At 46.7% G+C, this 56289-nt stretch carries 70 protein-coding genes and 2 pseudogenes (1 of these 72 only partly in view); 55 read left to right on the top strand and 17 right to left on the bottom strand.

Going from position 1 to position 56289, the window contains the following annotated elements; genetic code table 11:
- The 18 genes from AAV90_RS13960 to AAV90_RS03100 form a co-directional block, all read left to right on the top strand.
- Positions 1–660, top strand: partial view of a hypothetical protein gene (locus AAV90_RS13960; RefSeq protein WP_198142804.1) — the 3' portion only. 546 nt of this gene lie to the left of the window's left edge; 660 of the gene's 1206 nt are visible here — the last part of the coding sequence; its start codon lies beyond the left edge, outside the window; its stop codon occupies positions 658–660.
- A 15-nt stretch (positions 661–675) separates the two neighbouring features.
- Positions 676–1644 (top strand): ParM/StbA family protein, encoded by a 969-nt coding sequence (locus AAV90_RS03165; protein WP_046495775.1) that lies wholly within the window; start codon positions 676–678, stop codon positions 1642–1644.
- Between the two features lie 181 nt (positions 1645–1825).
- Entirely contained in the window at positions 1826–2125 is a 300-nt protein-coding gene (locus tag AAV90_RS03160; RefSeq protein WP_207642039.1) for a hypothetical protein, read from the top strand.
- Between the two features lie 13 nt (positions 2126–2138).
- Complete coding sequence (locus AAV90_RS03155; protein ID WP_046495771.1) at positions 2139–4226, top strand: type IA DNA topoisomerase; 2088 nt, start codon at positions 2139–2141, stop codon at positions 4224–4226.
- Between the two features lie 5 nt (positions 4227–4231).
- Positions 4232–5029 carry a hypothetical protein gene (locus AAV90_RS03150; RefSeq protein WP_046495769.1) on the top strand — a complete coding sequence of 266 codons (798 nt, stop codon included), beginning with the start codon at positions 4232–4234 and terminating at the stop codon, positions 5027–5029.
- 17 nt (positions 5030–5046) lie between these two features.
- On the top strand, positions 5047–5514 hold the full coding sequence (locus AAV90_RS03145; RefSeq protein ID WP_046495767.1) for a hypothetical protein: 468 nt from the start codon (positions 5047–5049) through the stop codon (positions 5512–5514).
- Between the two features lie 307 nt (positions 5515–5821).
- The gene (locus AAV90_RS14365) at positions 5822–5992 is read left to right on the top strand and encodes a type II toxin-antitoxin system HicB family antitoxin (RefSeq protein WP_076982597.1); all 171 of its coding nucleotides are present in this window, start codon (positions 5822–5824) and stop codon (positions 5990–5992) included.
- Between the two features lie 37 nt (positions 5993–6029).
- Positions 6030–6239, top strand: coding sequence for a hypothetical protein (locus AAV90_RS03140; protein ID WP_046495764.1), 210 nt, complete (start codon positions 6030–6032; stop codon positions 6237–6239).
- On the top strand, positions 6223–6489 hold the full coding sequence (locus tag AAV90_RS03135; protein WP_046495762.1) for a type II toxin-antitoxin system RelE family toxin: 267 nt from the start codon (positions 6223–6225) through the stop codon (positions 6487–6489). The genes AAV90_RS03140 and AAV90_RS03135 overlap by 17 nt, the downstream gene beginning before the upstream one ends.
- Positions 6490–6699: 210 nt before the next feature.
- Complete coding sequence (locus tag AAV90_RS14855) at positions 6700–6870, top strand: hypothetical protein (RefSeq protein ID WP_157609484.1); 171 nt, start codon at positions 6700–6702, stop codon at positions 6868–6870.
- 203 nt (positions 6871–7073) lie between these two features.
- On the top strand, positions 7074–7244 hold the full coding sequence (locus AAV90_RS15235) for a hypothetical protein (protein WP_207642038.1): 171 nt from the start codon (positions 7074–7076) through the stop codon (positions 7242–7244).
- Positions 7245–7333: 89 nt separating this feature from the next.
- Positions 7334–7552, top strand: coding sequence for a hypothetical protein (locus AAV90_RS03125; protein ID WP_046495756.1), 219 nt, complete (start codon positions 7334–7336; stop codon positions 7550–7552).
- Positions 7536–7859: a type II toxin-antitoxin system PemK/MazF family toxin gene (locus AAV90_RS03120; protein WP_046495754.1), complete on the top strand. Its 324-nt coding sequence runs from the start codon at positions 7536–7538 to the stop codon at positions 7857–7859. Before AAV90_RS03125 ends, AAV90_RS03120 begins: the two co-directional genes overlap by 17 nt.
- A 99-nt stretch (positions 7860–7958) precedes the next feature.
- A complete protein-coding gene (locus AAV90_RS03115; RefSeq protein ID WP_046495751.1) occupies positions 7959–8150 on the top strand; it encodes a hypothetical protein in 192 nt (63 codons plus the stop codon).
- Positions 8151–8184: 34 nt separating this feature from the next.
- Positions 8185–8577 carry a single-stranded DNA-binding protein gene (locus AAV90_RS13955; RefSeq protein ID WP_052729567.1) on the top strand — a complete coding sequence of 131 codons (393 nt, stop codon included), beginning with the start codon at positions 8185–8187 and terminating at the stop codon, positions 8575–8577.
- 74 nt (positions 8578–8651) lie between these two features.
- Positions 8652–8816 carry a hypothetical protein gene (locus tag AAV90_RS14850; RefSeq protein ID WP_157609483.1) on the top strand — a complete coding sequence of 55 codons (165 nt, stop codon included), beginning with the start codon at positions 8652–8654 and terminating at the stop codon, positions 8814–8816.
- An 85-nt stretch (positions 8817–8901) separates the two neighbouring features.
- On the top strand, positions 8902–9417 hold the full coding sequence (locus AAV90_RS03105) for a JAB domain-containing protein (RefSeq protein WP_052729566.1): 516 nt from the start codon (positions 8902–8904) through the stop codon (positions 9415–9417).
- Between the two features lie 46 nt (positions 9418–9463).
- Positions 9464–10003, top strand: a complete 540-nt coding sequence (locus AAV90_RS03100) for a hypothetical protein (protein WP_046495749.1) — start codon at positions 9464–9466, stop codon at positions 10001–10003.
- A 121-nt stretch (positions 10004–10124) separates the two neighbouring features.
- Here AAV90_RS03100 and AAV90_RS03095 read toward each other — a convergent pair whose 3' ends face one another.
- From AAV90_RS03095 to AAV90_RS14360, 3 genes are all read right to left on the bottom strand, one after another.
- Positions 10125–10481: a TM2 domain-containing protein gene (locus tag AAV90_RS03095; protein WP_242847469.1), complete on the bottom strand. Its 357-nt coding sequence runs from the start codon at positions 10479–10481 to the stop codon at positions 10125–10127.
- Between the two features lie 276 nt (positions 10482–10757).
- Entirely contained in the window at positions 10758–11369 is a 612-nt protein-coding gene (locus tag AAV90_RS13950) for a DUF5710 domain-containing protein (RefSeq protein WP_052729565.1), read from the bottom strand.
- A gap of 61 nt (positions 11370–11430) precedes the next feature.
- The gene (locus AAV90_RS14360) at positions 11431–11916 is read right to left on the bottom strand and encodes a helix-turn-helix domain-containing protein (RefSeq protein WP_076982596.1); all 486 of its coding nucleotides are present in this window, start codon (positions 11914–11916) and stop codon (positions 11431–11433) included.
- Positions 11917–12000: 84 nt separating this feature from the next.
- Here AAV90_RS14360 and AAV90_RS03080 point away from each other — a divergent pair, with 84 nt between their 5' ends.
- Positions 12001–12207: a helix-turn-helix domain-containing protein gene (locus AAV90_RS03080; protein WP_046495746.1), complete on the top strand. Its 207-nt coding sequence runs from the start codon at positions 12001–12003 to the stop codon at positions 12205–12207.
- Positions 12208–12265: 58 nt separating this feature from the next.
- Here the strand turns inward: AAV90_RS03080 and AAV90_RS15355 are convergent, their stop codons facing one another.
- Together AAV90_RS15355 and AAV90_RS03070 are read right to left on the bottom strand one after the other, a co-directional pair.
- The gene (locus tag AAV90_RS15355) at positions 12266–12625 is read right to left on the bottom strand and encodes a methyltransferase family protein (RefSeq protein WP_242847468.1); all 360 of its coding nucleotides are present in this window, start codon (positions 12623–12625) and stop codon (positions 12266–12268) included.
- Between the two features lie 560 nt (positions 12626–13185).
- On the bottom strand, positions 13186–13404 hold the full coding sequence (locus AAV90_RS03070; protein ID WP_046495743.1) for a helix-turn-helix domain-containing protein: 219 nt from the start codon (positions 13402–13404) through the stop codon (positions 13186–13188).
- A 95-nt stretch (positions 13405–13499) separates the two neighbouring features.
- Between AAV90_RS03070 and AAV90_RS03065 the strand changes: the two genes are divergently transcribed.
- Positions 13500–13706 (top strand): helix-turn-helix domain-containing protein, encoded by a 207-nt coding sequence (locus AAV90_RS03065; RefSeq protein WP_046495740.1) that lies wholly within the window; start codon positions 13500–13502, stop codon positions 13704–13706.
- Here AAV90_RS03065 and AAV90_RS03060 read toward each other — a convergent pair whose 3' ends face one another.
- Complete coding sequence (locus AAV90_RS03060; RefSeq protein ID WP_046495738.1) at positions 13707–14537, bottom strand: hypothetical protein; 831 nt, start codon at positions 14535–14537, stop codon at positions 13707–13709.
- Positions 14538–14573: 36 nt separating this feature from the next.
- On the opposite strand from AAV90_RS03060, the gene AAV90_RS03055 reads away from it, so the two are divergent.
- Positions 14574–15281, top strand: a complete 708-nt coding sequence (locus AAV90_RS03055; protein ID WP_046495736.1) for a hypothetical protein — start codon at positions 14574–14576, stop codon at positions 15279–15281.
- Here AAV90_RS03055 and AAV90_RS03050 read toward each other — a convergent pair.
- The gene (locus AAV90_RS03050) at positions 15242–15460 is read right to left on the bottom strand and encodes a helix-turn-helix domain-containing protein (protein ID WP_046495733.1); all 219 of its coding nucleotides are present in this window, start codon (positions 15458–15460) and stop codon (positions 15242–15244) included. The two genes, AAV90_RS03055 and AAV90_RS03050, sit on opposite strands and share 40 nt — an antisense overlap.
- Before the next feature lie 95 nt (positions 15461–15555).
- Between AAV90_RS03050 and AAV90_RS03045 the strand changes: the two genes are divergently transcribed.
- The 23 genes and pseudogenes from AAV90_RS03045 to AAV90_RS02940 all read left to right on the top strand — a co-directional run bounded on the left by AAV90_RS03045 (position 15556) and on the right by AAV90_RS02940 (position 32123).
- Positions 15556–15768 carry a helix-turn-helix transcriptional regulator gene (locus tag AAV90_RS03045; protein ID WP_242847467.1) on the top strand — a complete coding sequence of 71 codons (213 nt, stop codon included), beginning with the start codon at positions 15556–15558 and terminating at the stop codon, positions 15766–15768.
- A 72-nt stretch (positions 15769–15840) separates the two neighbouring features.
- Positions 15841–16029, top strand: a complete 189-nt coding sequence (locus AAV90_RS03040) for a helix-turn-helix domain-containing protein (protein ID WP_046495728.1) — start codon at positions 15841–15843, stop codon at positions 16027–16029.
- 170 nt (positions 16030–16199) lie between these two features.
- Entirely contained in the window at positions 16200–16466 is a 267-nt protein-coding gene (locus AAV90_RS03035; protein WP_046495726.1) for a hypothetical protein, read from the top strand.
- A gap of 20 nt (positions 16467–16486) precedes the next feature.
- On the top strand, positions 16487–16987 hold the full coding sequence (locus AAV90_RS03030) for a hypothetical protein (RefSeq protein WP_046495723.1): 501 nt from the start codon (positions 16487–16489) through the stop codon (positions 16985–16987).
- 58 nt (positions 16988–17045) lie between these two features.
- The gene (locus AAV90_RS03025) at positions 17046–17387 is read left to right on the top strand and encodes a hypothetical protein (protein WP_046495721.1); all 342 of its coding nucleotides are present in this window, start codon (positions 17046–17048) and stop codon (positions 17385–17387) included.
- A 62-nt stretch (positions 17388–17449) separates the two neighbouring features.
- Positions 17450–17716: a hypothetical protein gene (locus AAV90_RS03020; RefSeq protein ID WP_046495719.1), complete on the top strand. Its 267-nt coding sequence runs from the start codon at positions 17450–17452 to the stop codon at positions 17714–17716.
- 20 nt (positions 17717–17736) lie between these two features.
- Positions 17737–18018 (top strand): hypothetical protein, encoded by a 282-nt coding sequence (locus AAV90_RS03015; protein ID WP_046495717.1) that lies wholly within the window; start codon positions 17737–17739, stop codon positions 18016–18018.
- A gap of 425 nt (positions 18019–18443) precedes the next feature.
- Positions 18444–19322: a DNA adenine methylase gene (locus tag AAV90_RS03010; RefSeq protein ID WP_046495714.1), complete on the top strand. Its 879-nt coding sequence runs from the start codon at positions 18444–18446 to the stop codon at positions 19320–19322.
- A gap of 15 nt (positions 19323–19337) precedes the next feature.
- Positions 19338–21014 (top strand): ATP-binding protein, encoded by a 1677-nt coding sequence (locus tag AAV90_RS03005; RefSeq protein ID WP_046495711.1) that lies wholly within the window; start codon positions 19338–19340, stop codon positions 21012–21014.
- A gap of 104 nt (positions 21015–21118) precedes the next feature.
- Positions 21119–21286 (top strand): annotated as a pseudogene (locus AAV90_RS15700) (DUF6906 family protein).
- Between the two features lie 6 nt (positions 21287–21292).
- Complete coding sequence (locus AAV90_RS03000) at positions 21293–21826, top strand: prepilin peptidase (protein ID WP_046495708.1); 534 nt, start codon at positions 21293–21295, stop codon at positions 21824–21826.
- A 25-nt stretch (positions 21827–21851) separates the two neighbouring features.
- On the top strand, positions 21852–22520 hold the full coding sequence (locus tag AAV90_RS02995; protein WP_046495706.1) for a CpaB family protein: 669 nt from the start codon (positions 21852–21854) through the stop codon (positions 22518–22520).
- On the top strand, positions 22520–23755 hold the full coding sequence (locus AAV90_RS02990) for a TadA family conjugal transfer-associated ATPase (protein WP_052729564.1): 1236 nt from the start codon (positions 22520–22522) through the stop codon (positions 23753–23755). The genes AAV90_RS02995 and AAV90_RS02990 overlap by 1 nt, the downstream gene beginning before the upstream one ends.
- Positions 23748–24530 (top strand): type II secretion system F family protein, encoded by a 783-nt coding sequence (locus tag AAV90_RS02985; protein WP_046495704.1) that lies wholly within the window; start codon positions 23748–23750, stop codon positions 24528–24530. The genes AAV90_RS02990 and AAV90_RS02985 overlap by 8 nt, the downstream gene beginning before the upstream one ends.
- The gene (locus tag AAV90_RS02980) at positions 24527–25252 is read left to right on the top strand and encodes a hypothetical protein (protein ID WP_046495700.1); all 726 of its coding nucleotides are present in this window, start codon (positions 24527–24529) and stop codon (positions 25250–25252) included. Before AAV90_RS02985 ends, AAV90_RS02980 begins: the two co-directional genes overlap by 4 nt.
- A gap of 15 nt (positions 25253–25267) precedes the next feature.
- The gene (locus AAV90_RS02975; RefSeq protein WP_046495696.1) at positions 25268–25453 is read left to right on the top strand and encodes a hypothetical protein; all 186 of its coding nucleotides are present in this window, start codon (positions 25268–25270) and stop codon (positions 25451–25453) included.
- 35 nt (positions 25454–25488) lie between these two features.
- The gene (locus AAV90_RS02970; RefSeq protein ID WP_046495693.1) at positions 25489–25668 is read left to right on the top strand and encodes a hypothetical protein; all 180 of its coding nucleotides are present in this window, start codon (positions 25489–25491) and stop codon (positions 25666–25668) included.
- Between the two features lie 134 nt (positions 25669–25802).
- Entirely contained in the window at positions 25803–26216 is a 414-nt protein-coding gene (locus tag AAV90_RS02965) for a hypothetical protein (RefSeq protein WP_207642037.1), read from the top strand.
- A gap of 14 nt (positions 26217–26230) precedes the next feature.
- Complete coding sequence (locus tag AAV90_RS02960; protein WP_046495687.1) at positions 26231–26758, top strand: hypothetical protein; 528 nt, start codon at positions 26231–26233, stop codon at positions 26756–26758.
- A 211-nt stretch (positions 26759–26969) separates the two neighbouring features.
- Positions 26970–27341, top strand: a complete 372-nt coding sequence (locus tag AAV90_RS02955; RefSeq protein ID WP_046495685.1) for a hypothetical protein — start codon at positions 26970–26972, stop codon at positions 27339–27341.
- A 277-nt stretch (positions 27342–27618) separates the two neighbouring features.
- Complete coding sequence (locus tag AAV90_RS02950; RefSeq protein WP_084691450.1) at positions 27619–28662, top strand: AAA family ATPase; 1044 nt, start codon at positions 27619–27621, stop codon at positions 28660–28662.
- Positions 28663–28853: 191 nt separating this feature from the next.
- Positions 28854–29798 (top strand): copper amine oxidase N-terminal domain-containing protein, encoded by a 945-nt coding sequence (locus AAV90_RS13945; RefSeq protein WP_052729563.1) that lies wholly within the window; start codon positions 28854–28856, stop codon positions 29796–29798.
- 174 nt (positions 29799–29972) lie between these two features.
- Positions 29973–32123: a PKD domain-containing protein gene (locus AAV90_RS02940; RefSeq protein WP_207642036.1), complete on the top strand. Its 2151-nt coding sequence runs from the start codon at positions 29973–29975 to the stop codon at positions 32121–32123.
- Between the two features lie 18 nt (positions 32124–32141).
- Here AAV90_RS02940 and AAV90_RS02935 read toward each other — a convergent pair whose 3' ends face one another.
- The 5 genes from AAV90_RS02935 to AAV90_RS02915 form a co-directional block, all read right to left on the bottom strand.
- Complete coding sequence (locus tag AAV90_RS02935) at positions 32142–33809, bottom strand: recombinase family protein (RefSeq protein ID WP_341363006.1); 1668 nt, start codon at positions 33807–33809, stop codon at positions 32142–32144.
- Positions 33810–33888: 79 nt separating this feature from the next.
- Positions 33889–34182 (bottom strand): hypothetical protein, encoded by a 294-nt coding sequence (locus tag AAV90_RS02930; protein WP_033117753.1) that lies wholly within the window; start codon positions 34180–34182, stop codon positions 33889–33891.
- 80 nt (positions 34183–34262) lie between these two features.
- Positions 34263–34697, bottom strand: a complete 435-nt coding sequence (locus AAV90_RS02925) for a ribbon-helix-helix domain-containing protein (protein ID WP_242847466.1) — start codon at positions 34695–34697, stop codon at positions 34263–34265.
- Positions 34690–35121 (bottom strand): hypothetical protein, encoded by a 432-nt coding sequence (locus AAV90_RS02920; RefSeq protein ID WP_033117754.1) that lies wholly within the window; start codon positions 35119–35121, stop codon positions 34690–34692. The genes AAV90_RS02925 and AAV90_RS02920 overlap by 8 nt, the downstream gene beginning before the upstream one ends.
- Positions 35122–35501: 380 nt before the next feature.
- Positions 35502–36554 (bottom strand): AAA family ATPase, encoded by a 1053-nt coding sequence (locus AAV90_RS02915; protein ID WP_046495676.1) that lies wholly within the window; start codon positions 36552–36554, stop codon positions 35502–35504.
- A 119-nt stretch (positions 36555–36673) separates the two neighbouring features.
- Between AAV90_RS02915 and AAV90_RS15350 the strand changes: the two genes are divergently transcribed.
- Positions 36674–37744, top strand: coding sequence for a DUF6076 domain-containing protein (locus AAV90_RS15350; protein WP_242847465.1), 1071 nt, complete (start codon positions 36674–36676; stop codon positions 37742–37744).
- Between the two features lie 114 nt (positions 37745–37858).
- Positions 37859–38020, top strand: a complete 162-nt coding sequence (locus AAV90_RS15075; protein ID WP_198142803.1) for a hypothetical protein — start codon at positions 37859–37861, stop codon at positions 38018–38020.
- 49 nt (positions 38021–38069) lie between these two features.
- On the opposite strand, the gene AAV90_RS02905 is transcribed toward AAV90_RS15075, so the two are convergent.
- Positions 38070–38672 carry an AAA family ATPase gene (locus AAV90_RS02905; protein WP_052729561.1) on the bottom strand — a complete coding sequence of 201 codons (603 nt, stop codon included), beginning with the start codon at positions 38670–38672 and terminating at the stop codon, positions 38070–38072.
- Between the two features lie 160 nt (positions 38673–38832).
- Here AAV90_RS02905 and AAV90_RS15070 point away from each other — a divergent pair, with 160 nt between their 5' ends.
- The 3 genes from AAV90_RS15070 (at position 38833) to AAV90_RS15580 (ending at position 45264) form a co-directional block, all read left to right on the top strand.
- Positions 38833–40062 carry a helix-turn-helix domain-containing protein gene (locus tag AAV90_RS15070; RefSeq protein WP_207642035.1) on the top strand — a complete coding sequence of 410 codons (1230 nt, stop codon included), beginning with the start codon at positions 38833–38835 and terminating at the stop codon, positions 40060–40062.
- Between the two features lie 126 nt (positions 40063–40188).
- A complete protein-coding gene (locus tag AAV90_RS02895; protein ID WP_046495674.1) occupies positions 40189–40527 on the top strand; it encodes a hypothetical protein in 339 nt (112 codons plus the stop codon).
- Between the two features lie 42 nt (positions 40528–40569).
- Entirely contained in the window at positions 40570–45264 is a 4695-nt protein-coding gene (locus AAV90_RS15580; protein WP_157609479.1) for a leucine-rich repeat protein, read from the top strand.
- Between the two features lie 63 nt (positions 45265–45327).
- On the opposite strand, the gene AAV90_RS02885 is transcribed toward AAV90_RS15580, so the two are convergent.
- Positions 45328–45960 carry a TetR/AcrR family transcriptional regulator gene (locus AAV90_RS02885; protein ID WP_046495668.1) on the bottom strand — a complete coding sequence of 211 codons (633 nt, stop codon included), beginning with the start codon at positions 45958–45960 and terminating at the stop codon, positions 45328–45330.
- Between the two features lie 219 nt (positions 45961–46179).
- Here AAV90_RS02885 and AAV90_RS02880 point away from each other — a divergent pair, with 219 nt between their 5' ends.
- The 4 genes from AAV90_RS02880 (at position 46180) to AAV90_RS13940 (ending at position 53903) form a co-directional block, all read left to right on the top strand.
- On the top strand, positions 46180–46431 hold the full coding sequence (locus AAV90_RS02880) for a phage tail protein (protein WP_046495666.1): 252 nt from the start codon (positions 46180–46182) through the stop codon (positions 46429–46431).
- A 45-nt stretch (positions 46432–46476) separates the two neighbouring features.
- The gene (locus tag AAV90_RS02875; protein WP_046495663.1) at positions 46477–46716 is read left to right on the top strand and encodes a phage tail protein; all 240 of its coding nucleotides are present in this window, start codon (positions 46477–46479) and stop codon (positions 46714–46716) included.
- A gap of 88 nt (positions 46717–46804) precedes the next feature.
- Positions 46805–47818, top strand: a complete 1014-nt coding sequence (locus tag AAV90_RS02870; RefSeq protein ID WP_046495662.1) for a cadherin-like beta sandwich domain-containing protein — start codon at positions 46805–46807, stop codon at positions 47816–47818.
- Between the two features lie 73 nt (positions 47819–47891).
- Positions 47892–53903 (top strand): cadherin-like domain-containing protein, encoded by a 6012-nt coding sequence (locus AAV90_RS13940; RefSeq protein WP_052729560.1) that lies wholly within the window; start codon positions 47892–47894, stop codon positions 53901–53903.
- A 134-nt stretch (positions 53904–54037) separates the two neighbouring features.
- Here AAV90_RS13940 and AAV90_RS15660 read toward each other — a convergent pair whose 3' ends face one another.
- Genes AAV90_RS15660 through AAV90_RS02845 form a run of 3 tightly spaced genes read right to left on the bottom strand, consistent with a single transcriptional unit; the run spans position 54038 to position 55016 of the window.
- Positions 54038–54241, bottom strand: coding sequence for a hypothetical protein (locus AAV90_RS15660; RefSeq protein ID WP_046495660.1), 204 nt, complete (start codon positions 54239–54241; stop codon positions 54038–54040).
- A gap of 21 nt (positions 54242–54262) precedes the next feature.
- On the bottom strand, positions 54263–54793 hold the full coding sequence (locus tag AAV90_RS13935; protein ID WP_052729559.1) for a DUF6550 family protein: 531 nt from the start codon (positions 54791–54793) through the stop codon (positions 54263–54265).
- Complete coding sequence (locus tag AAV90_RS02845) at positions 54783–55016, bottom strand: hypothetical protein (RefSeq protein WP_046495658.1); 234 nt, start codon at positions 55014–55016, stop codon at positions 54783–54785. Before AAV90_RS02845 ends, AAV90_RS13935 begins: the two co-directional genes overlap by 11 nt.
- 218 nt (positions 55017–55234) lie before the next feature.
- Between AAV90_RS02845 and AAV90_RS02840 the strand changes: the two genes are divergently transcribed.
- Both AAV90_RS02840 and AAV90_RS02835 read left to right on the top strand, forming a co-directional pair.
- Positions 55235–55957, top strand: coding sequence for a hypothetical protein (locus AAV90_RS02840; protein ID WP_046495655.1), 723 nt, complete (start codon positions 55235–55237; stop codon positions 55955–55957).
- A gap of 126 nt (positions 55958–56083) precedes the next feature.
- Positions 56084–56289 (top strand): annotated as a pseudogene (locus AAV90_RS02835) (transposase); the annotation flags it as partial.

Here is a 56289-nt window from a genome sequence, read left to right as displayed (position 1 = left end):
CCGGGAGCAGGGGTATCGCATTTGTGTTTTTTAATAGCGACTCATCTAGCCAAAAGCAATCATCGGGTAATTTTGGCTGAGTGGCCTCTTGGGGATAAAGCTGGACGGGAATCACAATATACTTATCTTTCAGCCATGGGCGCGAAATATGAGAACAAAAAAATACACAGCATAGAGATGAAAATGGCAAATATGCGGGGATTTGATATTTTACCGGATGCTCGCAGTTTTCGATCCATTGAACACATTTTTCCGGTTATCGCCGGGAATGTATACGATTATTTGGTTTTAGATATGGGAGAAATAAGTTCTGATAAAGTTGCGGAGATGGATCGAGCAGCTTTAGCGATTCTCACAGTAAATGCTGCCCCCTACAGACTTAATAGGTTTTTACCTATGGTGGATGAGCAGGATATAAGTATTTATACACCTAACTTGGCTAGATGGAGAATTACTTTAAACCTGGCGAGTGAAAAGGAAATGAAATGGTTTTTAAATGCTTTTTCCAAGTATATAGGAAAAGTATATAATATTCCTTTCGTTACTGAAGACTCGCCGCCTGAGGAGTTACTGCAAGATCTTTTGCAGCCGGTGTTGCCAATTAATCTGGCAGGTAGAAAAAAACCCTTTTCCACGCTAACTAAAATTTTCAAAAGATGAGAGGAGAATGATTTTATGAAGATCGGTATTGATATAGGATATGGCTTTACTAAGGCGGTCAATGAAGTGGGAGAAAAGGTGATTTTTCCTTCCCTTGTAGCACCGGCAGGATATGATGTGCTAGGGGGTGTGTTTTCCCAGACTCAGAATTACCGGATAACTATTGCATCAGGAGCACAAAAAGAGGTTTTACTGGTCGGTGAGGCAGCCAGGCATTCTTTTGTGGTTTCTCAAGCCTTAAACAAGGAAAAACCACCTGAGCTGCACGATCCCTTATTACTGACAGCCATAGGGCTACTCGGACATAAGGATTCTGAAATTAGCCTGGGGGTAGGATTGCCCTTGGCCTACTATGCTTCTCAGAAAGAAGATTTAAAAAATCGGCTGAGTAAGCTTTCTTTATGCGTAGCCGTGAATGGCAGTGAGCTCTATATCAAAAATCCTGAAGTTCAAGTAATACCCCAAGGAGCGGGCGTGTTACTTAAGGCGGGCGGCCATTTGCCGTTACATGGATATGTAGGCGTAGTTGATCCAGGTACATACACCACAGAGTATTTACTTTTTGAAATTAAGGATGGACAGCCTGTTCCTATGCTTGAAGCCTGCGGGTCAGTGGAAGTAGGCACTCAAATGGTGTGCAGTGCAGTAGCGCGGGAATTCCAGGCGCAGACGGGCAGCCCGTTACCTGTAGGAATGGAGAATGAAATAACCAAACAGGCCTTAAATCGGGAGCCTATTCGCTATTACGGCAAAACATACTGCCTTGATGATGTTGCCTACGCAGCTCGGAAAAATGTTTCTACAGCTATCTGTCAAAAAGTGCTGGCCGCCTGGGGTAATCGTACCGGCTATATCCAAAATACCTTTTTAGCAGGCGGAGGCCCTCTCTTTTTTGGTGCTGATCTTTGTTCAGCATTGCCTTGTTCAATGGTTGTTGAGGAACCCGTATTTGCGAATACGGAAGGCTATCTAGCCTTTATATAAAGATACCGGCTAAAGGCATCCCCTATCTATAGGCATTTCAGATACTGTTACCATCATATTTACCGGTATTTATTTTTCAAACCTTACGGTATCGGTAACCTCTTATCAGCCCGTACATACAGGCTGTTTTTTATGGCCTTTTACCGGTACTGCAACATTAATACTGCAGTATACCGGTAGAATGTGCCGGAAAGGAGTGGTTTTTAATATGTCCCAACCCTTAAGGCGACTGGAGTTAAGGCTTCCGGTAAATCACCCCGTATGGAGTTTACCCGAAGGGTCGCGAACCAGGATTGTAAGAGAATGGCTAGAAGTCGGCAGACGATTGACTGAGATCGAAGAGTGTTTAAAAGCTGTGAATGAGAAGCTTCATACTCATAATAGCGGCCTTAATAGTGCCGCCGCCCAGGAAGTTAATAACCAGGGAGACCAATCGGATACTGGTTTTGATAAAAATACCTTTTTAAATTATTTTAAATGAAAGGGGTGACATAATGTCTGTTTTAATAATTACCGAAAAACCCAGTGTTGCGATGGATATTGGAAAAGTGTTGGGGGGATTTTCCCGGCAGGATGGATATTTAGAAAAACCGGATATGATAATCTCCTGGGCAGTTGGGCATTTAGTAGAACTTGCTATGCCGCAGGACTATTATCCGGAGCTGGAAAAATGGAATCTTAATGATCTGCCTATTTTACCTGAAGAATTTCGGCTAAAGCCAAATCCGGCTGCCAGGAAGCAATTACAGATACTTAAGGGTCTAATTAACCGCCGGGATGTAAATCGCTTAATTAATGCCTGTGATGCCGGTCGGGAAGGAGAACTGATATTTAGAAATATTATTCAGTTTCTCAATTGCCACAAACCTCATGACCGCTTATGGCTTTCTGAGACTACGCCTGCGGCTGTCAAAGCAGCTTTTAACAATTTACGCAGCTCTGCCGAAGTAGAGAATCTATTTTTGGCGGCTACTGCCCGAAGTCAGGCTGATTGGTTAGTTGGCATAAATACTACCAGGGCCTACACCACCAAATATAACGAGATACTTACCGTAGGCCGTGTACAGACCCCAACCCTTGCCCTCATAGTAAATCGAGATCAGGAGATTGATGGTTTTGTGCCCCAAAAATACTGGGAGATTGAAGCAAAATTTAATACCGGCCATCAAAATTACTTTATAGGCAAGTGGTTCTGCGGTGAACTGGATAGGTTTAATTCCAAGGGGGAAGCTGAAGCGGTTTTAAACAAACTTATTCCTGGCTCTATTGCCCAGGTTGTAAAGGTGGAACAAAATGAGAAAACTGAACAACCACCGATGCTCTTCAATCTTACTGATCTCCAAAAGGAAAGTAATAAGCAGTTTGGCTTTACAGCAGAACAAACCTTATTAATAACCCAGGGTCTGTATGAAAAACGCTTGCTTACCTATCCCAGAACGGACAGCAGGCACCTCACTGAAGCCATGAGTGCTACCTTGCCTGCCCGGTTAAATGCTCTACAGAAAACAGAACTGGACACTGTGGTAAAGAGTATTACTAATACTGATATTACTAACAAACGGTATGTTGACGATTTAAAAGTAAGTGATCATACGGCCATAGTTGTAACCGAAGTTTCTCCGGATTTATCAGCCTTAACTGCGGACGAAATCAAAATATATATTTTGGTTGCCAAACGCTTGGTAGGGATATTTCTGCCACCCGCCCGAATCACACAGACTAACATCATTACTTCCTGCCAGGGCGAAACCTTTAAAACTAAAGGGAAAACCTTATTGGAAGAAGGCTGGAAAAAACTTTATATAGATGATGTAGAGGATGGCAATGATTCTCCTCCACTCCCCGTCCTGATAGAAGGGCAGGAAATTAACTTACATGAAAGCCAGGTATTGGACAAGCAAACGCAGCCCCCAAAGCGATACAACGAAGCAGATTTGCTAAGCGCGATGGAAAACGCGGGAAAACAGGTAGAAGATGAGGAATTACGCGAAGTGATGAAAGGGAAAGGATTAGGTACTCCTGCTACCAGGGCGGCTATCATTGAGAAATTGATTAGTACCGGGTATATTACTAGGCAAAAAAAGACCCTGGTTGCTACTGACAAAGGAAAAACCTTAATAGATATTGTTTCTACTCGGCTTAAAGATCCTGAAATGACCGGGGAATGGGAGAAAAAACTTATCGATATTGAGCTGGGCAAGCGTAATTTTATTTTGTTTTCCCAGGAAATTAAACAGTTTACCCAGGATGTCGTTAATGAGATTAAGGCTCAGGAGGTCACTACAACTAGTTTTACAGATCGTAATAGTGTTGGAGTTTGTCCATTATGCGGCAAACCTGTAATTGAAAACAAAAAAGCATACAGTTGTTCTGGCTGGAAGGAAGGCTGTAAATTCACGATTTGGAAACAGATTGCCGGAAAAAGTATCAGCCAGGCCCAGGCCAAGAAGATAATATCAAAAGGCAAGAGCGATCTAATTAAAGGCTTTAAGAGTAGAAAAGATAGTGTTTTTGACGCTTATTTAAGGTTGGATAACGGTTCTATAATTTTTGAGTTTCCGAAGCGAAACAGAAAGGAGTAGGTAAAATGGCTGACTTAAAACCAGAAGGATATAGACATGTAGCCGATACATGGGAAGTGTTGTTTCAGATGAAGGAGCGTGAGCGTCCGGTGGAAGCCCAGGTAGGGGCTATTGATTATGTAGATGGTAAGCCGGTATGGATTCTGGTGTTTCCTGATTACCCGGGGATAAAAGGATACGTACCTGACCAGGAAACTGGGGTTGACGCTAGTTTAATAAGTCGTTTCGTTGGGCAGGACATTATAGTAAAAATTAAAGGCATCGATCGGGAAAACAATATTATTGCTTGTAGCCGCAAAGAGATAGTAAAAGAAGCAGCTGAAGATCTACAAAAAAAATTGACCGCGGGGGATATTATACCGGTTACAGTAAGGGCAATTGTAATAATAGATAACATTTCTACCCTAATAGTGGATGTCGGGGGTGGTGTTCTGGTAGATGTTCCCCGATCACAGGCAGTGATACGCAGAGCGGCCACACTTCGGGAGCAATATCATATAGGGGAAACAGTAAACGCTATGGTGGTTTCGGTTAACCCCCTTCAGGTTTCTGTCCGAGCCGCCCGGCCGGATCCCTGGAGCCAGGCCGACTATAAGCGGGGACAGTTCATTTCGGGCACTGTATACAGAGTTGTGGATGGCAATGTGCTTATTGAGCCTGATCTTACTCCAGGAGTATTGGGATTAGCACCCATACCCTTAATGGGGGATGTTCAAAAAGGGTATCGCGTATCCTGTAAGGTACGTTATTTTTCCGCCGAACAGAAAAAGTTGCATCTGTATCTGGTGAACAGGCTACTGTAAACCAGGAGGTGTTATTTATGGGAGGATACGTGTATTCCTACTCGGAAAGGCAATTACTGATATATAATTTTATAAAAAAAATCGGCCCCTCTCCAGAAGCAGTGCTGGAAGTTCTTTTTGGATTACAAACCGCCAATGCTTTACATCGTTTAAAACAGTCCGGATACCTTCAAAAAACTGAGGTATCCGGTACTGATTTTTGGCATCAACCTAATTACGGTTATTTCGATGCAGTTGAACAGGAAACCATGGCCTGGTTTGTAGTCCGTCTGGAAGAAGCAGGAGGAAAATATGAAGGGGAATATGGAACATCGCCTAAAGGAAACCGCTTCCTGCTTAGGTATGCTCCAGGATGTATTCATATTACGGATGAAGAGAATCGCAAATTTGTGACTCAGTTGGAGGATTTACAGCGTTTTAAACTTGCCGAATGTTTAAAATGGAAAACATTAAAAACTCTTGATAAAAAATGGAAAGGCAGTTAAACTAAGAGTAGTTATATTTAATGCCCGTTGGGTTGTGAATGGCATCGCCGTTATTGCCTTTTAAGGTAGTGGTCACTTCGGTGACATTTTTGCCAGTTATACTGGTTATGTAGCTGCTTAATAGTCTGTTAAACGATCATTTTATGAGTATTTATGACTTATGAAATGGTCGTTTTTTGTTCAGCAGCAATAATTTGTAAGGGAGTGATTGTACTTAAAAATCTATGTTACAATGGTCTTGAGGTAGAAGATAGACACCAGACCAGTTTAGCAGCAGTAACACGGTGAGAGAAATGGAGGTAAGCACGTGGAGAAACGTACTTTTACCGTCCTGATTGAAAAAGATGAAGACGGTATGCTTGTAGCTTCCGTACCTGCTTTAAAAGGATGCCACAGCCAGGCAAAAACCATGAATGAGTTACTTACGCGAATTCAGGAAGCTATTGAACTCTGTCTGGAAGTGGGCAGACCAGTTTAGCAGCAGTGAAAGTATTATTTATCAAAAAGGTGGTTTAATGAAAGTGTCAATTGCGAGGGAAGAGTTAAAAACACTTGTAGACCTATTAAGCGAAGAACAAGTATTAGCTTTATTGGTTATCCTAAAACCATGGGCTGAAGATGTAATTTCTCCATTGGAAGCCCAAGAGATTATGGAGGCGAGAGCTGATATAAAAGACGGAAAAGGCATTAATGCGGAGGATGTATGGCGTGAACTCGGAATTTAAGATAATTTTCTCGCCAAAAGCATTAAAACAGTTGAAGGATCTGGACAGAGCGGTTCAGATTAAAATCAAAGAAGGTATAAATAAACTAACCCAATACCCTCCCCGAGCAGATGTAATTAAACTTAAAGGCGGACAGGGTAATGAGTTAAGGCTTAGAGTTGGAAGCTGGAGAATAATTTTCGAGTATCAATTTAAAGATAGGCAAGTGCATATTTTAACAATAAAAAATAGGCGCGATGTCTACAAATAATAATCTAATGCGAGCCAATGTGAATAATGTGCAAGTTGTGGCCATATTCTGGTGACGGATTTCACCAGTTATGCCGGTAATGTAATTATTGACTAATTAATTAAACGGTCAATTCGTGAGTTTTATACTTATGAATTGACCGTTGTTTTATTAGAAAAAGTGAGGCCCGACAGGCTACATAAGGGAGTCGGGACAAAGGGAGGAATTAGTATGAGAAAAGTAACGCTTACCTGCCTTGAAAGAGGCAAGGCTAAAACCTATAGTGGCGAGCTAATAGCAAACGATATCGGTGTTATTATTTTTGCCACGTGGGATAAAAAAGGCTCGTCCTATATCAAGCGGGTTAGAAAGTCAAAAATACTCAGTTGTCACGTAGAATAATGCGGTAAATATGTAACTAACAGGCGAAAGAGAGGAATTAGTATGTATTTAAATCAGATTATGGTTAACGGAACATCGCCTAAAGGAAACCGCTTTCTGCTTAGCTATGCTCCAGGATGTATTCTTATTACTGATGAAGCGAATCGTAAGTTTGTAGTTCGATTGGAGGATCTGAGGTGCTTTCCTTTTAAAAAATGTTTAAAATGGGAAAAACATGCCAAAACCCCTTGATAATTTTTGGTAATGAGTTTAAACTATATATATATTTCATTGTTGCCCGTTGGGTTGTGTACGGCATAGCCATTATTGCCTTTTCAGGTAGTGGTCACTTCGGTGACATTGTTGCCAGTTATACTGGTTATGTAGCTGCTTAATAGTCTGTTAAACGATCATTTTATGAGTATTTATAACTTATGAAATGGTCGTTTTTTTATTAAGTGGGAAATATTAGAAGGGAGTGATTGTGCTGAAAGAATTATGTTACAATGGTTTTGAGGTGATTGGTATGTCTGCAAAGGTAGAACAGCTAATCCGGGAGTTATATCATCTTTCAGATGATGAACTTAAGCTTTTATGTAAGGTAATTTTAAGGCAGTTGGCAGTACCGCTTCAGGATCCAGAGCAAATGTATGATGATTGGAATGATCTGGAGGTGGATGCCAGTTATGCTGAAACCTGGTGATGTTGTTGTAGCAATGTTTACCTATAGCGACTTGAGCGGTGCAAAAATCAGGCCCGCTCTTGTTGTTAGCAGGGAAACGTATAATGGGACGGGTTCCGTTGTTATAGCTGCTATTTCTAGCAGACCTGTTCGGAACCAGTATGAATTATTGTTAAAGGATTGGCAGGAAGCGAGTCTGCGTATTCCATCTAAAGTATGCGCAGGCCAACTAATGACAGTGAAAATAGGGCTGGTTAAAATCATTGGTTGTTTATCACAACAAGATTTTAACAATGCCCGGGAGCTGCTAAACCAGGTTCTTATTTAATTAATTGAGCCAATAACGGTCAATTCGTGAGTTTTATGCTTATGGATTGGCCGTTTTTTGCTTTCTGTGAGCAGTTAGAAATTTGAGAGGGGTGGTTATTTGAAGGAATTAACTTTTCGGCAGTGGTTACGCGAGAACGGCTATAAACAGCCAGAAGTAGTCAGGGAGCGGTATTTGTCTCTTGGGGCTACTGACGAAGATATCGAAAAAATTGACGCCGAATATGACAGGTTAGCAGATCAGTATATGGAAGAATGCGAGGAACAGGGTTATTTCAGTTATTTTGATTAACTTAAGTTTGTAAAAATGAAAGGGAGGAATTAGTATGTATTTGAATCAGATTACACTTATTGGAAATGTTACCCGCGATGCTGAGATTTATACTACGAACAGCGGGAAAGAGGTCGTTAAATTCGGAGTGGCTGTGAGCAGAGGGAAAGATCTGCCTACTGACTTTTTCGAAGTGACCTGTTGGGAAAGAGCCTGGGCGGCTAATATAGCCAAAAAAGGCGTTTTAATCTTGGTTCAAGGTGAGATGCGCAGCAGTAAATCCGAGGACGGAAAAGTTTACTGGAGTGTTAACGCAAATAAAATTTTACTTATGAACAGCAGAGAGAAGAAAGATGCTGAAAAAAAGAAAGGCTCATCAAAGCCACGGAATAAAGACTCAGAATATCCTCTTTATAATCCGGATGGTGAGTTAGAAAATCTGCAATAACAGTAGGAATAACAGTAGGGGTGATAAAGCAGGCATTTGCCTGCTTTATATTTTAAAGGAGGAGGGAGTCGTGCATGTCTACACAAACCATTGATATCCTAGAGAGCATTGATCAACACATTAAGATTGTAAAAGAGGAATTAGAAAAGCATCCAGAAGGCCATCCCCAGCATATGTATTATAAGGGGTTGCTGGAAGGCCTGACGAGGGCATGGAATATCGCTTACAACTTAATCTAGTTTAATAATTGGGCGTTAGCCCGGATCCTATTTTTACCGCGAAGGGAGGAATGGGACGGGCTAACAAAAAGCCCGTCCCGATTGTATGAATATAAAAGAGAGTAATTTATTTTATGGCGGAGATATGCCTGCGGTTACAAAAACAGGGGCAGAAAAATGTTTTTACTGGGTAACCACGCGTTTAGTGCGCGAGTCAGGCCCGTGGTATGTAAGCAGTGAGGGAATCTGTTCCCCACAAAACGTATATCGGATGATGCAAGAACATTTCGATTTGGAAAACTGCGATAGGGAGCACTTTATATGCCTTTATTTGGATCGGAAGGGACATGTAAATGCCGCCAATGTTGTAAGTGTCGGTGGTTTAAGCAGTTCTATTGTCCATGCTCGTGAGGTCTTTAAGGTGGCAATTTTAGGTAGTGCTGCCAGTGTTATTTTGGTACACAATCATCCCAGCGGTGATCCTACCCCTAGCCGAGAGGATATAGATATAACCCGCAGAATGAAAGAGGCTGGAGATCTACTAGGAATTGAAGTCCTTGACCACGTTATTGTGGGTGCCACTGGATGTTATGCGAGCCTTACAGAAATGGGCTTAATGTGATACGTGATTATCAAAGCGGCTTTTAATGATGAAAGGGGGAGTTATTTTGCGTATAGGGATTACTGGTTCTTACGGTGTGGAACTCTGGCCTGGAAAAGAGATTAGCCCAGGTGCGAAATTGGGTCAGATGTTAAAAATATCATACAAGGGGGAAACAAGCATGGAAATTAAGCTTAATACGGAAGAGCTGGAGATTGCCCAAGAGGCAATCAAAAGCAGAGCGGAAGTCCTGGGAATCAGCCCGGAGCAGGCGGCCAAAGATCTCCTGGTAATAGGAATCAACAACTGGTGGGCGATGGAGGATATGCGACGCCGGGAGGAAGCCAGGCGGCTAGAGGATTTTAATCCGTTCGCGGCCGCGCGCGGTGAGTATAGGAAGCTCGACGCGGCTTTAAATGTACGCGATCAGGCTTTAAAAACTGGCGAGGATGCCTCGCAAGCTGTCCAGGCCTTTCTCGAAGGACTCAGGGATCTAGAGCTGGATGCTACCCTGGTGGAGGTCGAGGGTCATACGGCCAGACGGTTAATGCCCCGGCTACATAAAATTGAACTACTTGCCAACCGGATTTGTCAACAAAACGATTAACCACAATATTCCCGGGGCGTTTTCGCTCCGGGTTTTTTATAAAACACGTGCGGGAAAGCCCCGGAATTCATTCCGGGGAGTATGTCACAAACAGAGAGCGCAGCTGATTATAAAGCAGCCGTTAGGCGTTCAATCTGCGTGCAAATTTAGCATCTGTTTCAACCAATATACAGATACCTTCAATCAGGGCCAAAATAGATGGAATAAAAGTCCACACGAATAATAAATACAAAATCCCTTTACCCACTTGCCCCATATAAAACTTATGTACCCCAAGGCCACCCAGTAACAGAGCAAGTACGCCAGCTGCGATTCGATTTTTATCACCGAGAGTTTCTGTTGGTGGAGGCAATTGTCTAACACCACAACGGGGACAGATTTCTGCCTCTTGTCTAATCTGGCTACCGCATGATCTGCAGAATACCATATTGACAGAAGATTGGGCAGTTTGACTTTCGAAGCTCATGTTATTGTTCACAGTTACACTCCTTTATGTGAATTTGCTTAATTAGTGACTAAGTATTATCTAAATTTTACTTAGCCCTTCTTCCATCCAATCCAGCGGAGCTTTCGTCGCTCCCGGGCGACAAGCTCTGCCGAGCTTGCAGATACCTAATAAATTTATGTAACTATCCCATAGATTCCTCATCCAAACTCCCTATTAAATCATTTATTTTACTACGACCAGGTTGCTGATCAGTCTGGTCTTCTTTTTTTGTCCAGGGCAATACTTAAATGGTGGTCATTATTTTGTTTAGATTTTAACGTCTAATTCAATAAACTCGGAACATTCACTTTTAAGTATAGTTCCGGTATTACCAAAGGTTAAAAAACCACTAAGCTCCAGATCACTCTGGAGTTTTATGCTGTAGAAAGACAAATCTTTTATCTTTGATTTCGGATAAAAATAAAACGGGCCACTTGGTTCCTCATATAAGTAATTATTACCGCAGTGCACACAGTGATTTGCGAAATACCAATCCTGGATAAAATTTGAAAACCCATAATAAAAATTAAATGCCTTTTTAAGGTAAAAATGTAAAGGATCGGGCATATTCTTAGGCGCATCAATTAAAATAATTTTGTCCTGATTGACTTTCGGATTCTCTATTGGCACATAATTGCCGGTTGCTAATGAAATAACTGGGGTTTCGGTTTGGCATCGAAAACAAGAGCGTTTACTTTTAACGATTAGTAGATAGTCACAAATAATCACACTTGTATTAGAGAATTTACGCCATTTCGCAAACTTATAATAATCATATTTGTTTTCAACATACCACATTCTTAACTCTGGATTCCATTTAGCCCCTAGTGTTTTCGCTTCATCTTTTTCTGAATAAGGAACGTTTAAATATAATGTCAATTTATTTGCCCCCCTTTATTGGGAGGGGTACATAATTACATTATTTATCTTATTATTCAGATTATTTTACCCCTCGTGCATTATCGTTTATATCCGATCCAGCGGAGCTTTCGTCGCTCCCGCTGTCCAACGTCTGCCTTATCCTCAGGTATTCAGCATATTTTTTCAACTCTGCCACTGACTCATCATCTAATCCTTCCGTTAATTTCCTCAACTCATCCTTATTAGGTTTATTTTCATTGTTTTCATTTGTATTACCGGAAAAGTAGTAATCCTCCCCAGGCAATTCAGCTAAGGTAAAGGTGCTCTTACCTACATCGGGAAGGGGGCTGGGGTTATCTGTGATGCCCAGCAGATAATCAGTGCTCACTTCAAAGAAATTAGCAAGTGAGGTCAAGGTGTCCAGAGCGGGCAAAGATGTACCTTTTTCAAATTGGGTTATCGCTGATGAACTTATATTTATCTCCTTGCCGAGTTTTCGTGTAGATATACTCTGTTCACTTCTTAATACCCTTAATCTTGAAGCAAATTTTTCTCTATCGAACATAAAAAACTCCTTGACGGTAAGTAACACTAAGCATTACAATTTAGTAAACGCAAAGCAACGCTAAGCAAATGCGAGGTAGTTTTAATGAAACGTTATAACCTTATACAGGCTCGAAAACAGGCCAATATCAGTACCCGTAAATTGGCCGATATAATCGGAGTAAGCAGTGGTATGATAACCCAACTGGAAAATTGCCGTTGTAAATGCTCTATCGATGTTGCTTTTAAATTAGAACGCTTCTTCGGCATCCCGGCCAGTGAACTGCTGGCTGAGGGGGACGAGAAAAAATAAAATAACTATCATAACAATCATCGCAGCTTACATCGCACTCCCACTAATTTAGTAATTCCTATGTAATTTTAAAAGGTTGCTTCATAAAACCAATTATGCTTGTTAATGTTGGCAATAGCCGTGGTGTTTCCGCTTTATACCGGGCATATTCCGCACCAAAATAGGAAAGAACCTTTTCTTCGAGGGTTATTCGATAGTTTAATAAGATATATCCTAAGCAAATAAACAATAATAACGCAATTAGTTGTATAATAATGTATTTATCTTGGACTATCGTGAAACCGTAAATGCCTAAAGACGGGAATAAAATTATATATGAACTATATATTGGGTTCCTGACCAAAGAAAATGGCCCATTAGTTATTAACATTTCAGATTCATAAATACCATCGGCAAACAAAGAACCCATATAGTCCATTGATTGTCTCCACAGTAATAAACCTAGAGTAGCGAGGATCATCAGTAATATCTGTAAGTATTTATACTCTGGTCGATACTCTGGACAGAGCATCGGTAGGAATAACGTTATACCTAATGCAATTGGCATGATAATACTTAAAACAGTTATATATAACGGGTCTTTCTTTAAACCAGGCTTTTTAGCACCTGAGTAAACAGACTTCCATTTCGGGACAAGAATAATAAGTATAAACACTAAAAAGGGGATGAATAAGTGAGAAACATTATATGTAAAAAGATATACGAGACAACTTATGATTACAAAAAGTATATACACGACATAGTTAGGGATGGTGTTCTCCCCCCTTCTATAGACTTCCTTTTATTATCAGAACTTATTGGAATTTGCGGTGTTGCAGTTATTATTGAGTTTTTGGTGTATCCCAAGGGTTTAATAGAACAATATTATTATCTGAGAATACTGTGCTCACTACCAGGAATTTTAGGCGTAGCAATTTTTGTTCTATATTTCTTATTGCCAGTTATTTGTTATATAGCCCATATCGTAATATGCAAACTTTACCGCCGGGTCGGGTCGTCTGAGCGGCCCACCAGGTAGTCCAGGGAGACGTCAAAGTAATCGGCCAGGGCTAACAAGACCCTGAAACTGGGAAAGCCGGTACCATTTTCAAAATCAGATATTACTCTTTGGCTAACACAGATACCATCGGCAAGTTTCGTTTGAGAAAGTTTCTTTTCTTTACGAATTGTTTTTAGCCGTTCTTGAAAACTAGCCAAAGTAATCCTCCTAAATCAATATTGACTTAGCGACAAAATCGCTATAAACTATATTTAGGCTTAGTGACACAGTCGCTAAGCGTGAGGTATTAATAATGAGATATAGATTAAAAGAAGCCCGTCTTAAACGACAATTAACTCAACAAGAGGTTGCAACTTATATTGGTATAAGCCAACGGAATTATTGTGACATTGAACGCAATAAAAGCAACCCATCATGGACAGTAGCCCAGCGTCTTGAAAACTTCTTCGGCGTCCCGGCCAGTGAGTTGCTGGCTGAGGGGGAAGAAGAGCCGGTTTAATTATTTAACCCATTCAAGCTGAGAGTTTGACCAAACAGTCGTTTCTGTTTGATTTGTCCTTGAATTAAATCGGATTATTCCTCGAACCAAAACGTTCTTACCTTCGAGTTTTTCTTTAGTATATGTAAATTTTTTAAAACTTTTTTGAAAAACCACAATAGTAAATGGAAGAGCACCGTCTTGCTGGTCGAAATTTATATACATTACTTTTTCTAATCGTACTACTGAAAATACAGTCCCATATATAAAACGTTCCAGCTCGTTTCCGGTTAGAGCTATATCATGAGCCATATTTTGATCTATAACAATCTCGCTAATTGGATAAAAGGCTCCATTAAATTTTACTATTGTAGAAGCAAGTACTGCTTCTGAGTTCTTTATATACCTAGCTAAAGCTTTAAGGGTTCTTGCTCTGTCAGGGAGTTCATTCTTTTTATCAGGATACTGATTGGCATAGTCTAGCTGTTTCTTGGGATGATCCCAGCCAATTTCCGGTATGCTGGTATTAGCTTTTCTTTCATGATATAAGTCTCCCAACTCCAAATGTAAAACGTGTTGACCGGTACTTGGCCTAGTTGGGTCAGGATGATAGTTCCTTATTTGCTTTATGGAATTGAAAACTTCTACATTACGTTTCTGTGGACAATTATCCAGATGTTTAGATTCGGTAGACTTACCAGTAGTTTTTAAAAAAGGCTCCCTTGTGGTATTAGTGCTGACAAAAATTACTTTAGCGCCACAATAGGGACAGCGTAAGTTCCCATCATGAATTCCAGGGATATATTCTTTAGGGTTAATTATAGAACCATCCGGTAAACGAGCATTTTGCATACTTTACCCCCTTATCAAGAGAGGAGCGTTTAACAAATGAAAATTCAGCCTATATTTTATGAGCATCCTGATCTTTATGGTAAATATTATGCCATTGGCCTTAATGCATCCATCATGTTAGGTCGAGCAGTTGAGCTGCTTGCCGAGATTATTCCTGAATATACGCATCAAGATGTTTATAGGTTTTTAACTGACCAGCAGTTTAGGCACGCAATTATAAATTCAAAACAAAATCGCTTAGAACATGACAATACACGTGAAGCATGGCTTAACCTACATGAACGGGAAATTGGTAAAAGAAAATGGTATCAGGAATCTGTTGATATTGTCCGTCATTTAATAGATGCGCCAGAACCTCCTTCAATTTACGAAAACACCATGGAAGGGTTTGTATATGATGCTGTTACTTCATCACAACAACAAATGATACCCGTTAGCTATAGATGGTTGAGTTCCGGACAGCAGCCAGGTGCGCTCCTTAAGCAAGAACTGCTTTTATTATTTGAAGTCCTGGGAATGGAACTGGAATCTATTAATGACGAAATCTATTACGTTGGTTTTATTAATACCTTTAGTGGGTCATACCGTGTTCCAACTGTAACTGTTACACTCCCGGGCCTGTCCTTTTTAGATAAGGAAACTCAGGTTGGTATTAATGCTATCGGGTTTCATCTACCAGATAATGAGTTTAAACAATTAAGGGATCAATGTCTGGCCGGATCATCCGACCGGCCCACCAGGTAATCCAGGGAGACGTTAAAGTAATCGGCCAGGGCTAATAAGACTTTTAAGCTTGGATCTCTATCGTTAGTCTCGTAAAAAGTGATAATCCGAGGGCCTAGACCAAGTATTTCAGCTAATTCTTCTCTTTTTAAGTTCTTTGTTTTTCGTAATTCGCGTAAGCGTTCACCCAGTGTAGCCATTTAGGCCTCCAATATAACAATCTTGACAAGGCACAAAAAGTGCCTTAAACTTAAAATACACAAGGCACAAATAGTGCCTAAAGGGTTGATATATTTTGAGAATAAACTTAATCAAACTTAGAAACGAAAAAGGCTATACCCAACAAGAAGTTGCTGATCGCTTAGATATTAGTCGTAGAATGTATGGTTCTGTTGAGACGGGTCGCCGCAATCCCTCCTGGGAGGTAATACAACGTCTCGAACAATTCTTCGGCGTCCCGGCCAGCGAGTTGCTGGCTGAGACTGACGGTTCGCACCATGATAAATAGACTTTTTCGCTCATAGCTAATATTACCAATTATCTGCAAGTTGCGCAAATTTTAATCCTGGGGAGAGGTTCTATGAATAAGATTAAAACCCTACGCAAGGCAAAGGGATTAAATCAAGGTGAATTAGCCAAATCAGCCGGTATATCCCAAACATATTTATGTGAATTAGAAAAAAGCCGTAAAACGAATCCTTCAAGAGATGTGCTGGTTCGTATTGCGAAGGCGTTAAGTGTGTCTGTTTCTGAATTGCTGGATGATTAAAACGCATATTCAAGCTATATTCGTGTTCATGTAGATATTTTCCTTCTTAGTCGCGAATTTCTATACGTGTAAACGGGTAGGGGGGCTATAGTTAGGAACCCTGAAAGGCCCCCGGTATGCCCAGAGATAAGTAAATATCGAAACGGTAAAACTAGAAAGGGGGGGAGAAGGTGGCTAGACCCACTAAAGTTAATCGGTTAGTTTTTGCATCTGTTATTAAAGAGTACATAACTGAGGATGCGAAAGGTTATTTAAGTCTTTCAAAAAGTGACTGGGAAGTGGCAGAGGAACTTTCTATCAAGCTGGGTATTAATATTAACTCCGAATATATAAGGAATTTTAGGCGTAGCCAGAATATAGCTTCAGCAGTTAGTTGGGGTGGTAAAAGGGAAGGTGCGGGAAGGCCTACCACGAAAAATCTGAAATTAAAGATTTAAATTTTAGAGGGGGGGAGAAAATGGCTAGACCCACTAAAGTTAATCGGTTAGTTTTTGTATCTGTTATTAAAGAGTACATAACTGAGGATGAGAAAGGTCATGTAAGTCTTTCACTAAGCGATCGGGAAGTGGCAGAAGAACTTTCTGTTAAACTAGGAATCGAACTTAATAGTGAATATATCAGGAATTTTAGGCGTAGTCAAAACATCGCCCCTGGTAAAACAAATTGGGGTGGCAAAAGGGAAGGTGCTGGTAGACCTCCAAGTATAAATACTGAAATTAATACTAAAGAACCCCAAGATGTAGCAGGAATTATAGATATGAATAGTAAACATGCTATTGATAGATGGCATGAAAAATGTGTACTGGCTCTATCCCGGATGTATGGTGGGGGAGACCGGTATTTATACATTGATTCTGAATTTAAGGATAGGGGAAGGGGAACAGGTAAAGCCGGCAAGGGCGGTGGGATAAAAAACGTAAGTCATAACCAGGCATACTTGGCCCAAGGCGGACAGTAGTATTCTGTATCAAGGAGACTGATCCCGCCTGGCGGGATGAAATTTGAGGAGGAAAAATATGGATTTGTATGACTTCTACGAAAAATACTGCCTAGGAATGTGTCCCGAAAGACGAATTTATAGCTCATTTCATGATGGGAAGACAGGCATATGCCATAGCTGTCATCTAGACGGATTTATCGAGTTTGTTAACGATTCAACTACACAATACATAAACTTGAGTACTTTGAAAGAAGAAGACGAACAGTTTGTTCTTATGATCATGTCTGAAATATCGGAAGCAAATAACATAGAACTGGATGAAGCTTTTCGAGTAATAATATCATACGGATTACAGTGCCATTTTGAAATGAAAAGACTCGGCCCAATATTTAATCCTGAGGGACGACCACCCAAATAATACTGATCTCCCGCGCGGCCTGGTTCAGGAGATATTGTAAAACTAGAAAGGCGGTTAATGTTATGTGTTTTGTCACCTACGAAAATCCCAGGAACGGAAAGCGTACCAGGGTCAAAAGAGGCTTCAACTGGTTAGTTATGGGTTTTGGCCCCTTGTGGTTCCTGTTTAATGGCATGATCCTTTGTGCCCTGCTTTGGTTAACCGCTGCTATGGTTGTTGGCCTTTTAACTGCTGGTATTGGGGGCCTGCTTATGTGGCCTTTTGCCGGTTTCTTTGCAAATGGGCAGCGGGAGCGCAGGCTAATTAAGCGAGGTTGGCGGACAGTTTAATATAAAGGAGGTGAAGTGGAATGTTTAATTTTGATAAGTTTTGTAAAGCTCAATGCCCGTATTCATATATAGAAATTAAAGAGCATATGGAACCCTGTATAAACTGCCCCGTAAGTACTTTTCTGGATATTAATGATGAGTTAGAACAAATCATTAAATCAGCCCACTACTGGCTATCTTCTAATAGACCCCGTGGACAAGCAGAAACAACCCTTAAATGTGGACATGTTGATAGATTAGGTGCTCCTATGTGTAAATCCTGCACTAAAAAAGCACTTAATTCTGCGATAAGGGCTAATTAAAGAATCCCTGGCTAAATTTTTGCTTAACTGAATAACTATGTTACCAACACCCCCAGGGGTGTTGTTTTATGCCCTTTTTCCCAGTCCGTTAAGCCCGGGTAATATAGCGTCCGGCTTTTCTGTATTCATTTAGGTTTAAACGTTGCTAGGAATCAATAAATAATAGAAGGAGTGAAGTGATGTGGTTAATTGCGGTACTTGCTGCCATTTTGGCCTTGAGAACCGCTGACCCAGTAAAGGCAAGTGTTAAATGAATAAAAGGATCGTAGAGCTTTAGATTTCTTTTGCAAAATATGGGGAAAATTGTTATCCTTGATTCTAGAGAAGAATATTCTTGAAATGGATAGAATCAAGCAAAATCTACTTTATTAGGTTACAGAATAGATGAGCATTTGTATATTTAAAACTGTAATGGAGGTGACTTTTTGAACCGATCTCCGTTAAGATATCCGGGTGGTAAAAGTAGCATTACCCCTCTAATTAAATTGATTCTTTCCAAAAAAGATAATAGAACAACAACATACATTGAGCCTTTTGCAGGCGGTGCAGGGGTTGCGATAAATCTCTTGCTGGATGGCGTTGTAGATAACATAGTCATTAACGATTATGATAAGGCTATATACTCCTTTTGGCGCGCTTTAAAAGAGCAAACAGATGATTTAATCTCTTTAATCGAAGATACGCCGGTTAATATTGAGGAATGGTATAAACAGAAGGCAATATATTCTACCTCAAACCGGAAGTATTCATTAGAACTTGGGTTTGCAACCTTTTTTTTGAATAGGACAAATCGTTCCGGTATATTAAATGCGGGTCCAATTGGGGGGTATAGTCAATCCGATTTTTATAAGATAGACGCCAGATATAATAAACCAATGCTAGTTGAACGCATACAGTCTATTGCTACTAAGAAAAAAAGTATTTTTATATACAATAAAGAAGTGCGAAGTTTCTTGACCCAGATACTGCCTAAATTTCAAGAGAATGCATTTATCTATTTTGATCCACCATATTTTGTGAACGGAAAAAGGCTTTATAAGAACTTTTTTGTTGAGAATGATCATGTAGATATTGCACGTAGCATTGAGCAGAATGTAACTTGTGATTGGGTTATGACATATGACGACGAGACAAGGATCAGAAGTATATATTCCAACTATGTCATGAGAAATTATGTGTTAAATTATAGTGCTGCGAATAAGGGTAAGGGAACAGAATTAATTATATTCAAGTCATCGAAATTAGTGCCAAATGAGCTGGAAATTAGAAACGATTTGCCTAGATTGGCAATAAGCAATTTCTGAAGGTGGGACTCATTAATGTACAAGAGTATCCAGATTAACGATTTTAGATTATTTAAAAATCAGAAGATATTGTTGGGTAAGTACTTAACAATATTAAGTGGGCGAAATTCCACAGGGAAATCTACGATTCTTGGAATGATCGCTAATTCTGGAGAACTAAAAAAGAAAGATGGCGTAACATATTTTTCTAAAGCTTTTCGTTCAGACTTTAGCGAGTTGTTTAAGGGCAGTAAAACTTTTGATGTCGTAGGGGCCAATCGTTTCTTGATTACATTATGTGATGACGATGGCAACGAGACTGATTACAGAAGTTTTAGAACTGCTTGGCAACAAAAGGATAAGGACAGAAAAAGTCGTGCATCAAGTGGAGATGTATCTAGTTCTAATGGCAATGATATTTCGGATATAAAAAGAGAACGATTTCGCATTATTCCCTTTAAAAAGGAAGAGAACAAGCGTACTGAAGCCAAATTTAACTTTCCAGTGATTTATCTTGGCTTATCACGTTTATTCCCTCTTGGGGAATCCAATGATGAATTGATAACTGCAAACGCTATTACTTTTAAAAATGAAGAACACAAGCAGTGGTTTATAACCAATTACAAAATGATATTGTCAATGCAATCAGACGTTCAGGACATAACTAACTACAGTATTGGAGAAACAGATAAAAAAAGCGGTATAGGAATTAGCACCGATCATTATGATTATTTGACAAATTCATCAGGCCAAGATAATTTAGGTCAAATTCTCTTGGCTTTATTATCTTTTCGTAAGCTTAAAGAAGAACGAGGTATGGCGTGGGATGGTGGTATCTTGTTGATTGATGAAATTGATTCTACGCTTCATCCGGCAGCACAAAATAGACTGATTAAATTATTCATCAAAGAAGCGCGTTCTAATAAACTGCAAATTATCCTGACGACACACAGTATAAGCCTTTTAAGGGATATTTGTGGCCGAATTGCATATAATAGTCACGACGAAAACGTGAATAACGATATTGAACTATACTATCTGACAAATGCAAATAGAAGGCTAGAGATTAAGCGCAATATCGCTTTCACTGAAATTGAGAGTGATTTATTAGTGAGTTCTGTCGTACAAAACACAAATAAAATAAAGGTCTATTCGGAAGATGCTGAGGCAAGATGGTTTTTAAAGTATTTGATACCGGATTACTTATGCTACGTAGACTTGCTTGAATCCTTTATTGGATGCGATTCACTTATTAGTATGTATAATGCGGATATTTATTATTTCGGGAACACGCTTATTGTTTTTGATGGGGATGTATCTGAGGAACAATTAAATAAAATTCCAGATGCAACACGCCAAAATTTAGGTAATATTCTTAGACTTCCGGGCGGAAAACCTCCCGAACAAGTTATCTATGAATACTTATTAAACTTGGATTCCGATCATGCTTTTTGGAGCGGTACTGCTAGCAGTCTCGGGTTTACTTGGGATTATTTTAAAGAACGTGGGCCCTTATCTGATGATTACAAAGGCAAAAAAGACCGCGATAAATACAAAGCTTGGTTTAACAATCATAGACAATACTTTGAACCAACAAAGTTGATGGATTTCTGGATGCAAGATAATAAAGAGGTTACAGATGCTTTTAAGCGTGATTTTTTGCAAGCATACAATTGCATAGCCAAGAGAACCGCAACTTTTGAAATCAAATAGTTTGCTATTTATACTAAAAATCCGTTTTATTAGCTTAAGGGTCAATAGAAAAAACACCCCTGGGGGTGTTTTTTTATGCCTATTTTTAATATGGGGGTGAGGATGTGGCGAATGGTAAAACGCCAACGAGAAGGCAGAGGGGAATAATTCAGAAATACAGGCTGAATACGAATAACTGGCTGGTTTAGAAGAACCCGCCCGGGGAGTTGCACTTAATTCATCGAAACAGCGGCTCCAAGCGAGTAATCAGGTACCCTGCTGTAGGAGGCTAAGTAATCGTGTCATCTGAAATAGCTATTTTCCTGGGATGTCTTTTGCCGGGGCTGCATACAGCCTACACAGACATAAAAAGGGGAGTGATCTATGATGTGGTTACCCTGCTGATTTTTTTGGCAGGGCTTATTTATGCGATGATAAACGGCACTTATATTTACGCATTTCTAGGCTGTGCTTTAGGCTTTTTAAGCTTCTTTATCGTTGCATGGATTACGAACGGATCTTTGGGGGGAGGTGATATCAAGCTGGCCGCAGGAATCGGGATCTGGTTTGGTTATCAAGACACTATTTTAATTATTGTCCTGGCGGTTTTTGCAGGCGTTGTTTATGAACTGTTCTGTTATTGGCGACAAGGGATGCTCGTAAAGTTATTTCGTGATCGACTTTACCCATATGTGCGTAAAATCCTTTTACGCTTCGGGTATCGGATGAAAAAGATTGATTTATCTGTTGATACAAAATACAAACCGATACCTTTTGCCCCGTTTCTAATAGCCGGAAGCTGGGCAGTATGGGGAATGAGGTTCTTTTTTTGAAAGGAGAGTGACGGTATTTAATAGAATGCAGTACAAATCGTTTAACCCCAGCAAAAAGGGGAAATGGATAGCAATTTTGCTTACCTGCCTGGCTGGCCTGGCAGTATATTTATCAGTTTCAATACTATTTCACCCTGTTTCAGTAGTTGTCGCCAAGGCGGATATCGAGGAAGCATCTCTTATACAGGCCGAGCAATTAGAGTTAGTAAAAGTAGCCAAAAAGGATTGTCAAAAAGGAACATACCAGCGGATTGAAGATGTGGCCGGGGGAGTAGCTGCAGGCTCTATTTTTGCAGGGCAGCAGATTATTGACCGCCAAATAAGCGGGGAAAATGTAGCAGGGGAGCTTGCTTTAGGGAGTATTAAAACCGGTCAGACAATAATTACCCTGACAACCCAACAGGCTACCTGGTCTTCTCAGTTACGCGTAGGGGATTTGGTTACCGTTGTTGGCGTATATCCGGCCGAGTCTGCAGTGCGAGAAGAAGCGGTAGGGCGTGTTACTAAACCATCTGCGGGATCGGTGGTTAGAAACTTGAAGAATATACAGGAAGCTCAGTCTACTAGCCCTAACCAGACGGAGATTTCTTTTGTAACCGATACCGAGGGGGGCAAAAGGGTTCTATTGGCCCTAAAAACCAGTCAAATGGTATATCTTTTGCCCCGACATCCAGATCTGGGGGGTGTGGAGTAATGACTTCTTCTTCGTTTGATTATCGCAGAAAAGAATTCGTTGAAGCGATCCGGCAAGATATGATCCGCAAGCATGGCAATGTGTTTTTGAAACTCAATAACTCACCAGACGCGGCAGCTTATGAAGAAGCCGCTTGTTTAATACGGGGAGAGCTGGAAAAAGGCTGTGATCGGGAAACGCAGGATTATGTAATTGCACAGCTTATTGGCCTGGGGGAAATTGATATCCTTTTAAAAGACCCTACTATATCGGAGATTATGATTAATAAACCCGATGATATTCGCATCGACCGTAATGGACAGATTATTAAAACTGACCTTGCTTACGATAGCGATCAAGATTTGGTTAATCTTAGCTATCGTATTACTCAGCGGTGCGGCCGTAAGATTAATTACTCCACACCGCTGGTAACTGCCAGATTGCCGGATGGCAGCCGGGTAACCATAACTTTTCCGCCGTCATCGGTTCACCCTACGATTACGATTCGTCGTTTTCCAAAACATGTTTTTCCCACAGAAGAATTGCTGGCCAGTAATTTTTTAAGTGAAGAAATGGTTCCATTTTTTAAAACGGCTGTGATTGGGAAATTAAACATCATCGTATGTGGGGGAACCCGTACCGGTAAAACCAGTTTCATTCGCTGGCTGGGAGATTTTATTCCGCATACTGAACGTATCATCACGCTGGAAGAAACCCGGGAGCTTGGCTTAACCCATCCGCATTGTATTTCCCTTGAGCATTCCGCTAAGGCCAGTATTTATGATCTAATGCTGGCTGTTTTACACATGAGGCCTGATCGTATCATTTTGGGTGAGATGTTAGGGGCTGAATCACTGGAGTTTTTGAACGCTGCCGGTACCGGGCATGAAGGAGCAATTTCCAGCGTTCATACGAACTATCATTACAAGCAAGCGGCAATTAACCGGATGGTGCGGGCTATGGCTCACGCCAAGGTGGTTGCCCCTGAAGAATTACGATCCATGATTGCAGAAACAATTGATCTGCTAGTTTTTATCAAGCGTTACCCGGATGGATCCCATAATATTATTAATGTTTGCCAGGTGGAGAGCCAAAATGGGGAACCGGTTTTTCAGGATATCTTTATGTTCCGGAAAAAAGAGGGCATCCACCAGCAGGTCGGGAGCCTTTCTCCTGATTTGATTGCCAGGATTGAAGATAACATCTTAGAAGATATCCCTAATATTCCTTCGTTAAGGGGGAGATATCATGGCTGAGTTTGTTATAGCGGGCGCAGCCACCAGTATTGGGATTTTATCCTGGCTTCTGTATCGATGGCAAAATGATTTCAATTCCCAACTGTTAAAAAAACAAACTCTTTATGGTCTAATTGCTGCCGGATTATTCTTTCTTTTACTCTTGGTGTTTAAAAATCCTGTTGCCGGAGTTTTGGCGGTTGTGCTTATGGGATTGTGTCTAAAAAGAAGGCGCGAGCTTGCTAAGAAAGCTCGCAATCGAATTATTGAGAACCAAGCCGAAGTTGCACTGCAGTTAATTGCGAGTTTTTATGATAACACCGGTGATATAATGACGGCTTTAAAGGAAGCGGCTGATTGTATCCAGCCTCCGCTGGCTGATGAATTAAGGCTGACGGTCACCCAATACAACGCTAATAAGGCCCCTTTATTAGCTTTGCAGGATATGGCTGAGAGAATAGACGATCGAGATATAAGCATTTTCGTGAATGCTGTTATTTTATCAGAACGCTACGGGACTGATACGGCTCAGGTGATTAAAGACGTATCCCGGAAGATTTCACACCGCATTTCTTTGCGTGATGAGCTGAAAAATGAGGTCTGGGGTCAGGGTATGACAATTAGAATTTTTTTTATAGTGTTACCTGTTTTAACTGCAGCTCTTATGCTGATTCCTGACATAAGGCAGGTTTTAATAAATGGAATGGGAGGCAAAATTATTATCAATGTCCTGCTATTGGTTGAGTATTGTGCTTGGTATTTTTCAACGAACCAGGAGGTGATTGATCAGTTATGATTGAAGCCCTTCTACCTTCGGTTTTGATTGCCGGGGCCTTTTTCGCCTGGGTCTATCCGGGCAATATCATGTTGTCTATTGGTGCCAGGGCACCGGATGATTGGAAAGATCGTTATTCAAATCATATTCAAAACCTGAGCCTTAATATATCACCTGAATTGGTGGCTGGAATAAGGTTGGGCGGGTTTTGTTTTGGGATGTTTTTAGCAGTTCTCCTTTGGATCTCTTATGGTGTACTCTGGTCTTTTTTAGGGATTCTGCTGGCATTCTTGTGTTTTCTGATTCCCGAAAAGTATTTAGAAAGGAAAGAAAAAAAGCGCATTGCCGAACTCAGCAGAGAATTTCCCAATATGGTTACTCTGGTGCAGGTATTTTCAAAAGCGGCAGATTTGCAAAAACAGCTCTACCGCCTGGCGACCGAGATGGCTACCTATCCTATGTCTGTAGCTTTAAATAACTTCGCCAAGCGGTGCAATTATTTGCCGATTAATAATTTTGTTTCCGTTCTCCAATATGGTATTGATTCGGGTGCGGATATCGATGATATTCTGGCGACGTTTTCTTTCCGAACCTATGAAAGCCGACTTAATGAAGTAAAAAGGAACATTAAATCTCGTCCCACGGTCATGACTTTTATTTCCGGAGCGATGGCTCTGGTTTTTGTTTTATTGCTTATTGTTCCGATGTATTCAAACATCATTACCAAGTTAAATAGTTTTTAAGGAGGAATACGGTTTATGTGGAAAAAGGCTAAAAGACTTTTATCTAATCAAAAAGGAAACACTTTTTTGGAAAATGGATTATGGATCGTATTAATTGTTTTTGCTTTAGCAGTAGCAGGAGGGGCTTTAGCCCTGGTTGTAAGTGGTAAATATTCAGCACTGGCTGATTCTATTAAGGCGATTAGTATACCTACGATTTAGCCAAAATTAGTTTCGGGGATGGAGGTTTAAATTTCATGAGGATTCATTTTAAAAGGTTGTTTGGGAATAATCGGGGAAACGCGTTTTTGGAGAATCTCTTAATGATTCTCCTGGTAGTCATGATTATTGCTGTCCCGGCCCTAGCCCTATCTCAAGCGATCAGCGACATTATTGTGGCTACAGTTGGCCGGGTAAACCGGATAGGTACTCCTTAAGCCATAGGGGTTAACGCCATATTAGCGTTAACCCTTTTCTTATTTTTAAAGGGGGGTGTTAAGTGGTTTTCGTTAACAAATTTTTAAAAAACCAGCGGGGGACAGCTTTTATAGAGTGGCTATTCATTTTGCCCATGATTATAATGATTATTACCTTCGGGATTGAAATGGGCTTTGCTATGTATGATTTTGCCACGATCAACTATGTTGCATCTGCGACAGCAATTGAGGCTGCCAGAAAAGGGGAGTTTGATGATGAAGTTGCTGTCCGCACAGCAGAATATCTGACTAATTGGACGAGTGTCGGGAAAAGGATGGATATTGTTAGAAGTGATACGGCTATTACAGAACCGGAGCAGGTGGTAGTGTGGGGGCCGCCGACAGGCGAGAAATTCCAGCGGGGACAGATGATTACGGTCGGCCTTTCCTATCCCATAGAGTTTAAAGCCTTTTATATGGATACACTGGCTCATTGGATCGTGGCTGACCAGAGACTTGCTTTAAAAGCCCGTGCATCTGCGCCCAGTGAGGTATATTTTGAGCCATAGGGGGGATAAGTAAAATGCGAAATGAGCGAGGTTCAGTATCCATACTGTGTTTGTTTTTGATCATTGTTCTGCTTATACTCCTTGCCTACGTTACAGACGTTGCCCGTTTGCAGGCGATCAAGATTCATTCCCGCCACAGCCTGAACCTGGCCTTGCGGGCGGCCAGTGCCAAGATTGATATGGAGGCCTATACCGACGCAGAAGATCCTAAATTAATCATTGCCGAGCCGGAGGCCAGAACTGCGTTTGACCAGGTGCTCCGGGATAACTTAAGACTGGACGCAAACAACCAGCCTTACACAAATTCTGCTGCAGATGGGACAGTAGAGATCTGTTATTTCCAGGTAATCCAAGAAGACGATCTTCCTTATACTTATTCCTATAGCAATTATTCAGAGACAATAAACCGGGTATCCTGCACAGGAATAATTAAAGTACCTGTAAAGCTATCTCCTTTTGCCAGATTTACAACTGGCCTACCAGAGTATTCAGAGTTATATGTTCATTCTACGGTAGGGCCGGAGGTAACATGTATTTGGTGAACATTATACCTATGGATGTGATGAGAAAAGATTATCAAACGTTTTAAAACAATATGCTAGTTATCTGGGAAGAACGGAACTTGCTGAAGATTTAACCACCGAAGAGTTAATCCAGTTATCAAGAATTCCGGATATATGTCTTTGGAGTCAATATGGTTTAGGCCGTCAAGACCAGTATGAAAATTTGATAGTTGAATTAAAGAGACCTAATATGGAACTATCTATGCAGGAAGTAGAACAGATTACCGATTATGCTTTTGCAGTTGCAGATAACCCGCGATTTCCAAAGGAAAAGACGAAATGGACATTTTTGCTAACTGGATCGGCAATTAATAAGAACACGAAAAGAAGACTTCGCGAATATGAAAATGAATTTGGCTTGTACGTCAGAGAGGATAACGTGACTGTATGGGTTAAAGACTGGGGCCAAATAATTAATGAGGCTTATGCTAGACATAAGTATCTTGAAGATAGTCTTAAGCTGGCAGCTACTGATAATTCAGAAGGACTTGGTTTTTTAATTGAGAAGCACTCTCAACTAATACCAAATGTTGTACGCAAGAGCGCTGCCGCAAGAGAGTAGATATTGTTACTTCACCCTCCATTAAGGAGGGTTTTTTATTTCCTCATGTTTAATAAAAAAGGGGAGATAAACGAAAACAAGTATATAAGGATGATATTTTTAAAGACAAATTCTAAAGGGGGTTTTATACATGCAAAGACGGTACATATGTATATTTTAAAATCAATTCAAGAATAAATGATAGTAAATGTGAAATGCTGACAACAGAATTACCTTCAAACACCCCCAGGGGTGTTTTTTTATGCCTATTTTTAAATATGAGGGGAGGTGATTTTTAATGGCAACGGCAGAACAAATAAAAAGTTTAGTTAAAGCATATGTTGACAATAATGACGAAAAATTCAAAACCGTTGTGTTACAAATTGCTGCCCATGAAGCAAAATTAGGACATGACAAAATAGCTCGTGACATGAAAACACTTATTGACAAGGTTGGAACAAAGCACGGAAGTATAGTACAGTTAAATGCTCAAAATCCTATGTTGGAACTTAGCGTTCCTTCGCATAACCTATCAGAACTAATTGTTAGTGATGCCATTTCTGACAGGATTAAGAGGATTTTAAACGAGTATAAAAATAGGAATAAGTTATATTCTTATGGATTGACAAATAGGCGCAAAATCTTAATTGAGGGTAATCCTGGAACTGGAAAGACATTAACTGCTTCTGTAATTGCATCCGAATTAACACTTCCCCTTTATACTGTACAGATAGATAAACTTGTGACTAAATTTATGGGTGAAACAAGTGTCAAACTACGGCAAGTATTTGATAGTATAGAATCTATGACAGGAGTTTATTTATTTGATGAATTTGATGCTATAGGTGCGGATAGAAGTTTAAATAATGAAGTTGGTGAAATGCGAAGGATATTGAACTCTTTCCTTCAATTCATTGAACAGGATACGTCTGACAGTATAATAATTGCAGCAACAAACAATTCCAAAATGCTGGATCAGGCATTATTCAGACGCTTTGATGATGTTCTCCATTATTCATTGCCTACAGATAAAGAAATTGAACGATTATTTGTTTATAGGTTAAAAGTATATGATAAAGAGTTCAGAATCACAAATCAACTCGTTAAAGTTGCTGACGGTCTTAGCCAGGCAGAAATATCTCGTGTATGTGAAGATGCCATAAAAGATTCCATACTAAGTGGAAATCCCATCTCTCAGGATCAAGTGATAGATTTAGTCGAGCAACGCCCTTATGTATCAAAACCACAAATTTACAACATTTCTGATGATAATATCAAAGGCTCGCTTACCCGCCAGGCTGCGGGTAAGGCTATCATGCCCCCCTCTCCATGTCAAGGTTAAACCCTTCGGGTGGGGGCCTTCCCTAAAGGGCCCCTCCCCAACCTTGACACGGAGCCTCTACGGGCATGACTGATGCCTGGCAAGCGGCGGGGGCAGCTCGCTAGAATATACTTAGTTGGGGGAATGTATGGAAAAAATATGGTAATATAGTAGAATGATGTCAACCGGACTTTTTAAAGGGGGAAATGTAAATGAGGAAACGGATAGGATTTATTACGCTTACGCTGGGTATACTTTTTTCTGGTTTGATTTACTATAATGGGTTTGTAACTGCAGCCCCTACTCCAAACATTACGGTGGCAGTCAATGGTAAGTTAGTTACCTTTCCGGATCAGAAACCCTATATCAACCAGGACAATCGCACTCTGGTGCCGGTAAGGGCACCGATGGAGGCGGCCGGGGCTACCGTAAGCTGGAATGATAAAACCAGGCAGGTCACAGTTACTAAAGGCGATAAAACCGCAGTTTTCACCATTGGTAGCAAAGTCTATACTATAAACGGCAAGGCCATGCAAATGGACACCACGGCGCAGATAGTCGGTGGTAGCAGAACCGTATTTCCTCTCCGTTTTGTGGCCGAAGCAATAGGTCTTACTGTTGAATGGAATGCTCAAACGAACACGGTGGTAATCACGTCAACAACTACAGAAGTTCAGCCAGGGACTACACCCACTCAGCCGGAAAACAAGAACCCGCTTCCCCCGCACGAAGCTAGAAAGCCTATGACTTCACTTACCCCAGAGGCAAAGGCCAGGTTGATGGCTTATCCGTATCCAGCAGGCGTGGAGGTTTGGAGTAAGATGGTTGAGTTAAAAGAAGAAGGAGCGGTTAAAGGTTTATCTGAGAATCATTTGCAAGAGACAATCAATTCATGGCTTGGCCAAAAATCCTTGATTAAAGCTAACCAGAAGTTTTTCTTTGACTCTGACCTTTGTTTTTGTGTATCTGGTAATTTCAATAATCGTGTAAGGGGTGTATTACAAACTAAAAACCCGGACGGTTCAGTAATAGAGCAAGATGTTGAGTTTGGTTTTGCATATGGTACTCATTTTGTATCCGAAGGAGAAACCCCACAGCCTTCGCATCTATTGGAGGGTAACGATTTCATAACCCTAAGCCCTCCTGTAAAATTATGATCCCAGTCAACACCTGTTGATACATAGTTAGAAATATATTATATAAGCCCGTATCATCATTTATGGTACGGGCTTTTACTTATTTTTAGGGGATATTACCGGAGATCATAAAGGATTAAAAAGGAGTGAATAATTTTGCGAAGACATATAATCTTGGGGTTTTTATTTGTTTTTGTGTTCAGTTTTATATTGGGTTCCCTGCCTAGCGCAGTATTGGCAGATAATAAGGGAACAGTTGTCCGTGACCCAAACGGTACTTTCCTTTCCGTTAAATTCACCGTAACATCAAGTGCCCATTCTACCGGCACAGTTTATCGTACTACCGGCCTTAAAATCTGGATTGGCCCATATTATGCTTTCTTCGACCAGGCCTATTTGACAAGCAAAGGGTTCTATAGTTCCTCTACAACTGATACGGTTGATTTCACTGCATCGGAAATAGCACTACGATCCGGCGCATCGGTACAGCAAATTCGCGCTGCTGCAGATGATTTTAACAATGGCATTAATCTTGGCGCACAGATTAAAATTCTCCAAAATGGGGTAGTAATGGCCACGATTGAGGAGAAAGAGCAAGTCGCACCTGTATTTAATCAGTATGGCCTGGGGGCATACATAGCCGCGGCCGAAACTCGTTGGGGATATGCCTATGATCCGGTGGGTGCTTCCCGAACCCTGACCATCCAGATAGAAGGCCAGGGTAGCACTACCCCGGCCGGGAGTAAAGCACCGGGTACAGTTCATAAAAACATGTCCGGCTCCGTATCTCTTTTCGCTTCTCCTGCGGATGGCTGGAAGTTTGCCCAATGGGTAGACGTTACAGGTGGTATTGTGCAGTTCTCTACTAATCCAAATACTTCGGTATATATGGACAAGGATAAAACCATTCGCGCGGTTTTCATCCCCAATACCGCTCCGCCTGACGGGAAAAAAGAATATCTGACTGTAGTGCCCTGCACCTACACCCTTTTTGAAGGGGAATACAAGAGGTTTAGTGCCTTTCATCATAAAGCGGATGGCAGTTCTCAGGAAGTAACTAACAGTTCTGAGTGGAGCGTATCAAATAGTAATATTGCCAGATTATCAGCGATTACCAAGGGTGAACTCTGGGGGTTAAAAAAAGGCTTTGTTATTCTTAAGGCACAGTACAAAGGCATGGAGGCTACCGCCGATGTCACGGTTATTCCCGAGCCAGTTCCGCCGCCGCCTAACTATGCCCCGAAAGCTGATTTCACAATTAGTAATCCTTCCCCGGTGGAAGGGGAAAAAGTAACCCTAATTGATACCTCTACCCACGAAGGTAAAAAACATGGAGAAAGCATTGTAAGCTGGGAATGGAATATTGAGAAAATAGGTAGTGCTTCAGAACAAAATGCAGAAGCTACCTGGAATGAGGTCGGAACATATAAAATTACCTTACGAGTCGAAGACCAGGATGGGGACTCAGACTCTTGCACTAAAAGCGTAGTCGTAGGCCCAGCTCTACCGGCCGCAGTAATTACTACTTCCGCCGACCATATTATTATCGGACGGGAGATACATATTGATGGCGATGAAAGCACTGCAGCTATGGGTAGGGATATTAAGTGGGATGAGATGGAATGGAAGTTTTATAATCCCAACAATGCCTTAGCTTACGAATATACTGGTCGTTACCCGTTAGGGAAAGGCACTTCCGAAGAGAAGGATTTAACTAACAGCGTCTTAAATAAAACGGGTAATTGGAAGATCACGCTTAAAGTTAAAGATACTAACGACAATGAATCAGAGATAACCGAGAGGATAATTTATATTCATCCCGATAATCCCCCTGTGGCTGATTTCTGGTTAGCATCTGAGGCCATTCGTTATTCTTACCAGGGCTACGATCTGACCGTGCGTGATCTGAGCACGGCCGGAACCCCGGATGCATCACTGGGAGATGAGATCTATGAGCGGACCTGGACATTATATTATGATGCTAATAATGATGGCAATGCCCAAGGTTCCGGTGATGAAGTAATCAGGCCAGGGGATAAGGACAAAGCTGCTGAAATCATCCAGGCATCTATAAACGATTCCAGGCCGGTTATAAGGTTTAATAAAACGGGCAGGTATCAGTTGGAGTTGGCCGTCAAGGAACACTATGAAGCCTGGGGCGAGATCAACGAAGGCTTATCGGACAATACCGATAATAAAACCCTGGCAGATAAAAATATCATGGTAATCAACCTAGCTCCCACTGTAGCTTTTGATATCAAGAAAAAAACCCCGGTAGATGTTCTGTTAGCGTTCAAAGGGACAGATTGTGAACCGGGGTTCATATGTACAAGGCGGATGGCGTAAGCTGTCCGCCTTGTGCTGTTATGCGATATTTTCTTGCTCTGTGTTTTCCGCATCCTCTGCGGCGACCTGCTCCACGCTGTCCATGATGCCCACATCCCGGTAGACAATGCGGATGGCCTGTTCCGCGGTGCGGGAGTATTTGGTGCTCTTTTCGCCCACCTCAATCCGTGCGATAAAGAGCCGCAGGATTTCAGGAGTAAGCTCTCGTATCTCCGTATATTGCTTGGCTCTTTGGATGAAGGCATCCACATTGGAGGCAGAATCCACCAATTTTTGAAGCCGTGTCTCCTTGATAGGCATTGCCTCCCGCAATGCCTTCTGCTCATCATTGTAGTCTGCGGACAGCATACGGAACTGCTCATTGGTTACCCGCCCCAGCAAGTTATCTTCATAGAGACGTTTAAACAGCGATGTGAGTTCTGAATCTCTGCGCTTTGCCGCATCCAGCTCTCGTTGCAGACCGTTCATCTCTTTCCGCAGCTCAAAGGAATTTTTGCGGTTGATGTACTCTGCGAAGAGGACTTCTTTTTGTCTGGCGAAATGGGTCACCCTGCGCAGATCGTCAAGGATAATGCGTATCAGATCGTGTTCCCGGATGTAGTGTGAGGAGCAGACCTCCTTACCCCTTTTCTTGTAGGTGTAGCACATGAAGTTGTTTTTGACAGCCTCCATCGTGTATGCCCGGTGCAGGACAAGGGGTTTTCCGCAGTCGGCACAGAACACCAATCCGGAGAATAAATTCGGTTCCTCCATCTGCTTGGGTGTGCGCTTTTTCCGCTGGCGAAGCTCCTGTACCAAATCCCACTGCTCCTGCGTGATCAGCGCCTCATGGGTGTTCTTTACCAGAATCTGCTCGGACTCATCGTGGTAAACGGCTTTCTTGTTCTTGTAGGACAGGGTGGTTGTCCTCAATCCCGGCATGTGTCCGAGATAGGTTCTATTATCCAAGATGCCTGTTACCGAACTGGAAGTCCAGCGGTAGGGGCTTGAAGTATCCAGACTCTTGTGTTCTGCTCCCGTCCTGCGGTAATAGTAATTGGTGGGATTGAGCACCTGCTCCTGCGTGAGAATCCGGGCGATCTGGTTGGGGCCTTTCCCTCCCGCGCACAGGCTGAATATACGCTGTACAATGGGTGCGGTTTCTTCATCAGGAACGATGCCCTTGCGGACGCTTTCGTCCCTGCGGTAACCGTAGGGCGGTCTACCGCCGAGGATTTCCCCCCGCTCCGCCTGCATCCGCTTGACCGCACGAACCTTTTTGCTGGAGTCCTTTGCATGAAGCTCGTTGAACCAGTTCCTCATGGGAGTGAAGTCATTGCTGCTTTCATACAGGGAATCCACGCCATCGTTGACCGCAATAAAGCGGATGCCCTTCTGAGGAAAGAAGATTTCCGTGTAATACCCTACCTGTAAATATTCTCTGCCAAGCCTTGATAAGTCCTTTACGATCAGGGTTTCCACCTGATCCTGTTCAATCAGCCCCAGCAGTTCGTTCCATGAGGGGCGGTTGAAGTTGGTTCCCGAGTAGCCATCGTCATACAGGAATTTCACATTGGTGAAGCCGTTTTCCTTTGCGTATTTTTCAAGGAGCAGCCGCTGGTTCTGAATGCTGTTGGAGTCTCCCTTTAAGTCATCCTCCTGGCTGAGTCTGCCGTATAAAATCGTATATTTTTCTTGGTTTGCCATCATCAAAATCTCCTTTCTTGCGGCAAACCGGTACGGTACCACACATCATACCGCAACCGTTCCCGCAAGTCTACTGAATTCAAGCGGTATGTGCTTCCTTTTTCAGCTCGGCATCAATGACTTCCAACAGCCTGTCGGTAGGGGTATGGTCGGCTTGCGGCGGGAATACGGAGCAAATCCGAAAGCGGCGGCCCTCAATAACCATGCTTCTCTGAGCGGTGGTTTGGTCGGTATCGAAGCATACCAGTGCGTCCTCAAAGCAAGGCGCCGCCCTCCCGTTCTCCATTTCCTCATGTACGACCTCGGTAGTTTCATAGGCGCCGAGTACGCCTGTCTGCAAATAATGCTGTCCAATTTTTTGTTCTTTGTCCATCGAGTACTTCTCCTTTTGAAATTTTCCCCTGCGGATGCAGGGTATGTACTGCCGCCGGAGAAGGGCGGCAAGGGTTCATGTCAAAAGAAATCTTCGGATTCTTCCTCTGTCCCTGTGATTCCTTCGGTTTCCTTCACAGCCTTGGAGATGGGTACAAAGCCCTTCAGACGGTTGACCTGCTTGACTGCTTTCCCCCGCAGGCTGCGGTCAACATCATAGGGAAGCTCCATGGCGGTCGCCAGCAGCATATAGATTTGTGCCAGCTCCACGGCGATTTTGTAGGAGAGCTTGGAGAGATGATGCTCCAACTCCTTGATTTCACTGCGTTCAATTTTCTGATACATTTCTGTAAGCTCACCGGTAAACTGCCGCATCATATCCCGGCTGAGGTACTCCCGGATGGCGGCATTAATGAGCTCGGAGCGGCTCGCAAAGCCAAGGCCGGCATACTTTTCATCAGCAAGCTTTATGGTATCGCTTGGCAGGGACACGGTAATTTTCTCTGTCTTACTCATAGTCATCCTCCGATGGCAGGGAGTGCTGATGTGCATAGATGCTGTCATAACGGATATTGCCGATGGTGTTTTTTACATCCTTGACGCACTTGGTGCGCAGCCGTTTCAGCGTTTCCTCATTGGCTCCGGGGACAGTGGTGGCCGTCACATGGGCGACCATGGACAGCTCCACGCACAGGCGGAACAGCTGGCGGCAGATTTTTGCGTCCAGCTTTGTGACCTGATCCTCCAGAAACGCGAGGGTGGTTTTACTCATGTAATCGGCATCGCTCTGGCTGTGAAGATAGCCGAGATAGAACTCGGTTGCCGCACAGACAAAGGCGCTGCGGCTGGGGTAATCGTACAGAGGATATTCCGCATCCACCCGGGCAATGAGATCCGGCTTCATGTGAATCCCTACTTTTGCTTTGTTGCTGTCATTCATTGTGAAAATCTCCTTTTTGATTAAATTTCCGTTACGGATGTCCGGGAAAACAGCGGAATCACTGGACTTTCTGCTTCTTGGACTTCCCGGAGGAATACCCGTTTTGATTTCGGGCACCTTGTCCGACCACCGTACAATGCCGCTCTGCGCCCCGCTTATGCGGGACGCTGTGACCGTCAGGGGGCCGCCTGCGGGCACCTGACTTTATCCTGCTCATCCCTTCTACCGTGGGAATCGGCTCAATTTTGGGAGCCGATGCTCTTCCTCTACCGTCCCGCACAAAGCCCTCACGCTGCGGTTTTACTCTGGTTCGGTGCCCAGGATGCCGCCCTGCCGGTCAAAACGGCACACAGGGCGACACAAGGGGCAACGTGGGGCGATTATACCTCTCCTGACGGCTGTGACGGCAAAGACGGCAAATCTGTGGGGGCGTTTTCTTCCGTCATGCCGTCATTGCCGTCATAACGGAGGGTAAACTCCCGCCGGTCAAAGCTGCGTTGATCGGAATAGGAAATCCTGTTTTTCTGAAGATAGTCCGTGTGTTTCATAATTTTCTTCTTCAGCACCGCCGGGAGATATTCCGTTCCGCCAAACAGCTTGAGTCGCTCCGCAAGCTCGGTAGCGGTTCCGGTGAACACAACCGCCGATTTCATAAAGTCAGAGAGAAGAAAAATGATCTCATCCGCCTTTTGCTCCGCTGCGGCAATCGGACTCAGCAGTTCCCACAGGAAAGTATCTTTGTTGAACCCCAAGAACAATTCCCGGCTTTCGATATCCCTGCCGGTGCAGATGAGAGTTGCCGTTGTTTCTGTTCTTTTTTCTTTCTGCAGGATGAAGCTGCTGTCCGCGCCGCCCGCAATTCCAGTGGTGCCGGATATCATGTTCAACGGATCGCTGTCAGCACTTTTTCTCAGGTGATGAACCAGAACCATGGCAAGCTTATGCTTATCCGCAATCTGCTTGAGGGCATTGATGTCGTCGTAATCGGTGGCATAGGGATTCACATTTGCTGAAACAGTTCGGCGAATCTTTTGCAGCGTATCAATCACAATTAGCCCTGTTTTGGGATGCTCTTTGATGAAGCATTCAATCTGATTTTCCAAACCATGGCCGATGGTGTCGCTCATCACCGCAAAGTGCAAACTGGGCGGCGCTTCTTCCGTGAGGTCAAACAACCTGCTCTGAATCCGTGCGAAGCTATCCTCCAGACAGAGATAGAGCACCTCGCATTTTCGGGTTTCATAGCCCCACACCGGTTCTCCCTTTGCCGCCTGGAGACAAATCCAGAGCGCCAGCCAGCTCTTGCCGACTTTCGGAGCGCCTGCAAGGATATGCAGACCCTGCGGGATGAGTCCGCCTACAATAAACCTGAGCGGCTCTATGGGTGTGGTCATCAGGGTTTCCGCATCCATGGTTTCTAACTTATTTGTCATGCCGTATCACCTCTTTTCTTTTTTGCTGCTTTCATTGTAGAAAAGATTGTGGTATCCTTATATCGTGAATGGAAAGAATTTTATTTTTTATAAATCCATTCTTTGCTTGGAGGCGTGACATGGAGATTACCTATCCTTTTGCCAAGGTTTTTACCGACAGCACAAATAAGCTCAACATATTTTTTCTGCACGATGCCGAGCATTCCACTTTTCAGCAGATCGGAGATATCGGAACCGGCATTGTGGATTTCTGCGAGCTTGATTTTTCAGAGGTTCAGGAAAAAGTACAGGCACTGGAAACCATGGTGATTTCCAATGCCCACTTTAAAGATATTCAGACGGGATTTTATGAAGCGGTTGACTTGCTGAAAGAGAAGCACAGCTATGCACACTTTTTCTTAAACAGTGAAGTGGTACGGACACTCTGGGCATCCGAAAAATCCAAGGAAGAACAGATTGATTACTTGCTTTTCGTTTTTCATTACTATTTTGACTTGCAGAAGGGATACAATGAGGCACTGGAGTTCTGCCTGAGCACACAGGTGCTGACAAAGCAGACGCTTTCCGAACGGTATGTGATGTACTGCAATCTGCAGCCGAATTTTGCCCAGCACATTTTGCGTTCCATGTATGGGATTGCGCCGATTGCAAACGGGAAGTTCGACACGAGCAAGCTGATCCGGTTTGATGATCCCTCGGCGGCCGACACAAAAAAAGTCCTTCAAAATATTCATCGGGACAGCGGGCATGCCGTCAGCATGTGGCAGTATTTCGCCATTCAGAGTCTGGAGGAAATGCTTTACCTTGAGTTTATGGAGATGATCAAACGGGGCATCCGCATCAAGCGCTGTGCCCTGTGCGACCGGTACTTCGTTCTTGCGGACAAGCGCAAGCGGGATTACTGCGACAGGCCTTACAAGGGCAAGAGAACCTGCAAGCAGATTGGAGCAAAACAGAAGTTCAATCAGGATATCGAGGATCAACCCTGCCTGCAGAAATTCCAGACGATTTACAACCGCATGTACTCCCGGTATTACCGCATGGATGCCTTGGACAGCGGCCGCCAGACCAACAAACTAACCGAAGAACAGTTTAAGGCGTGGGCTGAGATTGCCTCCACAGCCCGCAGGGAATACAAGGCCGGTGAAATCAGCGGCGAGGAGTTGCTGGAGCGGATAAAGATAGATTAGCATAAATGCATAAAGCTCGGCTGAAAACAATTTGAAACAACGTGATTTCACCCTCTTGCAATCCTTTCCGAAGGACGCTAACATCAAGCAAACTTGTTAGGGGAGGGAATTATTTTGGCTGACTATGCTGCGATGTATAAGCGATTGTTTAACTCAGCGACTGATGCCATCGCCATTTTGCAAAAGGCACAGCAGGACACCGAGGAGATGTATATGGCTTCACCGGAGCCATATATTCGGGTGTTGGAACCGAAAAAGCCGGAGGATGATGAATAGCAACACAGAGGCGCGGTAGGAATATCCCCTACCGCGTTTTTTCTCATCTCTACGACATAATCCCCTTCAGCAATAGCTTCATACGTCTGCCGCTGCTTCTTCGTGAAACTGCCCGGATGCCATAACCGGCAAGCTCCTCCGTGTTCCGCAGGAGCAGCCGGGAAACCATACGGTCGCTGATCCTGTTTTCTTCTCTGCTGATAAGCTCCGAAAGCTCGGTGGGGGTTCCGTGGTATTCGGACTTGTCCTTCATAAAGTCAGAAACAAGAAAAACGATGTCCGGGAGAAGCAACTCCGGGTGCTCCCGGCTGTCGGAAACAAGCTCCCAGATGTTATTTTCATTGCGGCGGAGTTCAAGCTCCCGGTATTCAATGTCACGCCCGATGCAGGACAGGGTCGCCCTGCCGCTGCCCCGGCGTTCCTCCACCAGGGTGAAGCTGGTATCTACCGCACCCGACAAGCCTGTGGTGCCGGAGATACGGTTGAAGGGATCGTCGTCTTTTTGCTTTCTGAGATGGTGAATCAGCAGAATCGCAATCCTGTGTTTGTCCGCCAGCCTTTTGAGGGCGGTCAGGTCCGCATAATCATTTGCGTAGGAGTTGTCCGCCGCAGGCCTGCGGATCATCTGCAGGGTATCGATGATGATGAGCACCGTGTCGGGATGCTCAAGGACAAACTGATTTGGTGTTCGGAGAGGATATCCATTGTTTTATGATATTCCTCCAAGGTATTGCCACTGATCCCTCCTGTCCACAACTTGTGCGGGTATACATCCATTTTTGGGATTGAAAAACGTCGCTCAAACGACTATAATGGAAATGGAATTTTCTAAAAGAAAAGGTTGTTTGAGGATGGAATACATATCAGCGATAGAGGCATCTGAAAAATGGGGCGTTTCGCTCCGGCAGGTCCAGCGGCTTTTGGCCGGTCACCGGATCCCCCACGCAAAAAAATATGGTAGGTCATGGATGATTCCCAGGGATGCGGAAAAGCCTGCCGATCCGCGTAAAGAGAAGAAAGCGCTCGGTCACTCGCTGTCCGCCGACGTGTCCCGCGTCTTTGCCGCCACCTCCGCCATCCTGCCGCTCCCGATGCCGGGGGGCAGCCCCGGCGAAGTTCCGGATGCCATAGGCGAGGAGCGGCTGCGGCTGATCTATGAGGCGGAGCTGGCCTACCTGCGGGGCGACTTTGCGCGGACGATGCGCTGCTTTGAAAAAACCGAGGGTGACGATGCGGTGAGGCTTCGCGTCTGCCCCCTGGCAATCGCGGCGGCCGTCAGCCTGGGCGATTACCACGCCTACACCGGGATCGACGTCTACCTCAAAAGGTGTATCAAAGCCTATCCGGACGGCGTGATTGCCGCTATCGCGGAGCTTTCCCTTGCCACCGCCGCCGTAAGCGTCATCGCACCGAGCATGGCTCCCGGCTGGCTGATAGACGGGGATTTGAGCGCCCTTCCGCCTTCGGCAAGAACCAACGCCCTCTACCTGCGGGCAAAGTATTTCAACTGCACAGGCCGCTTTGACGCCATGCTTGCCACAGCGCAGGCCGCGCTTTCCCTCTCTGTCTCGGGGGAAGGGTTTATGACCCATGACATTTATCTGCGGCTGATGTGCGCCGTGGCCTGCCGCTATCTTGAACGCAATGAGGAAGCCCGGCGCTGGTTGCTTTCGGCCATGCGCATCGCCCTGCCTCACGGGCTTACCACACCGTTTTCGGAGCTGGTGACCGCGCTTGGGGGTCTTATGGAACAATGCCTGGAGCAGGAGTTCCCCGACCTGCACGACGCGGTTATCCATCAGTGGAAACGCACCTGGAAAAACTGGATCACCTTTCATAACCAGTTTACAAAGGATAACATCACGTCCATCCTGTCCCTGCGGGAATATCACATCGCCGTGCTGGTGGCCCGCCGCGTTCCATATGCGAAAATTGCGAAGGAGTATTGTATTTCCGTGGGAAGGCTCAAGAACATCATGCTGGAAATCTACGAAAAGCTGTACATATCCGGCCGGGAGGAGCTTGTAAAATACATTATGTGAGCCGAAAAAACGTGACTTTTTGAGGGTAAAAAGTCACTACCCGGAACGTGGATTTGCCCCTATGATGGTGTTGTTGAAACGCTATCATAGGGGTTCTTTTATGCCCTGGATGAAGGGAGCGGTGAAATGGGCGGGGAAAAGCAGCAGCCGTACAAGGTCTACCGGGTGGGGGGACGCAGCTTTCCCGTTTATCTTGAATACGACGAGCAGTTCGACGAGAGCTACCCGGCCTACCCGGATTTTGAGGAACGCCCGGAGTATACCGGCGAGGGCCGCCCCTTCGCCACGGCGGAGCAGGAGAGCTGCCCCCATTGCAAGCCCGGCGTCCCGGAAGAGCCGCCCCCCAGCGACTGCGGCGGCTGCGGCTGGTTTTACAGGGAGCAGACGCCCTATGACCCCATCGGCGTCTGCATGTGCGACGCGATGCGGCGCAAAACCAAAGGAAACAAGGAGGATGCAGTATGAAAAAGAGACGCTTCTTAAGTGCACTGCTGTGCGCGGCGTTTGGTGTTTGCGCCGCTGCCCGTGACCGCATTGGCCGGGCAGCCCAGTCCTCCGCCTGATGGGGGCGGCGGCGAAACCGGCGGGGCCCCGGCGCTTTTCATCGGTGTGCGCGGCGTCACCGAAGACAGCGCGGAGCTTTCCTTTACCGCCGGCGCGGACGGGGCGGTGTACTACACGGCAGGCCCCTCCCAGGAGCAGGCGCCGGACGAGTCCGCCGTCCTGGCCGGAGAAACGGCGGAGATAACCGCCGGTTCCGAGCTGACCGCTATGCTGGTCGGGCTGGCCACACAGACCGACTACACCGTTTACGGTCTGTTGGAAGACGCGGCGGGGAGCCGTTCGGCTGTGGTTTCGGCGCAGTTCACCACCGGCATCGAGCCTATGGCGGCGGATGCGGCGGATGTGCTCATGGGGCCGCTGGCGCTGGGCGTGGGCGCAACCTTTACCGCAAACACATCCGAGGGGCATACTTTAACCTATAAGGTGCTGACGGAGGACGCCGTCTCAAATACAGGAACGGTCCAGGTAGGCGACGGCACAAACACCGCCGTCACCGGCGGGGGATCGGGCAGCCTTACGATTCCCGAAACGGTTGAAAAGGATGCCGTCACCTATACGGTAACGGCGGTGGGTGATAAAGCGTTTTGGGGCTGTATGGGCTTTACCGGCACATTGAGCATACCCGGCAGCGTCACGTCAATCGGTACACAGGCGTTTGCCTCCTGCCGGAGTTTTACCGGCACGCTGACGCTCCCTGCGAACCTCATCTCTATCGGTACCGGTTCGTTTTCCGGGTGCAAGGGCTTTACCGGACTGGTCATCCCGGCCAAACTGGCCATCATTACCGGCTCGGCTTTTAACGGCTGCTCCGGCCTGGACGGCACGCTGATTATTCCGGACAGCGTCCTGAGCATTGAGGACAATGCCTTTAAGAATTGCACCGGGCTGGACGGCCTGACACTGGGAGCCGGACTGAGGATGATTGGATTCTACGCGTTTTCAGGCTGCTCCGGCCTCACCGGCACACTAATTATCCCAAGCGCTGTAACAGCACTCGGCCTGCAAACCTTTCAGGGATGCGCTGGCTTGAATGGCGTACGGTTTCTGGGGGATAAACCAATTCTTCCCTCTTCGATATTTGATGGCTGCGCCGCCGGGTTTACCCTGCAATACAATACGGGCACAACCGGCTGGAACGGCTATACCTATACCGGCAGCAGCCCCGTCACCATTATCGGGCTAACCCCGCCGGCCATTGCCGGACCCACGGCGCTGACGCTGAATGTGGGCTACGGCGCAACCTCCACGGGCGAATACACGCTCACAGGGACAGAACCCATTGTGGTTGAAAAGACTGCCGGAGATGCAAGCATCTCCTGGAACAACGGCACAAGAAAGCTGGACATCGCCGCGGGCCTTCCGGCGGGCAGCTACCCCGTTACGTTGAAAGCCGGCAACGGCGCTTTGCCGGACGCGACGCTGACATTCACACTGACGGTGCAATCGTCGTTCCTCCCCGCCTTCGCCGTTACAGGCAATACAGGGGGGTATACCTATACCTCCGGCGTGCTGACCTTTACGGCGCCCGGCGACTATACGGTATCTATGGCGGACGGCGTTACTTCTACGACGACGGATAAAATCGTCGCTGCGGGCGGAACCGGGGCGACGCCCATAAATATCACGCTTAACGGCGTAAGTATCGACGTATCGGCCATAAGCGGCGCGTGCGCGTTTGAGCTGACCGGGAGTGCCGCCGTGAACTTGACGCTTGCCTCTGGCAACAGCCTCAAAAGCGGCGACGGGAGAGCGGGATTGCAGGTTCCCGCTGGCACTTCGCTGACCATAGGCGGTACGGGCACATTTTCGGCCACTGGCGGCGACGGCGGAGCGGGCATCGGCGGCGGCAAGTTGGGCGATGGCGGCATCATCGCCATCACAGGAGGCGTGGTTACGTCCGATGGCGGCGACGATCCTTTCGGCGGCGCGGGCATCGGCGGCGGAGGTTGCGGCGACGGCGGTACGGTCACTATCAGTGGTGGCACTGTCACGGCTACCGGCGGCGACGGTGATCGTGGTGATGGCGCGGGCATCGGCGGCGGCACGGGTGGTGATGGCGGCTCGGTGGTGATTACGGGCGGCTCAGTAAATAGCAACGTCCAGAGCATACCTACCAACGGAACGGCCAACGGCATTCAGCCGCTCAGTCTGACGGAGACAACGCTTCCGGGCGCTTCGGCAGGAACGAAAGTCACCGGGCTGACCATACCCGGCGCTTCCTACTACGGCGCAAACGACCTGTTTACCGACGCCGACGGCAAGCTGTACCTCTGGCTGCCCGCAGACGCGGCGCTTTCGCAGGCGCGCACAGCGGATACCGTCTACAACAACGTTTCCGGCGCGCTCGTGGCCGATGCGGATAAACCAGCAATCGCCTCCGTGACGCCCTCCGGCGCGGGCGCGGCGCTTAGCGGCGATATTGCCGTTACCTTCAGCGAGGAAATGCGTACAGGCGCGGGAACGGTATCCCTGAACGGCACGGCGCTTGCGGGCGGGACATGGAGCAGCGGCAATACCGTTTTCACAATCCCATACACCGGCCTTGCCTACGGCACAGCGTACACGGTCACGATTTCCGGCTTTAAGGACTACTCGGGCAATACGATGGACGCGGATGCCACGCACAGCTTTACCACACAGGCCGCACCGGCGAGCCTGCCTGCCGTCACCACCAGCGCGACGGTAACGGGCATTACAGCATCCGGCGCGACGGTAACGGGCAGCGTCACATCGGACGGCGGCGCTGCGGTCACGGCGCGCGGCTTTGTGTACGGCACGGATGAAAATCCCGTCATCGGCGGCGCGGGCGTTACACAAGCGACGTCGGGCAGCGGCACAGGCGCTTTCACGACAAATATATCCGCCTTGACGGCAAACACCACTTACCATGTGCGCGCCTACGCCACCAACCGCGAGGGAACAAGCTACGGCGCGAATGTGACGTTTACCACGCTGACGGGCGGCGGCTCCTCAAATAACGATTCGTCCGACGACAGCGGTTCAGGCGGCCGCACCACCGTCATCATCCAGCCGGAAAAGAAGCCGGACCAGCCGGTCATGGCTGGATTGGGCGCAGCCCCGACAGTGAACAGCAGTGGGCACGCGACCGTGACCATTTCGCAGCAATCTGTCGAGGACGCCATCGCGAAGGCTCTGGCCGACGCGAAAGCGCAGGGCAAAACAGCAAACGGCATCGGCATCTCGCTCAATATCGACCTGCCGGATACGGCCAAATCCCTCGGGATCGTTCTACCCAGGGATACGTTGCAAAGCCTTGTGAACGCGGGCGTCAAACAGCTTGAAATAAACGGCGTCATCCTATCCCTTGACCTCGACCTGGAGGCCCTCAAGGAAATCCAGCGGCAGAGCACAGGCGACGTGACCATCACCATCAAGCCGGCGCAGAACCTTTCCGCTGCGGCGGAGAAGCTCATCGGCGCAAGGCCGGTGTACGATGTGTCCGTTAGCTACGTCAAGGACGGCAAGACAGTAAACATCACCTCGCTGGGAACTGGCAGCGCCACGCTCTCCATTCCCTATACGCCGGGCCAAAACGAGGCCATAGGCTACCTGTTCGGTGTGTATGTGGATACAAACGGTCAGGCAACCCGCATCTCCGGCTCCGCTTACGACACGGGCAGCGGGAGCGTCATCCTGGACAGCAGTCACTTCTCCATCTACGGCGTCGGCTACACAGCGCCCACGGAGAAATACACCGACATCGCCAGCCATTGGGCCAAGGAGAGCATCGACTACGCGGTTGGGCGCGGACTGTTCAGCGGAACCACCGATACCAATTTCTCGCCCAACACGGCCATGGACCGCGGAATGCTGGTCACGGTCCTCGGCAGACTGGCCGGAGCGGACGTGAGCGTCTACAAGACCAGCAGCTTCACCGATGTGGCGGCGGACAAATACTACCTGCCCTATGTGGAGTGGGCGTATAAGAAAGGGATTGTCAGCGGGATCGGAAACGGCAAATTCGCTCCCGAAAGAGCTGTCACCCGTGAAGAAATCGCACTGATCCTGCAAAACTACGCCAAAGCCACCGGCTTTCAGCTGCCCGTTACCCGCGAGGTCATCACTTTCGCGGACAACAGCAGCATCTCCAGCACCTATGCCGGTGCGATTAAGGCCATGCAGCAGGCGGGCATCATGGTAGGCGGCAGCGGCAACAAGTTCAATCCAAAATCCGGGGCCACCCGCGCCGAAGTCGCGGCCATGCTGCACCGCTACGTCAAGCTGACCATCGACCCCGCCACCGCCCAGGGCTGGGCGCTGAACGACGACGGCCGGTACATGTACTACAAGGACGGCAAGCCCCTCACCGGCTGGCAGACCATCGACGGCGTGAGGTATCATTTCTACAGCACAGGCGTTTTGCAGACCGGCTGGGTGAAGGACGGCAGCAACTGGCGCTTCTACTCCGGCAACAGGGCGCTGGTCGGTTGGTGGGACATTGGCAGCGAAACCAGCAAGAAACGGTATTACTTCGATGTAAACGCCGTCATGGTGTCGGGCAAATGGCTGGAGATCGATGACAAATGGTATTACTTCTACACGGACGGCTCCCTTGCTCGGAACACCAAGATAGGCGAATACGAGGTGGACGAAAGCGGTGTGAGAAAAGCGAAATAAGCTCATAAACGGAGCGTACCCGCAGGCTTTGACCTGCGGGCACGTATTCCAACTCTGTACGTATTAATTTATGGTGCTTTTTGCAATTCCATCTATCAGCAGCCGGGTATGTTCAACCGCCTGTTCCTTCAGATCAAAGTCGGGATAGCGGATGCACCATTCGTAGCAGAGTCCCCGAAGCGCCATCACCAAATGCCGGGAAAGGACTTGGGGCGGCAGAGTCGTTTTGAGTTCACCTCTACGGATACCTTGCTCAAGTATGCCGCAGATCAAATGATAAAGCTCACGGCTATAGCTCTTCATTCCCTCCACATTGACGGTTCGTGTAAGCTGCATCTGGTAGACGGCCTTCATCGTTTCGTAGCCGACTGTTTCTGAAATCACAGCAGCTATTTTTTCAGTCAGGGCAAGCAGCACACCGGAGACAGGCATATCCGGCGGCAAAGTATTCAGGAACGTTTTGTATTCGAGATCCAACTGTGCCGCGGAAACGGCGATCAGAGAGGCAACCAAGGCGTACTTGGACTCAAAATGCACATAAAAGGTCCCCTTGGTCACGCCGGCAGCATCGGTAATATTTTTCACACTGACCGAAGCATAGTCGTGCTCTGTAAACAGTTGTTTCGCACAGTCATATAATTTCTTCCTTGTTTCAGCACCCTGTTCCTTTTTCTTGTGCAGTTTTTTTTCACTCATGATTCCATTCCTCTATTGAATTTTCTGCCAAAAAACAGTAAAATATTATTGTGATACTAACCGCGGTCACCAGATAGTATATCATTTGATAAATGGATATGCAACTTGCAGGTAAACTGACAGGGGGCGAGGGGGGACCCATCTAATACAGAGGAGCTCTTGGTGATAATGGTTTCTTGAGATGAAAGACTCAGTACTACTTTTTTAGGAGGAATCGTCATGGAAGCTTATCTTGGACAAATCCAGTTGTTCCCTTATACCTATGCACCGTATGGATGGTTGCCGTGCGAAGGGCAAATCCTGCAGATCAACCAGAATCAAGCCCTCTTTGCTCTACTCGGAACTACCTTTGGCGGTAACGGGAGTACAACCTTCGGACTGCCGGATCTACGCAACGCAAATCCCCTGAACGCAACAAGCCAGATGAAGTACTATATTGCAACCATGGGAATATTCCCTCAAAGACCGTAAGAGAGCGCAAAATTCATCTACGCGATATCGACAGGAGGTAACGCTATGGATTTTTACATTGGTATGATCATTCCTCTACCATATTTTAGCCCAGTAGGCACCCTGCCTTGCGACGGGAGGGAGCTTTCTGTGCAGAACTATCAGGCCCTGTTTTCGCTGCTCGGGTTCAGATATGGCGGCAATGGTACCACAACATTTTGCTTACCAAATTTACGGGGCTGCGAACCACATCCAGGGATTCAATATGTCATAGTAACGGATGGCATTTATCCGCCGCGGGACTGATCGCAGCGGCGGCTTTTAGCCGTGCAGATTATTGCAGCAATGAAATGCGGGCTTGATTTTCAAGCTACCGGAAAGGATGGAAATATATATGGGCGAAAATTTAGCTCGCACAGCGATTGTAACTGCGAGCAGTTATGTTGATCCTTATACGCCGAATCGGGCGACAAACGGCGTTACCGGCGATCCTGCATCAAGATGGCTATGCGTTACGCTTCCCTGCTGGATCATGCTGGATCTGAGAGAAGTTCATTGGATTTCCAAATGGACTGTAAAGAGCATCAGCGGTTCCGCCGGATGGCCGGACACCTACCGTGTGACAGCGTTCAGCCTGCAAGGCAGTTTGGACGGCGTACAGTGGACGACGGTGGATTCCGTTACAGGCAACACATTAAACACATGCACACGAACCTTGCCGCTTCCGGTAAGCGCAAGATATTGGCGGATAAACATTCCGGCGGGCGGCGGCCTTGAGGCAAATAGAGGCGTGTCGTCTATCATGGACTTGGAATTGATCGAAGCTGATGCCGTTCCCTTGTCGTCTCTTACCATTCTGGATACCGCCGGTACCGAGGTTGCGCTGACCCCCGCGTTTGCTCCGGGCACCGCCGGATATACCGCGAACGTAGGATACGATTCAGCCAGCGTCACTGTCAAGCCTGTCGCCGCAGTACCTTCGGCTGTCATCACGGTGGACGAGCAGCCATTGGTGGACGGCAAAGCTGTCGTCACCTTGAAGGCGGGGAGCATCAATACGATCAATATCAAGGTGGCTTCCGCCACAGGCAGCATATTATACTTCGTAGATACAACACGCGCAAGTAGCCCTTATTTGCAAAGTGTTGCAGGACTACCATCAGGAACGGTGTTTAATAAGCAGGTATATAGTTATTCCTGGTCGGTTTCGCCAAGGACGGCTGCTGTTACTTTAACCCCTTCGGTTGAGGATGCCGGCGCAACGCTCAAGCTGAATGGCAATCCGATCACCTCCGGACAGCCGCAGACAATCAATCTGGCGTCAGGCAGCAACATGATCACGATAGAGGTGAGCGCAAGAATCGGTAACGATAGCCGCACGTATACATTCAACGTTACACGCGGATAACCGCATAAAAAATAAAGCACAGTATATCTGGCAGGTTTCGCAAGCATCATCTGCAGATAGGGGGATCAAAGAAATGAAAGAGGCATTCAAAAAAGGTATGTCCCTTGTTCTGGCATTCGCATTATCCTTTGGGCCGTTCCCTTCTACCGTATTTGCAGCGGAAGATAGTGGCGAAATACAGGACAGCGGCGTACCGCCAACCCTTTCCATCGGGGTAAACGGCGTCACCGACAGCGGTGCAACTCTGGAATTTACCGCAGATCAGGACGGCACAGTCTATTATCTGGTACAGGAGGCCGCAGAGCCGGAGCCGGAAAACGCGAACGCAATCCGGGCCCAGTCAACCGCCGTAAGCGCGGCCACGCCCACAGATGCCGCTTGCGAAGGACTTCAGTCGGATACCGCCTATGTCGTCTACGGCGTTGCGGAAAGTGAAGGACTGGAATCTGACATGGTATCCCAAGTCTTTACCACGGAAAAGTCCCTGCCTGCGGCTCGCGGGCGGACAACGCCCCAGGCTCTTGGCTCCGGGTCCGTTCTCATGTCTGGAGGAGTGGCATTGAGCACTGATCCGGCAACCGGTCCGCTTATCACATCCGCCGATACAGAGATTGAGGTACAGATAGGCGGTAATCCTCCTCCTGTATGGCTGCGGTTTATTCCAACAGAATCGGCAACCTATACCATAACGACAACGACCAACCCTGGTATGGGTACGGAGGGATGGCTCTATGACAACCTCACCGACGCTGTAGATGATATAACAGGAGATGGAAGCCTGGCAGTAGCAAGCGACAATGTGAACTATGAAATACGGCCATTTAGTATTACCCACCCATTGACAGCGGGCACGACGTATTACATGTGGGTCGATTCTGGCGGCGATTATGGCACCGTCACCCTTTCCATCACCGGCGGCGGCCTGTATGGCGGCCCCGTGGTGAGCGGGGCGCTCAGCAAGACGTTCACGGAGGACGATCCCGCAGCCGCCATCACCACTGCCGAGCTGTCCGCAACGGATTATTTTGATGGCACGGCTCTTTCCTACACCCTGACCTCTATCCCCGCAAAAGGGGCGCTGGAAAAGGATGGAACGGCGCTGAGTGCGGGCGGAGCCTTCACACAGGCGGATGTCGACGACAGCAAAATCACCTATACGCCCACCGCAAACGCAAACGGTGCGGACAGCTTCGGCTTCACCGTGGCAGCCCCCACGGTTGGGTTGAGTTCCGAAGAAGAAACCTTCAGCATCTCCATCACCGCGGTCAACGATGAACCGGTGCTTACGATCAATACCGGCCTTACGCTGGATGAGGACGCACCCGCAACTGCCATCACAAGCGCTATGCTCAAGGCGGAGGATGTGGATGGTGATACGCTGACCTATACCATCGGGACCGAGCCCACCAAGGGTGCGTTGAAAAACAATGCCACCGCCCTTAGTTCCGGTAGCACCTTTACGCAGACGGATATAGACGGCGATAAAATCACCTATACTCCCACCGCTGAGGTGAACGGGGCGGATTCCTTTTCCTTTACTGTGAGTGACGGCAACGGCGGGACCATCGGCAGCACGGCCTTTGCCATCACCATCACCGCCGTCAACGATGCACCGGTCATTTCCGTGAACACGGGATTATCGTTGAACGAGGACGCGCCCGCCTCCACTATAACGAGCGCCATACTTGCCGCAACCGATGTGGAAGGCGATCCGCTGACCTACACCGTTACATCAGCGCCGGCCAAGGGCACGCTGAAAAAAGACAGCGCTACGCTGAGCGCCGGCGGAACCTTTACGCCGGCGGACATAGACGGCAATAAAATCACCTATACGCCCTCGGCCGACGCAAACGGAGCGGATTCCTTTGCCTTTACCGTAAGCGATAGTAACGGCGGCACGGCAAACGGCACCTTCCATATTACCATTACGGAGGTCAACGACGCGCCCACCGATATCACCCTATCCAATAGCAGCGTTTCCGAAACCGCGGCCGTGGGAAGCACCGTGGGTACGTTGAGCACGGCCGACGTGGATACGGGAGATACCTTCACCTACTCCATGGTAAGTGGTACGGGTGACGACGATAACGGCGGCTTCTCCATAGCAGGCAACGAGCTGAAAACCAACACAACCTTCGACTATGCGGTTAAGAACAGCTATAGCATCCGCATAAAGTCCACCGATAACGGCGGCGTTTCCGTAGAAAAAGCCTTCACCATCCATATCACGGAGGTAAATAAGGCGCCCACCAATATCACGCTCAGCGGTACCTCGGTGAACGAGAACACCGCGGCGGGCACTATGGTTGGCACGCTGAGCACCACGGACCCCAATGCCGCTGATACGAACTTCACCTATACCTTGAACAACACCGGCGATTACGCGAGCTTTACCATCGACGACAATCGCTTGAAGCTGGCGGTGTCCCCGGATTATGAGACAAAGAGCAGCTACGCTATCACGATCCGCACCACCGACGCGGGCGGGCTGTATTTTGAAAAGAGCTTCGCCATCATCGTCGTCGATGTGAATGAAGCGCCCACCGGGATTACGCTCTCCGGCAGCACCGTGGCGGAAAACGCCTCCATCGGCGCCGTGGTCGGGACACTCGCCGGGACTGACCCGGATGCCGGAGACACCTTGACTTTCTCACTACCTGCGGGAAGCGGCGATAATGGCAGCTTTGCCATCGACGGCAATAGCTTGAAGCTCGCGGCAGTTCCCGACTATGAAGCGAAAAGCAGCTACGCCGTCACAGTGCGGGCAACAGACCAGGGCGGCTTGACCTATGACAAGCAGTTCACGATCACCATCACGGATGTGAATGAAGCGCCCACCGACATCACCCTGTCCAATAACGCTGTTTCCGAAGACGCGGCTTCCGGAAGCGTCGTGGGCGCGCTGAGCACGACCGACGCGGATGCGGGCGACACCTTCACCTATACGCTGGTGAGCGGAGTAGGCGATACCGACAATGGCAGCTTCTCCCTATCGGGCAACGAGCTGAAGACAGCTACAACCTTCTCCTATGCAACCCAAAACAGCTACAGTATCCGCATAAGGGCCACCGACAACGGCGGGTTGTTCACGGAGAAGATCTTCACCATCAGCATCACCGAGACAGCGCCGAGTGTGACAGGCGTTACTTCATCGAAGGCAAACAGTACGTACAGCGCGGGCGAGATAATTGACATCACCCTCACTTTCTCAGCTCCCGTTGTGGTAACCGGCATACCGCAGCTCACGCTGGAGACCGGTACGGTTGACAGGACGGCGAATTATACGAGCGGCTCCGGTACGAGCATGCTGGCCTTCACCTATACGGTGCAGCCGGGGGATACTTCCGATGACTTGGATTATACCTCCACCAGCTCGCTCAGTCTCAATGGGGGAACGATAAAAACCGTGTCGGGAACAGCCGCCGTTTTGACCCTGCCCACTCCGGGGGCTGTCGGCTCTTTGGGGGCAAACAAAAATATCATAATCGATGCCATAATGCCTTTCGTAACTTCGGTTTCCGTACCGGCTGACGGGACATACAAAGCAGGCGATCCTCTACTCTTGGAGGTTTCCTTCAGTAAAACCGTGAGCGTCGATATAACGAGCGGCGAGCCGTATCTACCCCTTGCCATCGGCTCATCCACGCAACGGGCTGTTTATGTAAGCGGAAGCGGAACTGCGACGTTAACCTTTAAGTATATCGTCCAATCCGGTGATTTCGATGCCGATGGAATTGCAATAGCATCGGCGATCTCTCTGGATGGCGGCATGATCCGTGATTTGGTCGGCAACAATGCGGAGCTTACTCTGAGCAGCGTCGGCGCCACAGGCAATATCCTGATCGATGCCGTAGCGCCCACAGTCACTATATCGATGGGGAAAACCACTCTGACAGCCGGAGAAAGCTGCCAAGTGACCTTTGCGTTCTCGGAGCCGGTCACCGGCTTTGCCAACGATGACCTGACGATCTCCAATGGCAGCTTGACGCCTGTCACATCGGCAGACGGCGGCATAACCTACACAGCTACCTTCACCGCTGACAGCGTGAACGCCGCTGCCAACACCATTATCTTGGATCTCGCGGGGATTGCTGACAGCGCTGGCAATACCGGCGTCGGAACCGCATCCTCGACCAATTATTCGATCCGTATCATCACCGCTCCCGGCGCACCGACAGATGTTACCGCAACCGCGGGGGATAGGCAAGCGGCGATTCGCTTCACGCCTCCGGCCTCGGACGGCGGCGCGGCGATCCTAAGCTACACGATCACAGCGAATCCGGGAGGTATCACCGCTACGGGAGCCGCGAGTCCAATTACCGTAACAGGGCTCACCAACGGGGTCGCCTACACCTTTACGGTAACGGCGACGAACAGTGTGGGAACCGGTGCGGAATCTACGGCCTCCAACAGCGTAACACCGCAGGTTCCCTGGAGTGGCGGAGGTAATGATGATGGGGATTCAAGTGGCCCCTCTGTACCAGTTGCAACCGTACCCGATAAAAAGCCCGATCAGCCTGTGACAGCATCCGCATCCATAACGGCGGCAGCGGGCGCAGACGGCACAGCAGCGAGTGCGAATATCCCGGATAAAGCCATCACCGACGCCATTGCCAGGGCACAGGCTGACGCAAGGGCTCAGGGCAACACATCCAACGGCTTCGCCGTGGAGCTGAATGTCACAATGCTGCAGGGTGCGGCCTCCTTGACCACCACGCTGTCCCAAAGTGCCCTGAACAGCCTTGTGAGCGCAGGCGTGACCAGCCTGACCATCAACGGGTCTCCTGTCAAGGTGACCTTTGACCTGAAAGCCTTGCAGGAAATCCAGAAGCAGAGCAGCGGCAATGTCAGCATCACGATTGCGCCGCAGGCGAAGCTTTCCGCTTCGGCCAAAGCCATGATCGGAACAAGACCGGTGTATGACCTCACGGTGGGCTACGGCTCCGGCAAAACCGTTTCCGGCTTCGGCGGCGGTACCGCCACGGTTTCCGTTCCCTATACTCCAGCAAAAGGGGAAGCCGTAGGCGCACTCTATGCGGTCTATGTGGACGAAAAGGGCAACGCCACCCGCATTGAAGGCTCAGCCTACGACGCAAACAGCAGAAGCATCATCTTCACCACAACCCACTTCTCGGCATACGGCGTGGGATATACGGCACCAAGCGCCAAATTCACCGATATCAGCACCCATTGGGCGAAGGAATCCATTGACTATGTGGTGGGCAGGGGACTTCTCTCCGGCACATCAAAAACCACCTTCGCGCCGAACACTGCCATGACAAGAGGAATGCTGGTGACAGCTCTCGGCAGACTGGCAGGCGTGGATGTGAAGGCGTACACCACCACCAGCTTCACCGATGTAAAGGCAGACAGTGCGTTCGGTCCCTACATCGAATGGGCATATAAAAAAGGCATTGTGCAGGGCATTGGCAACAGCCGGTTTGCACCCGACCGGGCAATCACCCGTGAGGAGATTGCGGTGATCTTTGCAAACTTCGCCAAGGCTGCCGGCTACAAGCTGCCTATAGCCCGTGAAGCAAGCACCTATGCGGACGATTCCAGCATCGGCAGCACCTATAAAACAGCGGTAACAGCTATGCAGCAGGCAGGGATTATGATGGGAGAAACAAACAACAAGTTTAACCCCAAGGCCAACGCCACCCGCGCGGAGGTATCCTCCATGCTCCACCGTTATATCAAGCTGACCATCGACCCAGCCACGGCGCAGGGATGGGCGCTGAATGACGATGGACAGTATATGTACTACAAGGACGGCAAAGCCCTCACTGGCACACAGACCATAGACGGCATGAAATATTTCTTTAACACCGATGGAACGCTGAAAACCGGCTGGATGAAGGATGGCGACAACTGGCGGTACTACATCGGGAACAAGGCCGCTGTGGGCTGGCTGGACATCAGCGACAAACGCTATTATTTCACCAAGGATGGCATCATGGTGTCCGGCAAGTGGCTCCAGATTGATGGCAAGTGGTATTACTTCTATACGGACGGTGCCCTTGCTCGGAACACCAAAGTAGACGGTTATGAGGTGGACGAAAATGGTGTGAGAAAAACGAAGTAATAGAACCCAAGCAGATAGAGCAAGGGTGGAAGCCGAACTATACCGGCCTCCACCCCTGTTTTTTCTGTGTTCGGCTTGCCTTATAAATATTTGCTCCGCAGATAATCCGCCTGTTCCTCTGTGATGCAGCCGCCTCAAAGGTTTGCGTTAATTGCTCCGTACAGCTCGTCACTGAGGCAGTCCAAATGAAGTACCTGTTCTTTCTCTCCCTGAAGCAATTCGGCAATCGCTTTCTGAATACTGGCCGGAAGGTCTGCTTCCAGGCAATCTTTTTCCGTCGGCTGATCGTCTGCTTCACTGGGATTCGGATGGTTTTCCGGTAATGAAAGTTCATCCATTGGCATATTCAGTCCTTTCGATCACATATCGCCCACCATCTTGTTGATGTCGCCGTCGCCATCCACGATGGTGCCCTCGCCGCCACCGCCGTTATCGTCTATCCATCCGAAGCCCAGGAAGTATACCTGCTTCCTTCCGTCTACCATGCGGGTATCTCCCATTTGAGGAGCGGACTCCTTTGGGGCAGGAGCGGACTCATTTGGCTGTTGTTCCTGCCGTGCCGGGGCAGCCGGATTTACCGCTTGGGGGGCTACTGTGTCCTCGGTGGATTCGGGTTTCGGTTCCGGTGCGCTTTGGGCGCATGGAGTATCGGCGGCTGTATCAGACACGCTGGATATTTCTTCAACAATTGTGGGCAAATTCGCCGTACAGTCGATTTGAGGCTCGGGGAGGGGTATTTCCCCGACCTCTTGCGTTAATTCGCACGCAGGGCGAATGTGGGGCGCAGCGAGGGCCTCCTCTGGCAGGTGCTGAACGGTACCGGTGCCCAGCAGAAGAAAAACCGTTGCTATCCCTACCGTGCCAATTGCGATTCTTGTTCTATGCTTCATCTTCCGCATCTCCCTCCCGCCAGAAGCCACAGGTAAAGCTTTCTTTAGCATAGAACCCTGAAATCATATCTTTGCTGTCAATGATTTGCAGGATCAGCTTGCGTTCCGGCTTTTCCAAGCTGCGGATGAGCTGCTGGTGGCATGCTTCAATTTTCTTCTGAATCTCAGCGTCAGGGACAAAGCGATTGTACCGGTCGTACAGCTCGTCCAATGGGTTTTGCATCTTGGTCACCTCCTATCAGTGACACAGGATACCACAAGAGTCCCCTGAAAGCTATTAGAAGTTTAGTAAATTCAGAGGTGTTTTTAGCTCGGCGATGCTTCCCATACCTGTCTGCCTGATGGATTCCGCATAAAGCGAGGGTGGAAACCAATGCATGGTTTCCACCCTCGCTCTTTCCGTACCTGTTTGCCATAGGGGTTCACATCATATCCCTATGAATGTTATCCCTTCTGTTTGCCGTTGATTACTCTGTATCTGATACTAAATATGGCAGCCTTGAGTCAGGACAAGCAGGGTTCGTAAATGAACTGGAAAGTGGGTTTATTGAGCCTAATACTACCTTACAAAGAGGACTTCAAGGAGAGGTCGGGGAAGTTGCTGCTCCTGTAGCTCCACCTACGGATAATATTGATTGGACTACATTGCAACCAGGCATAACCGCCTTAACCCCGGACGGGAAAGTATATATTTCTCCTATCGGCTGGTTGGGCAAATATTATTATCTTGAATATGGAACATTTGATCCATATTGGGGCTTTGCCAATCCTACTACTTTAAGACGTTTAGAACTTGTTAATAATAAATTTGTCCCAGATACATCTTATAGTACAGATATAAGTTTTTATAACCAGTATATGGGTATTGTGGACGAGTATTTTGTATTCTATAATCGTTATAGCCCATCTGATGCTTATCATTATACCATTGTATTAGTAGGGGCTAATTCTAACAAAGAGATTTATCGGGATTCTGCTATTGATGCTACTATAGTTGATAATAAGTTTTTGGTTGTTAGTGATTATAGAGGAGTTCAGGTTATTAACTCATCGGGCGTTTCTGTTTCTAGTACTCATCTGAGACTAGCAGACGAAAAAGTGCAAGGCCCGTTTATTTTTGGCAACAATAGAGTTGCTTTTGTTTATGGAGGTGTTGATAGTTGAGACTTTTGCATATTAGGTAAGCCCGAAAATATTAGGATTTTATTCATACAGAAAAAGGACTTCACCCCCCATTTTGTCGAATAAATAAGTGACCAAACAAATCATCCGAAGGAGGCGAAGTCACTTATGAATATTCGACAGAGATGCATTTTCTCCTTTGAAGATGCAATGAAAATGCAACCAAAATCCAGGATCGAGAAAATAATTGATACCCTTGATTTCAAACCAGTTATTGCCAAATTACATCAACCTGATGGTAATAAACGTGGACCTAAGCCATACCCAACCTGCGCTATGTTAAATGCCTTGATTGCTATGCGGCTAGAGAATAT

Origin of the sequence: Syntrophomonas zehnderi OL-4, from assembly GCF_000983115.1 — a bacterium.
Taxonomy (GTDB): domain Bacteria; phylum Bacillota; class Syntrophomonadia; order Syntrophomonadales; family Syntrophomonadaceae; genus Syntrophomonas_B; species Syntrophomonas_B zehnderi.
Note: the sequence above shows the minus strand (reverse complement) of the source record. Positions and strands in the feature narration are given on the sequence as shown.

Coding starts and splice junctions, on each gene's coding strand:
- AAV90_RS03165 (WP_046495775.1), top strand. CDS start 676: ATGAAGATCGGTATTGATATAGGATATGGCTTTACTAAGGCGGTCAAT.
- AAV90_RS03160 (WP_207642039.1), top strand. CDS start 1,826: ATGTGCCGGAAAGGAGTGGTTTTTAATATGTCCCAACCCTTAAGGCGA.
- AAV90_RS03155 (WP_046495771.1), top strand. CDS start 2,139: ATGTCTGTTTTAATAATTACCGAAAAACCCAGTGTTGCGATGGATATT.
- AAV90_RS03150 (WP_046495769.1), top strand. CDS start 4,232: ATGGCTGACTTAAAACCAGAAGGATATAGACATGTAGCCGATACATGG.
- AAV90_RS03145 (WP_046495767.1), top strand. CDS start 5,047: ATGGGAGGATACGTGTATTCCTACTCGGAAAGGCAATTACTGATATAT.
- AAV90_RS03140 (WP_046495764.1), top strand. CDS start 6,030: ATGAAAGTGTCAATTGCGAGGGAAGAGTTAAAAACACTTGTAGACCTA.
- AAV90_RS14855 (WP_157609484.1), top strand. CDS start 6,700: ATGAGAAAAGTAACGCTTACCTGCCTTGAAAGAGGCAAGGCTAAAACC.
- AAV90_RS15235 (WP_207642038.1), top strand. CDS start 7,074: ATGGGAAAAACATGCCAAAACCCCTTGATAATTTTTGGTAATGAGTTT.
- AAV90_RS03120 (WP_046495754.1), top strand. CDS start 7,536: ATGCTGAAACCTGGTGATGTTGTTGTAGCAATGTTTACCTATAGCGAC.
- AAV90_RS13955 (WP_052729567.1), top strand. CDS start 8,185: ATGTATTTGAATCAGATTACACTTATTGGAAATGTTACCCGCGATGCT.
- AAV90_RS14850 (WP_157609483.1), top strand. CDS start 8,652: ATGTCTACACAAACCATTGATATCCTAGAGAGCATTGATCAACACATT.
- AAV90_RS03105 (WP_052729566.1), top strand. CDS start 8,902: ATGAATATAAAAGAGAGTAATTTATTTTATGGCGGAGATATGCCTGCG.
- AAV90_RS14360 (WP_076982596.1), bottom strand. CDS start 11,916: ATGTTCGATAGAGAAAAATTTGCTTCAAGATTAAGGGTATTAAGAAGT.
- AAV90_RS03080 (WP_046495746.1), top strand. CDS start 12,001: ATGAAACGTTATAACCTTATACAGGCTCGAAAACAGGCCAATATCAGT.
- AAV90_RS15355 (WP_242847468.1), bottom strand. CDS start 12,625: ATGGACTATATGGGTTCTTTGTTTGCCGATGGTATTTATGAATCTGAA.
- AAV90_RS03065 (WP_046495740.1), top strand. CDS start 13,500: ATGAGATATAGATTAAAAGAAGCCCGTCTTAAACGACAATTAACTCAA.
- AAV90_RS03060 (WP_046495738.1), bottom strand. CDS start 14,537: ATGCAAAATGCTCGTTTACCGGATGGTTCTATAATTAACCCTAAAGAA.
- AAV90_RS03055 (WP_046495736.1), top strand. CDS start 14,574: ATGAAAATTCAGCCTATATTTTATGAGCATCCTGATCTTTATGGTAAA.
- AAV90_RS03050 (WP_046495733.1), bottom strand. CDS start 15,460: ATGGCTACACTGGGTGAACGCTTACGCGAATTACGAAAAACAAAGAAC.
- AAV90_RS03040 (WP_046495728.1), top strand. CDS start 15,841: ATGAATAAGATTAAAACCCTACGCAAGGCAAAGGGATTAAATCAAGGT.
- AAV90_RS03030 (WP_046495723.1), top strand. CDS start 16,487: ATGGCTAGACCCACTAAAGTTAATCGGTTAGTTTTTGTATCTGTTATT.
- AAV90_RS03025 (WP_046495721.1), top strand. CDS start 17,046: ATGGATTTGTATGACTTCTACGAAAAATACTGCCTAGGAATGTGTCCC.
- AAV90_RS03020 (WP_046495719.1), top strand. CDS start 17,450: ATGTGTTTTGTCACCTACGAAAATCCCAGGAACGGAAAGCGTACCAGG.
- AAV90_RS03015 (WP_046495717.1), top strand. CDS start 17,737: ATGTTTAATTTTGATAAGTTTTGTAAAGCTCAATGCCCGTATTCATAT.
- AAV90_RS03005 (WP_046495711.1), top strand. CDS start 19,338: ATGTACAAGAGTATCCAGATTAACGATTTTAGATTATTTAAAAATCAG.
- AAV90_RS02995 (WP_046495706.1), top strand. CDS start 21,852: ATGCAGTACAAATCGTTTAACCCCAGCAAAAAGGGGAAATGGATAGCA.
- AAV90_RS02990 (WP_052729564.1), top strand. CDS start 22,520: ATGACTTCTTCTTCGTTTGATTATCGCAGAAAAGAATTCGTTGAAGCG.
- AAV90_RS02985 (WP_046495704.1), top strand. CDS start 23,748: ATGGCTGAGTTTGTTATAGCGGGCGCAGCCACCAGTATTGGGATTTTA.
- AAV90_RS02980 (WP_046495700.1), top strand. CDS start 24,527: ATGATTGAAGCCCTTCTACCTTCGGTTTTGATTGCCGGGGCCTTTTTC.
- AAV90_RS02975 (WP_046495696.1), top strand. CDS start 25,268: ATGTGGAAAAAGGCTAAAAGACTTTTATCTAATCAAAAAGGAAACACT.
- AAV90_RS02970 (WP_046495693.1), top strand. CDS start 25,489: ATGAGGATTCATTTTAAAAGGTTGTTTGGGAATAATCGGGGAAACGCG.
- AAV90_RS02965 (WP_207642037.1), top strand. CDS start 25,803: ATGATTATAATGATTATTACCTTCGGGATTGAAATGGGCTTTGCTATG.
- AAV90_RS02960 (WP_046495687.1), top strand. CDS start 26,231: ATGCGAAATGAGCGAGGTTCAGTATCCATACTGTGTTTGTTTTTGATC.
- AAV90_RS02955 (WP_046495685.1), top strand. CDS start 26,970: ATGGAACTATCTATGCAGGAAGTAGAACAGATTACCGATTATGCTTTT.
- AAV90_RS02950 (WP_084691450.1), top strand. CDS start 27,619: ATGGCAACGGCAGAACAAATAAAAAGTTTAGTTAAAGCATATGTTGAC.
- AAV90_RS13945 (WP_052729563.1), top strand. CDS start 28,854: ATGAGGAAACGGATAGGATTTATTACGCTTACGCTGGGTATACTTTTT.
- AAV90_RS02935 (WP_341363006.1), bottom strand. CDS start 33,809: ATGGCAAACCAAGAAAAATATACGATTTTATACGGCAGACTCAGCCAG.
- AAV90_RS02930 (WP_033117753.1), bottom strand. CDS start 34,182: ATGGACAAAGAACAAAAAATTGGACAGCATTATTTGCAGACAGGCGTA.
- AAV90_RS02925 (WP_242847466.1), bottom strand. CDS start 34,697: ATGAGTAAGACAGAGAAAATTACCGTGTCCCTGCCAAGCGATACCATA.
- AAV90_RS02920 (WP_033117754.1), bottom strand. CDS start 35,121: ATGAATGACAGCAACAAAGCAAAAGTAGGGATTCACATGAAGCCGGAT.
- AAV90_RS02915 (WP_046495676.1), bottom strand. CDS start 36,554: ATGACAAATAAGTTAGAAACCATGGATGCGGAAACCCTGATGACCACA.
- AAV90_RS15350 (WP_242847465.1), top strand. CDS start 36,674: ATGGAGATTACCTATCCTTTTGCCAAGGTTTTTACCGACAGCACAAAT.
- AAV90_RS15070 (WP_207642035.1), top strand. CDS start 38,833: ATGGAAATGGAATTTTCTAAAAGAAAAGGTTGTTTGAGGATGGAATAC.
- AAV90_RS02895 (WP_046495674.1), top strand. CDS start 40,189: ATGGGCGGGGAAAAGCAGCAGCCGTACAAGGTCTACCGGGTGGGGGGA.
- AAV90_RS02885 (WP_046495668.1), bottom strand. CDS start 45,960: ATGAGTGAAAAAAAACTGCACAAGAAAAAGGAACAGGGTGCTGAAACA.
- AAV90_RS02880 (WP_046495666.1), top strand. CDS start 46,180: ATGGAAGCTTATCTTGGACAAATCCAGTTGTTCCCTTATACCTATGCA.
- AAV90_RS02875 (WP_046495663.1), top strand. CDS start 46,477: ATGGATTTTTACATTGGTATGATCATTCCTCTACCATATTTTAGCCCA.
- AAV90_RS02870 (WP_046495662.1), top strand. CDS start 46,805: ATGGGCGAAAATTTAGCTCGCACAGCGATTGTAACTGCGAGCAGTTAT.
- AAV90_RS13940 (WP_052729560.1), top strand. CDS start 47,892: ATGAAAGAGGCATTCAAAAAAGGTATGTCCCTTGTTCTGGCATTCGCA.
- AAV90_RS15660 (WP_046495660.1), bottom strand. CDS start 54,241: ATGGATGAACTTTCATTACCGGAAAACCATCCGAATCCCAGTGAAGCA.
- AAV90_RS13935 (WP_052729559.1), bottom strand. CDS start 54,793: ATGAAGCATAGAACAAGAATCGCAATTGGCACGGTAGGGATAGCAACG.
- AAV90_RS02845 (WP_046495658.1), bottom strand. CDS start 55,016: ATGCAAAACCCATTGGACGAGCTGTACGACCGGTACAATCGCTTTGTC.
- AAV90_RS02840 (WP_046495655.1), top strand. CDS start 55,235: ATGTTATCCCTTCTGTTTGCCGTTGATTACTCTGTATCTGATACTAAA.